Here is a 56,452-nt window from a genome sequence, read left to right on the forward strand (position 1 = left end):
CGAGAGGTCCTCGAACAGCTGGGCGACGTCGACCGTCTCGGTCGAGCCGTTCGGGTCCCCGACGGGCATCGGAACGTCGATCTGTTCGGGGTAATTCGTCTGGTCCGCCCACCAGCCCAGCGTCACGGCGCGGATGTGGTAGCCGGGATAGCCGGCCTGGAACCACACGCCGGACCACCAGTCGCCGATGACGTCGAAGTTCCCGTTCGGGACGATCTCGCCGTACATCTGCGTGTGTCCGACCTTCTGGAGTTCCGCGTCGACGCCGAAGTTGCCCAGCTGACTGGTGACGTTCTGCCCGATAGACACCCAGTAGCCGCCCCGCCCTTCCTTGATGGTGGGGGCGAACGGCTCCCCGTCGGGCTTCTGCCAGGTGCCGTCGGACTTCGAGAAGCCCGCGTCGCGCAGGAGCTGCGCCGCTTTCTCCCGGTCTTTCTCGTAGGTGAGGTACTGGTCCTGGGCGTCGCCGAGGTACGTGTCGAGCATGCTGTTCGAGACGCCGCAGGGGATCTCGATAGCGTCGCGCTGGTACGCGCCGGAGGTGTTCTCGGCCACGAGCCCGAAGTCGATGGCGTAGAGCATCGCCTGGCGGACCCGGCGGTCGTCCCAGGGCTCCTTGTTGAAGTTCGCGACCAGCCCGTAGCCGTTGTACAGCGGGACCTTGTTCCAGTCGACGGCGTCGGGTTGCTGTTCGATCTGGGACTGAGTCGGGTGGGTCTTCGTCCAGTAGTCGATCCTGTCGTTCGCGAGCGCGAGCGACCGCTTGGACTTGCTCGGGACGTAGCGCCAGCCGGCCTGGCTGAAGTTGCGCTCGTCGGCGCTGAAGTGGCCGTTGTCGTAGTCTTCGTAGAGTTCGAAGGTCCACTCCTGGTTCGAGGCGCTCTTGAACTGCCAGGGGCCGTTCCCGATGGGGTGTTTCTCGGCCCCGAACTGCAGCTCCATCTCCTGGAGGTCGGTGATGACCGCCTGCTCCTCCTCCTCGCTCTCGGCGTTGCGCGCTCGCTCGGCGAACTCGCCGTAGATGCTCGTCTTGGCCTGGAGCCGACGGCTGAGGATCTGGTTGAGGACCATGAACTCGTTGGCCGGTTTGCTCAGCGAGAACTCCATGCTTCGCTCGCCCGTCTTCTCGTAGGATTCGACGGTGTCGAACGGGGATCCGAGCAGCGATTCGATGTCCAGCTGCGTGACGAGGTCGTCGGCGGTCACCGGGTCGCCGTCGTGCCAGGTGTACGTGTCCCTGAGCTGGAGCGTCGCGGTCGTCCCGTCGACGCTCCAGTCGTCCGCGACGAACCCGACGAACTCGTGGTTGTTCCCGTGGTACCGGCCCAGGTGGTCGTACAGGAAGAACCCGTCGAAGTTGTAGTTCTTGCCCCAGGGGTTGTGCTGGCCGTCCTCGCCGGGTTTCGTGAGGACGCCCTTCCAGGTGGATTCGACGGGCTCGGGGGACGGGGTATTCTCACTACTGGTACCGCCGTCACCGCCGTCACCGCCGTCGCCCGCACCGTCAGTGCCGTCACCACCGCCGCCGTCGGTGTCGCCCGAACAACCCGCGAGACCGAGCGTGACACCGGTCAGCCCGATGCCTTTCACCACTCGACGCCGCGAGTAGGCGTTGCGATCATGAGGTTCCATGACATCCCAAACAAGCGGTTTATGGTGATTTATAATTTAGCGACTCTTTGGATACATCCAAAGACGTTTTGTCGCTATCAAACACTCGCGTACCGTTAAGCCCGCACCGCGCGCTCTTCGACGCGTATGCAACGCGAGATCATGATCGACTCGCCCGACGAGGGCGTAGACGAGGACACCCTCCGGGTCGGGGTCATCGGCACGGGTGCGATCGCCCAGCGGTTCCACCTGCCCGGGTACGCCGACCACTCCGACGCCACGGTCACCGCGGTCTGTGACGTCGAGGAACGGAAAGCGCGCGCCGTCGCCGACGAAGTCGGCGCCGAACACACCTTCACCGACACCGGCGACCTCGTCGAGTCGGGGACCGTCGACGCGGTCAGCGTTTGTCTCCCGAACCACCTGCACGCGGACGCGGTCACCGCGGCGCTGGCCGAGGACCTGCACGTCCTCTGTGAGAAGCCGATGGCGACGACGCTGGCCGAGGCCGACGAGATGGTCGCGGCCGCGGACGCGAGCGACGGCATCCTGATGATCGACCAGTCCGAGCGCTTCGCCCCGGTCTACCAGAAGGCGATGTCGGTGCTCGAGAGCGGTCTCGTCGGCGACGTACAGACGGTCCGCGCGCGGTTCAGCCACAGCGGTCCCGAGGGGTGGGCCCCGCGGTCGACCTGGTTCACCGACGCCGAGGCGTCGGGCGGCGGCGCGATGGTCGACATCGGCATTCACAACGCCGACCTCGTGCTGTCGCTCGCCGGCGACGTCGAGTCCGTGACCGCCGAGACGGCGACGCTCGCGATGGACGCCGACGTGGAAGACACCGCCGTCGCGACGATGCGGCTGGCCGACGGCGGGCTCGGCACCTTCGAGGTGTCCTGGACGACCGATCCCGAACGGATCGAGACGCAGGTCGTCGGGACCGAGGGAGTCCTCACCGTCGACAAGGTGGCCGGCGAACTGACCGTCGACCTCGACGGCGACCGCGGGCGCGTCGACGTCCCGGTCCCCGAGTATCGGAGCCCCATCGCGCGGTTCGTCGACGCCGCGCTCGACGGCGAGGAACCGCCGGTGACTGCCCGCGAGGGACGGGACGCGCTGGAGCTCGTCCTGGCGATCTACCGGGCGGCCGAGGCGCGCCGCCCGGTCTCGTTGCCGCTGGAGGGGGACACGTGAAACTCGCCTGTTCGAGCTACTCCTACCACGACGCCTTCGAGCGCGGCGACCTCGACGTGTTCGGCTTTCTCGAGCGCGCCGGGAGCGACCTCCCGGTCGAGGGCGTCGAACTCATCGAGGAGCACCTCCCCGGTGGGGACGAGGCGACGCTGGGCGAGGTCCGCGACGCGGCGGCCGACCACGGGGTCGAGGTCGCCTGCCTCTCGGTGTTCTACAACGATTTCGCCAAACCTGACCGCTCGGACCGCCGGGAAGACGTCGACCACGTCACCGCGTGGACCGACCGGGCGGACGTGCTGGGCGCCGATGTCGTGCGCGCGTTCACCGGCTTCCCCGCCCTCCACGACCGCGAACACGGCGACCCCGCGGTCTGGCGCGACGTGGGACGGTGCCTGCAGGAGTGTCTCGACCACGCCCGCACCTGCGAGGCGACTCTCGCCGTCGAGAACCACAACCACGACGGCCTGATCCGTACCGCCGACGACATCTTCGGCGTCCGCCGCCGGGTCAACGGCGACCTCGGGTTCGTCCTGGACCTGGCGAACTACGTCGACGGTCGCCCGTCGATCGAGCGGACCCGCCACCTCGCCGACCACGTCCACGCCGCCTACGACGCGGTCGACGAGCGCGGTCGCGACCCCGAACACCCCTACTACGCCGAGGAACTGGACTCGCTGGCCGCCGCCGGCTACGACGGGTACGTCACGCTGGAGTGGGAGGGCGAAACCGACGACGAGACGGCCGTGCCGCGGGCGCTGTCCTATCTCGACGACTGCCGCTAGCGAGGGCCCCGTTTCGGGACGGCCGTTCCGCGACTAACTCCCGGGACGGACCAGATACCGATACCCCTCGCCGGCGCGCATCCGGTCGAACGCCTCCGTGATCCCCGAGAGCGGCAGGTCCTCCGAGAGGAGCGCGTCGACGGTGACGCGGCCCGTCCTGAGGAACGATACCGCCCGTGCGAAATCGTCGGGCGTCAGCGAGTACGACCCGGTGAGCGTCCGCTCGTGGAAGAACACGTCGAACGGGTTCACCTCGACGGTCGCGTCCTCCTCGGGCACGCCGAAGACGAGCGTCGTTCCGCCCTTGCGGGTCGCGTCGTAGGCCTGCTGGATGGTCTCCGGGAGCCCGATGGCCTCGACGGCCGCCGCGACGCCACGGCCGTCCGTTGCCCGTTCGACGGCGGCCACGGGATCGACATCGGCGGGATCGATCCCGGCGGTGGCGCCGTGGTCGAGCGCGAGCTCGCGACGGTCGTCGCGGGGCTCCGAGACGACGATGCGACCCGCCCCGAGCGCGTCGAACGTCTGGACGAGCAACTGTCCCATCGGGCCGGCGCCGACGACGAGCACGTCGTCGCCCGCCTCGACACCGGTTCGGCGAACACCGTGGAGGCTACAGGCGAGCGGTTCCGCGATCGCCGCCGGGCCGAACGGGAGGTCTCCCACCGGTTCGACGTTCCCGGCCGGGACCCGAACGTACTCGGCGAACGCGCCGTCGCGGACCGTCTCCGCGGCGCCCCCGAGCGACGTGTTCCGCTCGCAACGCTGTTCGTGCCCGGCCTCGCACTGGCGACAGCTGTTGCAGGGGACCGTCGGGTTGACCGCGACGCGAGTTCCCTCCGGCACCACGTCGGGACGGTTCGACGCGACCACCTCGCCCGCGGCCTCGTGGCCGGGCACCAGCGGCGTCTCGACGCCGAACGACCCCTCGTAGAGGTGAATATCTGTCGTACAGACGCCGCAGGCCTCGACGCGTACGAGGACGTCCTCCGGGCCAGGGGTCGGACGGTCGCGCTCCCGAACGGCGAACGATTCGGTGCCAGTGAGGACAGCGGCTCTCATCGTCCCTTCAGATCGGCGAGACCCTCGAACGACTCCTCGACGACGCTCCACTGGTCGTCGGTGAGCCGGCCGATGTTCGCGCCGGCCGAGAACAGGCTCACGCCGGCTGCTCCCCCGTGGAGGGCCATCTGGATGGCCGTGAGGAGTTCGCCCTGACTCAGGTGATCGCCCGGGTCGTCGCTGCTGGCGGTCCGGATCGACGGGACGATCGGTTTCCCGACGGCGTCGCGAAGAGAGCGCGTGACGTCCCGGATCCACAGCGGGTGGACGCCCATGTCGACGTGGGCCGTCCGCGGCGAGAGCGTGTCGACGTGTTCGGCGAGCCGTTCGATGTCGAGCCCGAGCTGCTCGCGGCTGTCCCGGAGCGTCGACTCCATGTCCGAGTATACCTCGAACTGGAGGTTGACCATCTGCTCGTCGTCGAACGGCGCAGCCAGCGACGCCAGGAGGTCCGTCGTCGTCGAGACGCGGTGGTCGATCCACTCGCCGTGGTCGCGCTGGGCCGTCTCGTCGCCGTCCTCGATACCGAGACACTCGTCGCAGTAACAGGAGAGGTAGTCGCTCTCGCCGTTGCGGATGGGCTGGTACTCGAGGTGCTGGAAGCGGATCCCGTCGATGTCGTACTCGCTTATCTCCTCCGCGAGCGCCAGGAGGTGGTCCCTGACCGCCTCGCGGCTGGGACAGACCCAGTGCATCCACTCGAAGGAGACGTTGGGATACCGGATGGCGGTCCCGTCGCGGGCCACCTGGACGAACTCCGAGTGCTGTTCGAGCAGGTACTTGTCCGTGAGCGCGAGAAAGACGGGGACGACCCTGAGGTCGCGCCGCTCGGCCGCCGCGACGAACTCCGCCAGCAGGTCGCGTTCGGGCACCTGGTTCGGGACGGTGTCCGAGTCGTAGAACACCCGACCGTCGCTCTCCTTGCAGATCACCATCACGGTGTTGACGTTCCGCTCCGCCAGGTCCGCGAGCACCGAATCGACGTCCATCGTCGCCCAGGGGTAGAGCGTCACCGCTCGAACACCCTCCGTCTCCCACCAGCCGCGGGCGTCCCCAGTGGTCATTACTGACATGATAGCGTTCGTCTCTCCTAAATGTAGTGAAGTACCAAAGCCGCACCCGTTCCATCGGATTCATCAAACTATATTTGGATAAATACGAACAACACCCCTACATTTTTGATTGCCGCTAGAGAAGCGTGGGTCAGTGTCACAATGAGCGGCCAGAACAACTTCACGAGACGGATGCCGACGGCGACCGGCGCCGACGACGGAGGCGTCGAACTGTCGGTCGAGGACGAGGACGTGTTCGCGGTCGCCGACGCGATCGGCTCCAAACCGCGGTGGCGGTTGCTGCGGACCGTCGCCGAGGAACCCCACACCATCGACGAACTCGTCGACGCCCTCGACCTCTCGAAGGGGACCATCTCGGTCCACATCTCGAAGTTCGAGGACGCGGGGATCTTCGAGGCGAACTACGCGGTCAGCGACGACGGCGGCGTGAAAAAAGAGCTCAGGCTCGCCGTCGACGAAGTGACGCTCGACCTGGCGTCCCTGTGACGATGACGGGAGCGGATTCGGTCGCGGTGACTGCGGACGAACCCGGGCGCGCGGTCGCTCGAACCGGGGCGTTCGCGGTCACCGTCGATCCCGACGACGACTGCGTGGAAATCCGACGGCGACCCGACGACGGGGGCTCCGCTCCCGGCGGCACGCTGACGCTGTCACCCGGCGGTCCCGACGACGGCCCGCTCTCGGCCGGCTCCGTCGCGCAGGTGACGGCCAGGACGGACGCGGGCGACGTGCACGTCGCCGTCGAGGGGACGCTCGACGGAGCGCCGTACACCCTCTCGCTGGTCCTCCCGGCGGACTACCCGGGGACGGTCTCCTACGAGGTGACGATGCGACCCGACGACGCGGCGGCGCTCCCGACGGCCCGCTGGGACCCGGAACTCGGTGTTCGCGCCGCCACGGGCGACGCCGACGCCGACGCGTTCACCTCGTATCTCGACGGGACGCCCGGGAGCAACCCCGCAGCGGGGACGAGCGACCTGAACCAGTTCGTCTACGCGGGCGTCGACGCGCTCGACGCGACGTGTCTGTACCTCGCCGACTGGCCCGCGCTCGACGAGTACTTCCGACGCACCGGGACGACCATGCGCGGGACCGTCACGGACTCCGCCGAACGGGTCGGCTACGTCCCTCCCGAGCCGTCCGAAACGTCGTCGGGCGACGCTCCCGGTGACGACCCGCTGACGGTCCACGGCGCGACGCTCGTCCTCACCCCCGACGCGCCGCCGGTCGACGCCCCGGACGCGTACTGCGACCGGTTCGTCACCGACCTGGCGGCCATCTACGACCGGCTGGACCGACCGGACCCAGAACGGGTCGACTGGCCGGCGGTCAGCGAGGACACCCTCGACGCCGTCCGCGCCCCCGAGAACCGCTACGAGTACGACGGGCAGTTCCACCCGGGGGGCGTCGAGCTCGTGACCGTCCTGAGTATCGTCACCCCGTTCCGGGCCTACGCCGAACGGTTCGACGACGACGCGGCCGCCGACCTGGCCGCGGACGTGGCCTCGCTCGTCGAGACCTACTACGACCCCGACTACGAGGACGCGGCCGGCAACACCGGCATGATCGGCAACTCGCCGGCCCCGCTGACGCTGACCCACGTCGACGCGTGGTACCTCTTCTGGCCGGTCGTCCAGGCCGCCGAGTTCGCCATCGCCTTCGACGACGACGCCGTCGCGGAGATGGTCGTCGACACCGCCGACGTGATGGTCGACGTCGGCCGGGCGCTCGACTACGAGTTCCCCATGTGGCTCGACGTGGATTCGCTGTCGGGCCACGAGCCCGAGGACCGACAGTGGGACGGCTACCAGTACGACTGCACCGGCGCCTACGCCTACCTGATGTTGCAGTACCACGAGCTGACCGGCGAGCAACGCTACGTCGAGGAGGCCGAGGCCGCCGCCGAGCGGTTGCTCGACTACGGGTTCGAACTCTCCTACGAGTTCACCACGACCCCGCTGACCCCGCTGGCGATGGCGCGACTGGCCGACCGGACCGACGACGACCGATACGTCGAGGCTTCCTACATCGGGCTGGCGAACGTGCTCCGACACGCGTACTTCTTCGACCCCGAGTACGGCTCGTTCGCGGGCCGGAACGTCTTCCTCCTGAACGAGGCGATGCCGCCGGAGGGCTACGAGGGGAACTTCTTCGCGAACGCCCTGGAGGAGTGGTCGCTGCTCTACTACCTCGACCGCTACCTCCGCGAGGCCGGGGACGCCCTGACCCCGGAGGCCCGCCGGCTAACCGGCGAACTCCTGCGACACAAGGGTTCGTCGCTCGCTGATTCGCTGGCGCGTTTCCAGCCCGATCCGTCGCTGGTGTTCGACGGCGTTTCCCCCCAGTCGGGCCGCAGGGTCAACCACGACTGGGCGCTCCCGCTCGAACCGTTCGGCGCGCTGGAACCGATGTTCGAGACGCTCGGCGCGGTCGGACAGGACCTCTACGGCGCCGGGGCCTACCCGGAGGTGGCGACCCAGCAGTACCACCCGCTCGACGACGATGTCCGACTGTTCGTCGACGGTCCGACGACGGTCGAACGGGTTGGCGAACACACCTGGCACGTCACGACGCTCGGTGCCGAGGAGACCTACGACGCTCGGCTCACCGGGGAAACCAGTACGCTCGTCGACTGGTCCGTTCGTCGCCTCGACACGAGCGACGCCGGCGAGCGACTCGGCGAGGACGTCACCGCGCAGTTCGACCACGACGCCGACGAACCCGCGTACGACCTCGCGCTCGACGCCGGGGATACCTTCGCGGTCAGGCGAACGGTTCCCAAACGGGCTATCGTCGTCGAGGACTTCGCCGTCGAACGCGAGCGGATCGCGACCGACGATCGGACGACCGTGTCACTGACCGTGGTCAACACGGCCGGGGTCGAGGGGACCTACGAGGTGCCGCTCTCGGTCGGCGCCGAGACCGCGACCCGGACAGTGGCGCTCTCGGCTCACGACCGTAAACCCGTGACCTTCGAGATCGGCCCGGACGAGCCCGGCACCTACAACGTCCAGATCGCCCACGAGAACCGGGCTCTGCACGTCGAACCGACGGCGGATTGAGCGGGAGCACGTTGTCACTTGCGAGCGGCGGTCTGACACGGGACAGATCGTTCTCGACGAGGGGACGATGGCCACGAGTCCGCCGAGCCCATCGCGACGGTCGTCGACCCGACCGCAGAAGTCGCCGGCCGGCCGTGGCCGTTCCACAACCCGGAGACGCTGGAGTAACCGGTTTCGCGGACACCGCCGATCCAGCTTGACTTCTCGCCCTCACAGACACCCAGCACGACTGCAGGTGTCCTGCTCGATCCAGGCGACACAACTGCGATCAGTAGACAGCGATACGACATTTTCACACCCGGTCAGATGATTATACTTCGAAACAATAACGAATTTGTAATAATCGGCACTCTTCACAAATGTCGTAATAAAAATTGGACTGTGAATCCTATAAAAATGCGCATGACGCACTCTGAGCCGTCTTTGGGAGAAATATGATATAAATTTGTTGTTTTCGCGAGGATCGACAAGCCAGTTCGACGGGCGATATATCGAGGTATGGCCAGTGAACAGCATGATCGATCGGTGACCTACCATTTAATTCGAATACATATTCTATCTATCTATGAAAGATATTGTATGTGATGTGCGAGAATCGTCTGAAAGGTACGCACCCCGTGTCGCTGGTCGCAGTCTCCATCGAACGGGAACGCGTTCCAGCAGCGACACAAGAGTTAACTAAAGTTGCGCACTGAGTACGCTCATGGAATTGACACGCCGCGACGCGGTAGCGGCGCTTGCGGCTATCGGTATCGGCGGAGGCGTGGTGTACGGTGCGTTCGAGTTCGCAGACCGCGGCGTGTCCGACGGAACGCCGTCGGGGACGGAGGACCCCGACTCGCTGCTGGAGACGACGGTGGCGCTCGCCGAGGTCGTCTACCCTCCGGAGGTTACCGAAGTCGAACCGTTCGTCCGGGAGTTCGTGTCCGGGCGGATCGAGGACGACGACCGACACACGGCGATGGTCGACGCCGCGGACGCGCTTGACGCCCGAGCGCGCTCGGAGTACAGCGCGTCGTTCTACGAACTCGACCCCGAGGAGGGGGACGCGCTCCTCGAAACGCTGGGGATGTCGGAGGTAGACCCCGACCCCGAGGGCGACGAGCGCGAGCGGATCCGGTACTACCTCGTCAACGAGTTGCTCTACGGCCTGCTGCGCTCACCGAAGGGCGGGCAACTCGTGGGGCTCGAAAACCCACCGGGCCACCCCGGCGGACTGGAGGCCTACCAGCAGGGTCCCGACCGATGAGCGCGACCGACCGGGCGCCCTCCGAACGAGTCGACGTCTGCGTCGTCGGCGCGGGGCCGGCCGGCGGCATCGTCGCCCACTCGCTGGCCGAGCGCGGCCACGATGTGGTCGTCCTCGAAGCCGGCCCTCGCGTCCCGCTCGACGAGCGCCTCGAACGCATGGAGCGCCACCAGCGCCCCGCCCACGACTGGACGGAGGTCTGGGGGATGGGCGGCGACCGCGACGCCTACACGTCGACTGGCGATGTGGACTACCCGCTCAACTCGACGCGCATCAAAGGCGTCGGCGGGACGACGCTACACTGGATCGGGTACACCCCCCGACTCCACCCGAAGGACTTCGAGATGGAGAGCCGCTACGGTCTCGCGACCGACTGGCCGATCGCCTACGACGACTTGCGGCCCTACTACGCCGAGGCCGAATCGGCGATGGGCGTCGCCGGCGCCGAGGACAACCCCTTCGCGCCACCGCGCGAGGAGCCGTTCCCGATGGAGGCGTTTCCGCCGAGCCACTCCGACTCCATCCTCGACGCGGCCTGCGAGCAACTGGACATCGATGTCCACTCGGTGCCCCAGGCGCGCAACAGCGAGGGGTACGACGGCCGCAGCGCCTGCGTCGGCTACGGTACCTGTCATCCGGTCTGCCCGTCCGGTGCGAAGTACGACGGGTCGGTCCACATCCGCAAGGCCGAGTCCGAGGGCGCCCGCGTGCTCGACCGCGTTCCGGTCCAGCGACTCGAACACGATCCGGAGGGCGAGCGCGTCGAGGCGGCCGTCTACGCCACCCCCGACGGCACCGAACACCGTCAGGAAGCTCGCCAGTTCGTCGTCGCATGCGGCGCTATCGAGACGCCGCGCCTGCTGTTGCTCTCGAAGTCAGACATCTACCCCGACGGGCTGGCCAACTCCTCGGGAGCCGTGGGCCGGTATCTGATGGACCACCTGCTGTACCTCGTCACCGGGCGACTCGCCGAACCCACGGGGCAACACCAGGTCGGGTTCTCCACGTCGGTCACCCACCAGTTCTACGACCACGAGGAGTCGACACCGGGGAGCTTCTTCGTCGGCTTCCTCAACTACGCCGGCCCCTCGCCCGTCGAGGCCGCGCTGGGAGATGGCGGGTGGGGCGACGACATCACAGCGGCGATGGAGCGCTCCTACGGTGGTCACATCGGGACGGAGGCGCTCGTCGAACAGCTCCCGGATCCCGATAGCCGCGTCACGCTCGACCCCTCGGAGACCGACGACCACGGCAACCCCGTCCCACAGATCCACTGGACGGTCGGCGACCACGGGCGCGCGACGGCCGAAAAGGCCATCCGGACCCAGCGGGACATCCTTGAGGAGGCCGGCGCGAGCGTCGACTACGCCACGCCCGCTCACAGCCCGCTGTCGGGGAGCCATCCGATGGGGACGACGCGGATGGGCGACGATCCCGATGAGAGCGTCGTGGATCCGCGGCTTCGGACGCACGACCTGGAGAATCTCACCGTCGCCTCCAGCAGCGTCTTCCCGACCGGCGGCGCGATGAACCCGACACTCACCATCGCCGCGCTCACGCTGAAAGCCGCCGAACACGTCGACGCGGACCTCTGAGCCGGCGGGTCGTTCGCCGGGTCGCCGTTTTCGTCCGAGCGAGCGAATCGAATTTCGGCGTCCGCGCGAACGGAGCGAGCGCGGATCCGGGTGAGGGGTATTGCGGGGCGCGCCGGCCGTCAGCCGGCGTACTCGGCGGACCCGGAACGGTCCTCGGCGCCGCTGACCAGTTCGGCCTCGGGGACGAACAGCGGCTCCAGCAACCTCGTGTGGAACCAAGCGGCGGCCGCCGGGAACACGAGCACGAACGCGACAGTGAGCACGAGCGACAGCGCCAGCAGCAGACCGGTGAGCAACAGCATCGAGAGCGCGGCCACCGAGTGCGAGATGGTCCACCGGTAGCTCGTCCTGATGGCCTTCGCGAGCGGGACGCCGGCGGCCAGCCCGACGAACGTCGGGACCAGCACCAGCACGAGGTGGACGGTCACGTACAGGCCCGCGACCCCGAGGACGCCGGCGACGGTCGCCTCCGTCCGCACGAACTGGGCCACGTAGAGGAGGCTGACACCGGCTATAATGACGACGACTCCCCCGAGCAAGACGGCATCGAGGGCGTGCTCGCGCACCGTCTTCCGGACCGCACCGATGTCGACGGATCCCTGCTCGCGCACCGAGGCGACCGCGGCGTAGGCGCCCAGCGTCGCCGGGCCGACGGTGACCAGCGGGAGCGACGCCAAAACCCACGCGAGACTCACACCGACGACCGAGAGCGCGTTCCTCGCGAGGAACCCGAACGTCGCGCTGAAGGCTCCGTGGACCGCCTCGATGCCGACCTCGGTGTCGTCGCTGTCGGCGTCGGCGTCGTCGACGGCGTCGGACGCGGCTCGAGCGTCGTTCACGGGTCGCCCCCTCTCGCGAGTCGAACAGCGGGGCCGGGGTCGGTCATGTGCGACACTGCGGGACCGACCCGCCTCCGTCGTTCGGTCCCGGCCAAACTTGCTGTGTCCGATCCGCCGTGGCTGGCGCGGTCGGCGGCCGAACGGGCCGTCGTCGCGACTCGGCGGCGGTGAAACGGGGAGAACGGATCGACTGGACAGCGGTCCGAGGAGCAGGGAGTCACTCGGTGACGCCCTGCATCTCGACGGCCTGCACGAGGTACCGCTGGAGCAGGAGGAAGACCAGGAGCAGCGGTATCGACGCGATGAGCGCCGCGGCCATGGTGCGGCCCGGGCGGTAGATCTGGGCGTTGAGCAGCGACACGAGCCCGATCGGGAGCGTGAACGCCGCGTTGTCCTGCAGCACGACGAGCGGCCACAGGAACGCGTTCCAGTTGAAGACGAACTGGAACAGCGCCAGCGCGGTCAACACCGGCCGCGAGAGCGGCAGGATGAGCCGCGTGAAGATCTGGAACGTCGAGAACCCGTCGAGGCGTGCGGCCTCCTCGTACTCGTCGGGGATGTCCTTGAAGAACTGGTAGAGCAGGAACACCCCGAGCGGGCTCGCCGCCGCGGGCAGGACGACGCCCCAGTAGCTGTTGACGAGTCCCAGGTCGGCGATGATCGTGAACAGCGGCACGATGTTCAGGTAGTACGGGACCATGAAACTGGCGACGATGATCCCGAGGATGGTCGCCTGCCCGGGCCAGCTCAGCCGGGACAGCGAGTAGGCGATCATCGAGTCGACGACTAGGATCAGCAGGGTCGCCCCGCCCGCGATGATGAACGTGTTGATCGTCCAGTCGACGATGAGTGAGTTCTCGAACAGGTACTGGTAGTGTTCGAGCGTGAACTCCGGCGGGATCCAGTACGGGATGCCGTCGATCGCGGTGCTCCGGGGCTGGAACGACAGCGTCAGCATGTAGAGATACGGGAGCAGGAAGATCAGCGCGACCCCGTAGAGGAACGCGTGGACGCCCACGCTCTCGAGCGTGAGGTTGCTCGTCAGTCCGTCGAACGACCGCGAGGCGCGGCCGGCTATCGAATCGTCGGGGCGTGCGTCACTCATTGTCTCCTCCGATGACGTAGTAGTTCACGAGCGATATTATGACCAGAATGGCGAACAGGATGTACCCGATCGCCGCGGCGTAGCCGAACGACTGCTGGTTGAACGCCGACTGGTAGAGGTAGTAGACGATCGTCCGCGTGGACTGGTCCGGGCCGCCGCTGGTCATGACGTAGGGCTGGCCGAAGACCTGGAACTGGTAGATGAACTGGATGATGACGACGAACAGCAGGGCGTTTCGCATCTGCGGGAGCGTGATGTCCCGGAACTGGCGCCAGGTGCTGGCGCCGTCCAGCCGTGCGGCCTCGTACAGCCGCTCGGGGACGTTCTGGCGGGCTGCGAGGAGTATCACGAAGTTGAACCCCAGCAGCCACCAGACCGTCGTCATCGCCAGTGACGGCATCGCGAGCAGTTCCGAGGTCAGCCACTGGGGCCGGATCCCGAGGAACATGTCGAGGTAGTAGTTGATCGGCCCGAAGTCCGTCGACAGGAACTCCAGCCAGACGATCGCCACGACCGCGATCGTCAACACGTAGGGGCTGAAGTAGATGGTCCGGAGCGCGGTCTTGCCCTTCACGTTGCGGTTGACGCCCAGCGCGAGGACCAGGCTCAGGACCACCATCGGAGCCACCGTCAGGACCACGAAGTATAACGTGTTCCAGAGGGCGCCCCAGAAGAACGGGTCGTTCAGGAGCTCCACGTAGTTCTGGATCCCGATCCACTCCGACTCCGAGGGGAGCAGCGGGTTCCAGTCGTGGGCGCTCATCCACAGTCCCTTGGCCAGGGGCCACAGGAGGAACACGGCGAACGCGGCCAGATACGGCAGGGCCCAGAGATAACCCTCGAGAGTTTCCCGGCTGACCGGGCCGATGGTCTGGCGCTTGTGGCCCTCCTCCGTCCGAGTCAGGCCTGACAATCGGTTACGTATCGACATGATAGTAGTGTGGGGCCGGGGAAGTCAGTTCCCGATGGCGTTGTTGATCGTCTGTTCGGCTCCCTGGATGGCCTCGTCGGGCTCGGAGTTGTGCGCCCAGACGTCGACCAGCCAGCTCCAGTTGGACTCGTCGTTCGGGTCGCCCTGGGGCCACTGCGGGTGGAAGAAGTACTCCTCGGCCTCGGCCATCTCGAGGAACTTGCTGAGCGTCTTGTCGTAGATCTCCGCCTCTTCGAGTGCGCCGGACTCGTTTATCTCCCGACCGGCCGGCAGGTGGCCCGCCTCGGTTCCCCACTCGGGGTTCTGGGTGGTGATCCAGTTGGCCGCCTCGGCGGCCAGCCGGGTCTTCCGATCGTTTCGGTCGGCGCTCTGGGGCAGGATGACGGTGTGTCCGTCCGCCCAGGCGGCGTTTTGCTCGTGGCCGGGAGCGACGTAGGGCTTGAAAAAGCCCCACTCGAAGTCGTCGAGTTCGCGCATGACGTTGACGTACCAGGTCCCGTTCGTGACCATCCCGAGGTTCCCGTTCTGGAAGACGCGGTTCCCCCAGTTCTCCTCGGACGTCTGCTCGGCCCAGCCCCAGTCACCGGTCATGTCGTAGAACGTCTGGGTCATCTCCCGACCGACTTCGTTGTTGAACAGGGGCTCGCTGTAATCGTCGTTGAACAGTTCGCCGCCGGCCTGTTTGACCCAGCTACTCCAGGCGCGGTAGGAACCGACCCCGTCCTGGTAGGGCGTCGGCACCCAGGCGTGGTTGTCGGTCTCCGAGACGATCGCGTCGCCCGCGGCCTTGAACTCCTCCCAGTTGCTCGGCGGGCTCTCCGGGTCGAGACCCGCCTCCTCGAAGATGGTCTTGTTGTAGTAGATCCCGGCCGGGTGGAAGTCCATCGGCAGGGCCTGGGCCTCGCCGTTGATCGTGACCATGTCGCTGTGTGAGGCGAGGTACTGGTCCTCCAGACCGGCATCGAGGTGCTGCATCGGGTTCACGAGGACGTCGCTGAACCGTCGCAGCAGCGACCCATGCATGATCGCCATGTCGGGGGCCGCGTCGCCGGTCAGGGCCGTGAACAGCCTGTCGTAGTACTGGTCCCACGGGACGCGCTGGCGCCTGATACCGACGCCGTCGCCGAGCGGCCGTTCCTGGTTGAACTTGTCGATGATGCTCGACATCACGACGCCGTCGCCACCACCGAACAGCGTCCAGTACGTGAGCACCGTGTCGGCGTCCGGGGGCGTCGCCGACGGAGTTCCGGTCGTGGTTCCGCCACCGCCACCGCCGCCACCACCGCCACCGCCACCGCCACCGCCGCCACCGTCACCGCCGCCGCCACCGCTACAACCGGCTAGTCCCGCTGCACCAGTGATACCGACCGCCTTGATAAACTTACGGCGACGCCTGTTCACGCCATTGTCATCGGGTGACATAGAGAACGATATAGAACGACCACGTATAAGAATTTTGTATCTATTTATACATTTACGCCGCGGCGAAACGAGAACACGTGAGAGGGATCGAGGGCGATCGGACGGCGGGGAGCGCGGTCAGTCTTCGGCGGTCGCGACCGAACTCTCACCGGTGGCGGCGGCCTGCGTGGCCGGTTCGACATCCGCGAGGATGTTCTGACCGGTCTCCTCCCGGAAGAGGTGGAGGTTCGACTCGTCGAATCGAACCGTGATGTCGGTCCCCACCTCGGGCTTGACGTCGCCGGGGACGCGGACCCGACACTCGGCCCCGCCCATCGTGAGATAGAGGTAGTTGTCGCTGCCTATCGGCTCGCGGACGTCGAGGTGCGCCTGGATGGCGTTTTCCTCACCGTTGTCGGTCAGGTGGATGTTCTCCGGGCGGATACCGAGGATGAGTTCCTCCCCATCGCTGGCGTCTTCGCGAACCCGTTCCAGGTGCTGGTCCGAGAGGTGGTAGTCGAAGGCGTCGCCCTCGAGCGTGTTCCCGTTCAGCCGCACGTCGAACGTGTTCATCGACGGGCTGCCGACGAAGTCCGCGACGAACAGGTTCGCGGGCTCGTTGTAGATCTGCTCCGGCGTTCCGACCTGCTGTATCTGCCCGCTGTCCAGGACGACGATCCGGTCGGACATCGTCATCGCCTCCTCCTGGTCGTGGGTCACGTAGATCGAGGTCGTCCCGAGTTCCTCCTGGATGCGCTGGAGTTCCGTACGCATGTGGACGCGGAGCTTCGCGTCGAGGTTCGAGAGTGGCTCGTCGAACAGGAACACGTCGGGGTCGCGCACGATCGCCCGGCCGGTGGCGACGCGCTGTTGCTGGCCGCCCGAGAGGCTCCCCGGCTTCTTGTCCAGCTGGTCTTTGATCCCCATCATCTCGGCGGCCTCCTCGACGCGTTCGTCGACCTCCTCGTCCGAGAGATCCGAGGTCAGTTTCAGCCCGTAGGACATGTTCTTCCGGGCGGTCATGTGGGGGTACAGCGCGTAGTTCTGGAAGACCATCGCCACCCCCCTGTCCTGGGGCTGGACGTCGTTGATGACCCGGTCCCCGATCGTTATCGTCCCGTCGGTGATGCTCTCGAGTCCGGCGACCATCCGCAACAGCGTCGACTTCCCCGACCCCGACGGACCGACGATCGTCACGAACTCGCCGTCCTTGACGTCCAGGCTCACACCGTCGACGGCCAGTATCCGCCCCTCGTCGCTGTCCTCGTAGATCTTCGTCACGTCGTCGATGCTAACACTTGCCATATCGCTCCATTAGCCGGGACCTCTTAAAATATCTTTGGGCATCCGCCCACTCCCGGCGAAACAGTTAACACCACCATCCAGATATCGAAGGGTATGCGCTCCGAGAGAGCGACCGGTCGCGGGACCGCGGCGGCCGTGCGTCGAGGTGGACAGTGACCGGGCCGCGGACGCCGTCCGACCGCGTCGACGTCTGTATCGTCGGGTCGGGCCCCGCCGGCGCTGTCACCGCCGCCGCACTCGCCGAGCGCGGCCACGAGGTGATCGTCCTCGAGGCAGGCCCGCGGTTCGATTTCGCCGACCGACAGCACCGGATGGAGCGCCACCTGCGCCCCGCACACGGCTGGACCGACGTCTGGGACATGGGCGGACCGCGGGACGCCTACACGTCGAGCGGCCCCGTCGACTACCCCCTGAACACGACCCGCGTGAAAGGCGTCGGCGGGACAACGCTGCACTGGCTGGGACTCACGCCCCGCTTTCACGAGAAGGACTTCGAGATGGAGAGCCGCTACGGGCTCGCGACCGACTGGCCGATCGCCTACGACGACCTGCGGCCCTACTACGCCGAGGCGGAGACCCAGATGGGCGTCGCCGGCGCCGAGGACAACCCCTTCGCCCCACCCCGCGAGGAATCGTTTCCCATGGAGCGGTTCCCCCCGAGCTACTCGGACTCGCTGTTCGCCGAAGCCTGCGAGGAACTCGACATCGCGGTCCACTCGGTGCCCCAGGCGCGCAACAGCGAACCGTACGACGGCCGGTCGGCTTGCCAGGGCTGGGGCACCTGCGCGCCGGTCTGTCCCTCGGGTGCGAAGTACGACGCGACCGTTCACGTCCGGAAAGCCGAGCAAGCGGGCACACGGGTCATCGACCGGGCGCCGGTCCAGCGGCTCGAACACGATTCGGAGGGCGAGCGCGTCGAGGCCGCCGTCTACGCCACCCCCGACGGGACGGAACACCGCCAGGAGGCTCGCCAGTTCGTCGTCGCCTGTGGCGGCATCGAGACGCCGCGTCTGTTGCTGCTCTCGCAGTCCGAGACGTACCCCGACGGGCTGGCCAACTCCTCGGGAGCGGTCGGTCGCTACCTGATGGAACATGCCTTCGCGGGCACGAACGGGCTCCTGCTGGAGCGGACCGAACAGCACGAGACCGGGTTCATCACCAGCGAGTCCCACCAGTTCTACGACCACGAGGACTCGACCCCGGGAAGCGTCAAACTCGAGTTCTTCAACTACGCCGGCCCGTCGCCGCTGGATATCGCGCTCGGGGACGGGCGGTGGGGTACGGACCTCTTGGAGGCCGTCGACTTCGAGTTCGGCAACCGCCTGCAGATAGGCGCCCTCGTCGAACAGTTGCCCGACCCGACCAACCGCGTCACGCTCGACACCGACGAGACCGACGACCACGGCAACCCCGTCCCGGACGTCTCCTGGGGCGTCGGTAACCACGCCATCGCGGCGATGGAGCACGCCCAGGAGATTCAGCGACGAATCCTCACCACGATGGGCGCGCGTGTCACCGGACAGACCGATGTCCACGACCCCGGCCCGGCACGCCACCCGATGGGGACGACCCGGATGGGGACCGACCCTGCCGAGAGTGTCGTCGACACACGGCTTCGGACACACGACCTCGAAAACCTCTCGATCGCCTCCAGCAGCGTCTTCCCGACCGGCGGCGCGATGAATCCGACACTCACCATCGTCACGCTCGCGCTCAAAGCGGTCGAACACATCGACGCGGACCTGTAGGGGCGAGGCCCACGGCGTCGCCCGGAGAGTCGCGGACGGACCGAAGCAGCTCGGGCGCCCAGCTACCGCGCAGGTGCGGGTCTCACTGGGTGGAGATGCCCGTAACCCTTGCGGGCCCGGCGTCTATGGGTGGGTTCTTGCCGTCGACAGACACGTCGAGAGTTCGGATTCGAGACGGTCGCTACCCGCTTCCGGACGTCGTCCGCGTCTAGCCTGCGAGTCCACCCGCCGCCGATACTGTCCCGGGCCGACCGGTCGGTGGCCGCCAGCTGTCGGCACGTACTGACGCTCAGCGGTATTTCGCCGCCACGTCCGGAGATCGCTGGGGTGTGTCCGTCGGTGATGACGTACTCCCGAAGTCTGGTTCCGACACTATCGGAACTGGTGTGCCACGAGTTCCCACCACGACCGATCAGGCGTCCGGTGTAATTCGGCGTATTTCAGAAATATAATCGAATATACTTGACAATTTCTGTATGTATCTCGATCGTCTGTGATGGACTGTCGCAAACGTACTATCCCGGTTTTGTAGATTCCTGTCACAGACCATTATTCATTAAGGAGCTTCTACATTACGATCTTATGACTGTAATCGACTGCCACCGATTTGGTCGCCATCACCGAGCGACAGTAAGTTCGACTATCTCGGAACGGACCTCGTTGCACAGAACGAACGTGTCTTCCCGGCGGCGGCATCGGATCCGCAGACGGGATTTCGGCGGCGGCGAACGTCGGCCGGCAATGCCGGAGACGCGGCAAACTATTTATTCCGGACAGCAGATATCGAAGGTGGACGTATGAGATATTTCCAGACCAGCGACGGGAGGGGGCGGGCTGTCGTCGTCGAGCGGGACGACGAGCTGTTCGACCTGAGCGAGACCGAGGCGCGGATCGACTCGTTCCGGGAATTCGCGCGGGCCGCGGCGATCGCAGACCGCTCGCTGGCCGACCTGACGGCCGCGCTGTGTGAAGAAGCGCCCGCGGTCGAGCGGGCCGGAGTCCGGAGCGACCTGCTGATGCCGGTCCGACCGGACGAGATCTGGGGGGCCGGCGTGACCTACGCCATCAGCCAGGAGGACCGCCAGGCGGAGGGCGGGCTCGGCGAGACGTACCTGGATGCCTACGAGGCCGAGCGCCCGGAAGTGTACTTCAAGGCGACGCCCACGCGGACGGTCGGCCCCGGGGAGGCCGTCGGCATCAGGGGCGACTCCGAGTGGAACGTCCCGGAGCCGGAACTGTCCCTCGTCCTGCTCGACGGCGAAATCGTCGGCTACACCGTCGGCAACGACATGTGCAGCCGCGAGATCGAACGCGAGAACCTGCTGTATCTCCCCCAGAGCAAGATCTACGACCGGAGCTGTGCGGTCGGCCCCGCCGTCGCGCTCGTCGACGACCCGCACGACCTGGAGATGTCGATGACCATCGAACGTGACGGCGAGACGGTGTTCGCCGACTCGACCTCGACCGGGGAGATGGTCCGCACCTGCGAGGAGCTGGCCTCGTACTTCAGACGGCACAACTACGTGCCCGAACTGACCGTACTGCTCACCGGCACCTCCATCATCCCGCCGACCGACGTGACGCTCCACGAGGGCGATACGGTGGCGATCACCATCGAGGACATCGGGACGCTCGAAAACAAGGTCGTCGAAGTCTGACGCCCGCGCTTGTCGGCCCCGGACGGCGTTCCTCCTTGTCCATGCCGACTCGGACGGCACGTGTCCGATATAGCCGGAACTATTAATAGCATCGGATTCGACTTCCCAGATATGGACGTGCGCCGTGAGCCGAAGATACGCTCTACTGCGGTGAGCTTCCGTATCTTCGACAAGATCAGGGACCACGACGGGCTGACGCTGACCGAACTCGTCGAGGAACTGGACAGGCCGACGAGCACGGTCCACGACCACCTGCAGACGCTGACGGACCTGGGGTATCTGGTACGGGAGGGCGACGAGTACGTGGTCAGCATGAAATTTCTGGATCTGGGCGGGTACGCTCGCTCGCGCTCGCGCCTGTGTCGGATCGCGGAGTCGGAGATCCGGGACCTCGCGCTGGACGCCGGCGACCACGCGAACCTCATGGTCGAGGAGCACGGCCTCGGGGTGTTTCTGCTCAAGCGGAAGGGCGACGAGGCGCTCCCGCTCGACACGTACGAGGGCAAGCGCGTCCCGCTCCACACCACGGCGCTGGGGAAGTCGATGCTCGCCTACATGGACGACGAGCGGGTCGACGGCATCATCGAGCGCCACGGCCTCCCGGAGGCGACCGAGCACACGATCACCGACGAGGACGAACTGCGGACGGAACTGGAGGCGATCCGCGAGCAGGGCTACGCCACCGACGACGAGGAGCGACTCGAGGGGATCCGCTGCGTCGCCGCGCCCATTCGGACGGCCGACGACGAGGTGGTCGGCGCCGTCAGCGTCTCGGGGATCAAAAGCCGGATGCGGGGCGACCACTTCCACGAGCGCGTCCCCCAGAAGGTCCTGAGCACCGTGAATGTCATCGAGGTCAACATGCGCCACCAGTAGCCCGTCGCCAGTTCACCGGAGCCGGTCCCCAACGGCCCGGAAGGAGGTATCCACGGCGGACGCCGCGCTGGCAAGACCGGAACGCGGGCGCCGATCAGCGGTCGTCCGAGCGGACGAAGGTCACGGGACAGGACGCGTCGAGCATGACCGACTGGGCGGTCGAGCCGAAGACGGCCTTCCCGGTCGGCGACCGTTTGCGACCGCCGATGAGGATCCGGTCGGCGTCGATCTCCTCGGCGACTTCCGTGATCCGCTCGGCGGCGTCGCCGACCGCCCCGAGCACCTCGTAGTCGACGCCGGCGTCGTCGAGCTGGGAAGTCACTTCCTGAACGTAGGCGAGACGCCGAGCCACCGCCTCCGGCGTGACCCCCTCGCCGTCGCGGTCGAAGTCCAGTCGGTCGATGGCGTTGTCCAGCCCGGACTCGGTGAACACGTGCAGGACCGAGACGGTCGCGCCGGTCGGCCCGGCGACCGCGACCGCCTCCGCGACGAGCCGGTCGGCGCGGTCGCTGTCGTCCAGTCCGACGGGTAACAGGACTGATTCGATCGGCATACTGCCTATACCGTTTCGTCCGATCCCATATAAAATGACGGTGTGATCGGGGGTCTTAGGTGAGGGCGGTTCCACGTGCTCGTATGTCCGAGACAGTCGTCGTCACCGGCGCGCTCGGCGGCGCCGGAAGCTGGGTCGTCGAGGAACTCCGTTCCGACTACGAGGTGGTCGCGGTCGACCTGTCGCTCCCGGAGACGACCGGGGTCGATGGCGTCGACTTCCGGGCCGTCGACCTGACCGAGCAGGGGCCGGCCTGGGAGACGATCGTCGACGCGGACCCGACCGCAGTCGTCCACTTCGGCAACATCCCCCACGAGGAGGACAACGCCGGCGGCGACGTGTACGAGAACAACGTCCTGAGCACGTATCACACGCTGGAGGCGGCCGGCCGCGCGGGCGCCGACGTGGTCTGGGCCTCCAGCGAGACGGTGTACGGGACCCACTGGACGGAACCGGAACTCCCCGACTACCTCCCCGTCGACGTGGAACACCCGGTGCGACCCTGGAACGGCTACGAGACGTCGAAACTCGCGGGCGAGGCCGCGGCCGAGCGCGTCGTCAACCGGTTCGGTGTCTCGGTCGCCTCGATCCGTCCCTCGTGGATCCAGTACCCCGGGCGCTACCAGATCACCGCTATCCGCGAGGCGTTCGACTTCGAGAGCGCGGGCCGGTTCGGCAACCTCTGGTCGTACGTCGACATCCGCGACGTGGTGTCGCTCGTCACGGCCGCGCTCGACGCCGACTTCGAGGGCCACGAGGTGTTCAACGCCTTCGCCGCGGACAACTTCCTCGGCGTCGACACCGCGGCCGCGGTCGAGGCCGGCTTCGGCGACCTACCGGCCGACTGCGACCTCGACGGCGACGAGTCGGCGTTCTCGACGGCCCACGCGAGGGACCTGCTCGGCTGGGAGCCGACCCACTCCTGGGAGACCGCCGAGGACGAGTCCGTCGAGGGCCCGTCGTTCGCCTGACCCAGCGCAGACGCCGGCGGCCGTACTCGCCTCGTCTTCGCGGTGAGCGGGACCGCTACTGCAGCCCGCCGAGCGTCTCGATGCTGTTCAGCCGTTCCATCTCGGCGTCGGTCAGCTCCAGTTCCAGCGCCGCGAGGTTCTCCTCGAGCTGTTCGACGGAGCTACAGCCGACGACCGGGATCGTCGGCGGGTCGCGCTGGGTCAGCCACGCGAGGACGACCTGGTTGCCCGAGGCATCCTTGCGCTCGGCGATGTCCTGTACTGCCTCCATCTTCAGGCGGTTCTCCGTGGTGACGTATCCTTCGGGGATCCGGCGGTCGTCGCGGCCGTAACAGCCCCCCAGGAGCGGCGAGTACGGCAGCATCGTCAGGTCGTGGTCGTCGCAGTACGTGACGAGTTCGTCGGTGGCCGGTCGCTGCGGTGCGAAGTCCGCGTTCCGGTGGGGAACGAGATACGAGAAGCGCGGCTGGACGCAACTGAATTTCGTCAACCCGCGCTCCTCGGCGAGCGTGTTCGCGCGGGCGAGGCGCCACCCGTGGTAGTTGCTGGCGCCGACGTGGCGGACTTTGCCCGACTCGACCAGCCGGTCGAAGGCCTCCATTGTCTCCGCGAGGGGCGTCTCGCGGTCGTCGACGTGGGCGTACAGCAGGTCGACGTAGTCGGTGCCGAGTCGGTCGAGGCTCTTCTCGACTTCCCGCTCGATCAGGTCGGGCTCCAGCGACTGCGGAACCTCCCCGTAGTCGAACCCGACCTTGGTAGCGAGGAACAGTTCGTCGCGATTGCCGCGGTCGGCCATCCACTCGCCGAGGAACGGCTCGCTCGCGGGCTCGTCGTGACCGTCGACCCACGTCGCGTAGATGTTGGCCGTGTCGAGGAATCGCCCGCCCGCCTCGTAGTAGCGGTCGAGGATCGCCCGCGAGGTCTCCGGGTCGGTCCGGCTGCCGAAGTACATCGCGCCGAGACAGACCGGACTGACCGTCTCTCCGGTCGTTCCGAGCGGGAGTTCGTCCATATCGGTCTCTCGGTGTCGCGGACAAAAGCACTGGTGGTCCGACCGGTCGATCCCACAGCGACCGGATCAGTCGTCTCGCGTCGGCGCCTCGCCGGGCGGAACGATCTCCGACTCCGGTGCCTCGGCGAGTTCGGCTTCGGGCCCCGGCGGCGCGTAGACGGCGAGCAGTTGTAGCGGTTCCCAGCCGGTGTTGAACGTCCCGTGTTCGACGCCCTCCGGAATGAACACCATCTCGCCGGTGCTGATCTCCCGCGTGTCACCGTCGACGGTCTGCTCGCCCTCTCCCTTGATGACGTAGAGGATCTCGTCGCTGTCGGGGTGAGTGTGCAGGTCGTGGCCCTTCCCCGGTTCGAGGTTGACGACGCCGGCGCTGAACCGCTCGCAGTCGTTCACCTCGGGCGAGGCCATCCACTTGAGTTTCCCCCAGTCGAACAGTTGCGTCGGCACGCCGTCACCCTGAACGAAGTTCTCGTCTGCCATGGGTACACGTCGGTCATGTCTCGTCAGCGCATTAACTGTATCCCACCGCCTCGCGACTCGGGACTCCTCGCTCACTGTGGTCGCTGCGGGGGCCCCGGCCGAGGGGATGGGTTTGAAGACCCGAGCGTGAGATGTCAACCACATGGAGTTCACACGCGAGGAAACACTCGATCGACTCGAACGGACAGTCGCGGACGGGGACCCGGTCATCGGGGCCGGCGCCGGCACGGGGATCTCGGCGAAGTTCGCCGAGCGCGGCGGGGTCGACCTGCTGATAATCTACAACTCCGGCCGCTACCGGATGAACGGTCGGGGGTCGCTCGCGGGGCTGCTCCCCTACGGCGACGCCAACGAGATCGTGGTCGAGATGGGCCACGAGGTGCTGCCGGTGGTCGAGGACACGCCGGTCCTCGCGGGGGTCAACGGGACCGACCCGTTCCGGCAGATGGACGTGTTCATCGAGGACCTCAGGCGCCGCGGGTTCTCGGGCGTCCAGAACTTCCCGACGGTCGGACTCATCGACGAGGACAGCGGGTTCCGGCAGAACCTGGAGGAGACCGGGATGGGCTACGACAAGGAGATCGAGATGATCAGCGAGGCGGCCGACCAGGGGATGCTCACCTGCCCGTACGTGTTCAGCGAGGAGCAGGCGCGGCGGATGACCGAGGCGGGCGCCGACGTGATCGTCTCGCACATGGGGCTGACGACCTCGGGGGACATCGGCGCGGAGACGGCGCTGGACCTCGACGAGGCGGCCGAGCGGGTGCAGGCCCACCACGACGCCGCGAAGGAGGTCGACGAGGACGTCATGGTGATCTGCCACGGCGGGCCGATCGCCTGGCCGGACGACGCCGAGTACGTCCTGCACAACACCGAGGGCGTCGTCGGCTTCTTCGGCGCCTCCAGCATCGAGCGCCTCCCGACCGAGGGGGCCATCCAGGAACAGGCCCGCGAGTTCAAGGACATCGAATTCTGAGATGAGCGTCGTCATCGTCGGGACGCTGGACACGAAAGCGGAAGAGATCGGCTTCGCCAGAGACGTGATCGCCGCGCAGGGCGTCGACGTCCACGTCGTCGACGTCGGCGTGATGGGCGAACCGGGCTTCGACCCGGACACCGCCGCGGGCGAGGTGGCCGAGGCGGCGGGCACGACGCTCGAATCCCTGCGCGAGGAGGGCGAGCGCGGCGAAGCGATGGAAGCGATGGGCGAGGGGGCGGCCGCAATCGCACAGCGACTGCACGAGGAGGGAACCCTCAAGGGCGTGCTCGGACTCGGCGGGTCGGGCAACACCTCTATCGCGACGACGGCGATGCGCGCCCTGCCAGTGGGGGTTCCGAAGCTCATGGTGTCGACGATGGCCTCGGGCGACACCGAGCCCTACGTCGGCGCGAAAGACGTGACGATGATGTACTCCGTCGCGGACATCGAGGGGCTCAATCGACTCTCGCGGCGAGTGATCGCCAACGCCGCGCTGGCGATGGTCGGTATGGTGACCAACGACGCCGACGTGGACGTGGACGAGCGGCCGACGGTCGCGCTCACGATGTTCGGCGTGACGACGCCCTGCGTCCAGACCGCCCGAGAGTGGCTCGAAGAGCGGGGCTACGAGACGATCGTCTTCCACGCGACGGGGACCGGCGGCCGCGCGATGGAGGCGTTGATCCGACAGGGCGTCGTCGACGGCGTCCTCGACGTCACGACGACGGAGTGGGCGGACGAACTCGTCGGGGGCGTCCTCGCCGCCGGCGAGGACCGCCTCGACGCCGCCGCCGAGACGGGAGTCCCGCAGGTCGTCTCGGTCGGCGCGCTCGACATGGTGAACTTCGGCCCGCGGGACTCAGTCCCGGAGGAGTTCGAGGGGCGGCAGTTCCATATCCACAACCCGCAGGTGACGCTGATGCGGACGACGCCCGAGGAGAACGCGCAACTCGGTGAAATCGTCGCCGGGAAGCTGAACGACGCGACCGGGCCGACGGCGCTGGCGCTCCCGCTGGGCGGCGTGTCGATGCTCGACACCGAGGGCGAGGACTTCCACGACCCCGACGCCGACGCGGCGCTGTTCGACGCGCTCCGGGACAACCTAGACGACGATGTCGAACTGATCGAGTACGACGGGAACATCAACGACGACGCGTTCGCCGAGCGGATCGCGGCGACGCTCGACGAGTACATGCGCGAGGCGGGCGTCGGCCCGTCCGAGTGATCCGGCGTCAGCGGGAGCGCGGTCGACCCGGCCCGCCGTCGGATCCGCTCTGCGGTGCTACAGCTCTCTCAGGAGCCGGTCGACCAGCGCCGTCGCGGTCGGGTGTTCGCCGTAGCGGTCGGTGACGCGGAACGTGCAGGAACAGAGCCGGCCGTCACCGCGGTCGCGGACCACGAGTGGACTGCCCCAGTTGGCGATCCAGCCCTCGACAGACCCGACGTGGATCTCGTCGGCCGACGGATCCAGATCTTCGACTAGGTCGTGGGGGAAGAGATCCTCGAACGCCCAGCCGACGCGGGTGTCGGAACACAGGTCGCCGACGAGGTCGCTGTCCTGGTAGAGCAGCGACGAGACGAGGTTCCAGCTCTCGCCCGCGGGGAGGTTCCGGTAGTCGAAGGCGTCGGACTCGGCCATCCGCCCGCCGGGTTCGGGGACGACCAGCGCCGCGCCGCCCGCCTCGACGAACTCGGAGACCGCCGCGTCGACCGCGGTGACTGCGGCCACGTCGGCCTCGTCGAGGTCGTCGGTAACGTCGACGCCCCCGGTTTCCAGTGCAGCGGCCAGCGGTTCGTCCGCGTAGACCGTCCGGTCGGGCGTTTCGCTCTCCGCGACGAACACCGGTTCCTCGTTCGCGACGTCCCGGTCATCAGTCTCGAAGGTCACGTCGAGCGTGTGAGCGCCACTCCCGGCATCCGCACCGGGGGATAGCGTGATCGCCCCCTCGACGGTCGTCGTCCCGAAGCCGTCGACGGTGACCGACTGCGATCCCTCCGCTCCGGGACCCCTCCACCGGAGTTCGCCCTCCAGCGTCTCGGTCGTGTCGTTGACGATGCGGAGGGTGACAGCCACCTCGTCGCCGGGCGCGAGGACGTGCGTCCCGGGGTCGATCGCGACCAGTACCTCGCCGTTGACGGTGGCGAACTCGTCGGCGAGGTTTTCCTTCGGGTCGCGGAGGTAGTCGAGAACCCCGTTGAACTCCCACTCGATGTCGGAAAACTCGGTGACGACGTAGCCCGCGACGGCCTCGTGGGTCCGCATCTCCTCGATGACGCCACGGAGCGAGACAGCCTCCCGGCGCTGCCACGCTTCCGCGAGGTCGTCGTAGTCGTCGAAGACGTCCGGGAGGTCGGTCGCTTCGTAGCGCTCGTCGACGCCCTCGGGCCGCTTGAGCGGGTCCTCGAGGAAGTCGTGGGAGAACCACGACGGGTCGCCGCCGTAGTGCTCGCGGAGTTTTGGGAGGTCCGGGAAGCCCCACGTCCCGAATTCGGAGATGAGGATGGGCGCGTCTTCGGCCGGCGTGTTCTCGGTCGCGTAGTTGTCCCCGGGATTCGCCGCGATCTCGTCGAGGGCATCTGCCCACGGTTCCGCGCGGTCGGGACTGACGTAGTACTCGTGGTAGTCGTTGAGGTCGGTGGCGACGTGGGCCCACCCGGAGTTGTCACAGACGAGCCGCGTCGGGTCCCACTCCTTGGCCTCGTGGAAGAGTTCGGTCAGGTAGTCCTGTTTCTCTTCGTCGTTCCAGAGGCGCCCGTCGTGCATGGAGTAGTCCTCCTGGTCGAGGCCGATCCCCCACTCCTCGTTGTAGAGGCTCCAGGCGACGACGCTCGGGCTGTTGTAGTCGCGGTCGATCAGCCCGCGTGCCTGCTCGCGGACCTCCCGCTTCGAGCGCTCGGAGTAGACCGTCGGGTTCGCGGGCTCCTGCCAGACGAGGATGCCGAGGCGGTCGGCGGCCTCGACGAAGTCGGGGTGAGCCGGCTTGATGTGTTTGCGGAGCATGTTGAACCCGAGTTCCTTCGCGGTCCGGATCTCGTACTCGAAGAGGTCGTCGTCGAAGGGTCGATAGAGCGTGTCCGGGTAGTACGCCTGGTCGAGCGCGCCGCGAACGTACAGCGGCTCGCCGTTGAGGTAGAGCCGGTCGCCGTCGGCGTCGACGCTGCGCATCCCGAAGTACGTCTCCGTGGCGTCGATCGGCTCGTCGCCGTCCCGCAACTCGACGCGCACGTCGTACAGCGCCGGGTCGTCCGGCGTCCAGTAGTCGGCGTCGGGGATCGAGACCTCGCAGACGCCCTCGCCATCGCCGATTTCGCAGGTCCCCGTTGCCACTTCGTCGCCCTCGCGGGAGACGATGATCGCGGCGTCGAGGTCGCCGGCGTCCCCGTCGACCGTCACGTCCACTCGCGCGGTGTCGTCGTCGAGGTCCGGCGTGACGCGCACGTCCTCGACGAACCGTTCGGGGCGGGCTTCGAGGGTGACCGACTGCCAGATGCCGCTGATCCGGGTGTACCACGGCGCGCCCTGCTTGCCGTGGGGGATCTCGGAGAGGTCCGCGGGGTCGGTCACCTCGACGGCGACGACGCTCTCGCCGGGCGAGAGGGCGTCGGTCACCTCCACTTCGAAGGGGAGGTACCCGTCGCGGTGCGTGCCGACCTGCTGGCCGTCGACGGAGACGGTCGCCTCGTAGTCGACGGCGCCGAACCGCAGGAAAACGCGGTCGCCGGTCCCGTCGTACTCGAACGTCCGGCGGTACCACGCCGTCCCCGTGTACTCGCGATAGCTGGCCGCTTCTTGCCAGGCGTGCGGGACGGTCACGCGCTGGGCGTCCGACCAGTCCGCCGCCGGGTCCGCGAGCGCGCGCTCCTCGCTGTCGTCGGGTTCGGGCAGGAACAGCCACTCGCCGTCGAGCGCTTCCGTGACCCGCCACTCGTCGTTCGCTGACTCCATGGCCCTCCCGTTGCGCCCGACGGGGCAAAATACTACCGTCCGTTTCGGTCGGACGCGCCCGCCGGCGGGACGACGGCGCTGCTGTTCGCGCCCGTCCCTGCGGGCGACAGCGCTACCTACACCGCGCGACTAGAAGCCGTTCGGATCGACGAGGCCGCGCTCGTCGGAACCCACAACTAAAACAAGAATCACATAACTACATACTGTCTATTACGCAATATCATATATTTTATTATGTTTAGTGCCAGAATCGAACGGTCGTAGCGATCTCGTGAAGCTTACGATGCGTTCAGGGACCGGAAGACGTCTGATTCTGCAGTTAGATGGGATATAATCCGATTTTTGCCGGGTTTCGACAGATACGACACCACAGACATCACGGATCGGATGGATCGGCGGCAGCGATCGATCGGCACTACTCGCCGGCGGATCAGACCGTGCCCCAGCAACTACAGAAACTTCTGTATAGGCCGACAGCGGCCGTGATAGCCGATTCTAATAGTTTCGAGCTGTCGGACACCTTACCGGATCCGCTGCGGGCAAGCTTCGGAAGGGAGCATTCCGAACTATCGGCTTTCCGCCGATAATATCAATTCTTACTGTATTATTAGAATCTGTGGTAAATGCGATATCCGATGCTGTGGCCGCACTCGATATCGGACAGTTGTACACGACCGTTGGTCCCTGATCGATCACTCCCGACGCGGTGCTCGGTAGAACGGGTCACGGCTCCCACCAGCCGGTCCGTCGTCGGCCCTAACTCGAGTGCGGGTCGGTCACCATCGAAGCGCGGCTACCCGATCCCGACCTCAAGCGAACTCCCGTCGTCGAACTGGAGCGTGACGACGAGGTCGGCCTCCGGGCTCGCGGGGCCGACGAACTCGCCAACGCCGAGGTCGCCGCTCCCGGTGATATCGCGGAGGGCGACCTCGAACTCGCAGGACACTTCAGTCGGGACCGACGAGCCGCCGATCGTCGTGTCCTGTTCGTCGTACTCCCGGTCGGCGAGGTCGTTCCCCGTCCGTACCGAGATCCCGGTGACCGTGACCGACCGGTCCGCGCTGAGCGAGAAGGTCACCTCGCGGCCGCGGTTCTGCCCGCCGATGTTCGCGCTGTCGACGGTCCCGCCGACGGTCCCGACCGCGGTCGGTCGCGGCCGACCGGACCCCCGATCCCCCGACGGCGCCGGTTTAGGTCGTCCGAAAAATGTCTGGATCTTGAAAAGTTATAAGTGGTTCAGGCGCGTAGCACCGAGTGCAATGAGCACCCAGAAGACCGTTCGACAGGAGGCTGGGACAGTCGGCGAGAACCCGGTTCGCCTCGACGAGGAGAAGGCCGAGCAGGTCATCGAGGCGCTGAACGCGGACCTGGCCGACGCGTACGTGCTGTACCACCAGCTCCACAAGCATCACTGGAACGTCGAGGGCGCGGAGTTCCGCGACATCCACGTGTGGCTGCAGGAGGCCTACGAGGACGTCGAGGAGGCCGCCGACGAACTCGCCGAGCGACTGCAGGCGCTGGGGGGCGTCCCGCACGCGAGCATGACCGCGCTCTCCGAGAACGCCACCGTCGAGCCGGAGGACGAGGACGTCTACGACATCCGGACCTCCTTCGAGAACGACCTCGAGATGTACGGCGACATCATCGAGAGCTACCGCGAGCACATCGAGCTCGCCGAGGGCCTCGGCGACCACGCCACCGCCGAGATGCTCCGCGAGCAGCTCGAGGACCTCGAGGAACACGCCCACGTCATCGACCACTACCTCGAGGACGACACCCTCGTCACCGACGCCGCGATGGACTGACCGGGTTTCGGATACCCACCGTTCGTAGAAGCCGTTTTTTCGTCGATCCGTCCGGGAGCGCCCGCTCCGTCCCGTCTCCGGAGCGAGTCACCCACTGCAGGTCGGTCCGCCCTCCGGAACAGGTCCACACTCTGGAGGTCGGTCCGCACTCGGGAGGGGGTTCCGTGCCTGCGGTCGCTACTGGGTCACGTCGACCGTCAGGTCGCTGGCGATCCACCCGTCGGTGTTGCCCGATTCGATGAACACCGAGGTCCCGGGCCCGCCCTCGCAGACGGAGATCTCGGGCCGTTCGCGCGATTCCACGTCGGGCGTGGCGGCGACGTGCGACTGAGTACCGGCGGCCATTACGAGCGTTTAGGCATACCTAAAAGATAAAGGGTGCGGTTTCGTGTGGCGGTACCACGCGGAGGGCGGTCGGCCGCGCGCTCGCCGGAGGGGCCTCGACGCACGTTCGTCACCGCGTGTCCGCGCCGCGGCGGTCGGCGAGCCACCGGCGGGCGAGCCCGACGGAGTCGGTGACCACCATCCAGACCTGCCGGACGACGATCTTCACGTCGAACCAGAACGACTGGTTGCGGATGTAGGTGAGGTCGTACTGGAGCTTCGCGCGGGAGTTCTCGCTGGAGACCTCGTTGATCTGGGCCAGCCCGGTCAGCCCGGGCTTGACGAACCACCGCTTCTTCCAGGTGTCCATCTCGTTCTGGAGGAACTCCTCCTCGGCCGTCCAGGCGGCGCGGGGGCCGACGACGCTCATCTGCCCGGTGAAGATGGCCCACAGCTGGGGCAGCTCGTCGAGGTGCGTCCGCCGGAGGAACCGTCCGACGCGGGTGACCCTGTCCTGTTCCTCCCCCGGGGCCGCCCGCTCGCCCTCGGGGCGCATGCTCCGGAACTTGTAGACGGGGAAGGTGTCGCCGAACTGCGTGGTGCGCTCCTGCCGGTAGAAGACCGGGCCCGGACTGTCGAGCTTGATCGCGACCGCGATGGGGACGAACACGACGGCGAGGACGACCATCCCGACGGTCGCGAAGGCCAGGTCGAACAGCCGCTTTGTCAGGCGGTTCTGCAGGTCCAGCGGCTCCATGTTGATCCCGATGAGCCGCTTGGTCCGCTCGGCGGAGATGGCGCCCTCCTCCTTGACGAGGACGCTCTCGTTGTGCTCGTTGAGGATCTCCACGTTCACGTCGTGGTCGTGGCAGGTCTCCAGCACGCCGAAAAACTCCGCCCGGTCGGTCTGGGGCAGGGCGGGGATCACCGTCTCGACGTTCGACCGCTGGAGGATGTCGTCCAGCCGCGAGAGGCCGCCGAGACACTCGTACTGGGTCAGCTTCTCCGGGATCCCGGCGTGACCGCCGTCGGCGTCGACCCCCTCCGCCGAGACGGGGTCGCGGGCGTCCGTCGGCGAGTAGGCGTACCCGACGACCGGTTCGGCCGCCGCCTGGACCGCCGCCTCGATGCGCTTGGGGTTGTTGCCGACGACCAGCGTCCCGCCGCCCCGCTTGAGCTGCCAGTGCTGCAGGGCGGCGAACCAGAGCGGGAGGGCGACCGACAGGACCCCGACGGTCGACAGCAGTACCACCCGCGGCAGTCGCAGCGTGTAGTCGAAGTAGCCGACCGTGGCGAGCGCCGCCGTCACCACCAGCAGCGAGCGGACCGTCCCCGTCACCGTGTCGAGGATCCGCCGCGGCTGGGGCTTGCACAGCGGCAGCACGGCCACGACCGTCACGACGCCCGTCAGCGCGAGCATCGTCGGCAGGTCCCCGCTGTGGCCGCCGATGTCGCTGGCGTGCCAGAGCAGCGCGTGGCGGTCGAACACGCCGTGGGCCTCCGCGAGTCCGACGGCCGTGAGCGTCAGCGCCGTGATCCCGACCAGCCCCGCGCCCGAGAGAAACCGATAGACGTTTTTCGGATCCCGGGTCGAGTCACTACCGAGCAGCGACGCGCGGGAGCGCGACTCCGTGTTCGACCCGGTGTCCGCGGCCATCGAGATGGTTTAGGCATACCTAAAGTAAAAGAGTACAGGTTTCGTTCCGAGCGGCGTCGCCCGGCTGACACGACGGGCCGGGCGGCGTTCGTGTCGGGAACGACGGGTCGGGCGGCGTCTGCGTTGCCCTGTGTCGGCCTGTGTGCGGCCGTCTGTGGCAGTCACTGGTGTCCGCCCGCGACAGGGACTCACCGGGTCCGGAGAGTGGGCGGGATTAATGTGGTCGTCCGTAATCGTGAGACGTAGATGGGCGACCGGTTCGGGACGATCCGCCACGGCGCGCACTCCGCGGCCGCCAGCGCGTTCGACCCCGTCCGACCCGCCACCGCGTTCGCGGCGGCGCTGGTCGGCTTGCTCGTGGTCGCGGTCCCGGCCGGATACCACCTCCTGGGCCTCCCGGTCGCCCCGCTCCTCGCCGCGGGGACGGGACTGTACGTCCTCGCAGTCGTGGTGTCGGGCCGCCCGTTCGACGGGCTCTGTGCCGCCCTGTTCGTCACGGTCGCGTTCAACGTCAACGCCTACCCGGGACCGTACCCCGTCCCGCTAGTGGACCCCCTGCTCGTGGACCTGCTGGCGGTCGGGGTGCTCGGGGTGGCGCTGTCCGACCGCGCGCTCGGCCGGGACCACCCTGCCCGGGCCGTCCGGGAGCGGGTCGGGCGCGTTCGCGCCATCGGTGGCCGGACTGGCCGGAATCGGACCGTCCGCACGTGGCGCGAGCGAGTCGGCGCTCTCCGGGAGTGGCTCCCTGGCACCGACGGGTGGCTCGTCGCCGGCGCGCTCGCGGCGTTCGTCGGCTGGGCGTACCTGTCGGCCGCCGTCGGGAACGGGCCGTCGACCGGCGCGGCCGTCCAGTACGCCGAGGAACACCTGCGGTACCTCCTCCTGCTCGCGGCGGCGGCGGTCGTCGCCCGCGAGGCCGACCCGGGCGCGGTGCTCTCGCCGCTCGCGCTCGGACTCGTCGGGGCCCTGGTGTTCGCCGTGGACGAGGTCGCCGCCGGGCGGGCGGGGTATCTGGTCAACTTCGGCGCCCTCGGACCGGCCGTCGCCCGGTGGTGGCCGTCGCCGTCGCCGACCGCGTTCCCCACGGGCGCGACGGTGATATACGAGGGGCCGGGGGTCGGCCAGAGCCGCGCGACGGTCGGGCTCGCCATCGCCCTCGTGGGCCTCTCGATGGCCGCCGTGCCGCGGTCGCGGTGGCGCGCGCTCGCCCCGGTCGGCGCGCTCCTCGGCGTCGCCAGCGTTGTGGCGAGCGGCTCTCACGCGGCGATCGTCGGCCTGTACGGCGCCGTCGGCGTCGTGGCCGTCTACTGGCTGTCGCTGGTAGCCGAGCGGCTGGGTGGGGTGCGGGCCCGGCGGCTGGTCTGGCCGGGCTCGCTGGCCGCGGGCGGCGCGGTCGCGCTCTGGGCCGCGGTCGCCGTCCTCGGGGGCGCGGACCGGGTCCTGTTCGTCAGGACGAACACCCTCGCGATCCGGCTCGAACAGTACGCGCTCGCGCTGGAGCTGGCCGCCCGCTACCCGCTGTTCGGCCTCGGCGGCGGGCTGAACGTCCACCGGACGACCGGCCGGCTGATCCACAGCCTCCCGCTCCAGCAACTCGCCGCAACCGGCGTGCCCGGCTTGCTCGCGTACGTGACCGCCCAGGCGGGCGCGGCCTGGCTCGCCGCGAAGCGACTGCTGTGGGGGCGACCGGGGGACCGCCGGCGCTGGGCCGGCGTCCTCGCCGCGCTGGTCGGGGTCTCGCTGTACTCGCTGTGGGTGGTCGCCTACCGGTGGCCGTCGGTCAACGCGGTCTACTGGATCCTCGCCGGCGCCGCCGTCGGCGGGCCCGCCCCGTCGGTCCGCCTCGCGGACCTCGTCGCACACGCTCGGGCCGCCCTGCCGGCTCCGCTCGACGACGACTCGTGACGGTTCCGGGCGGTCGTGGCCCCTGCCCGCACTGGTTTTGGCCGGCCTAAGAATCGAAGCGCTTATTCCGGGATCGTTCCGGTGTGGACGTACGGGATTCGGGGCCGTCCGGCACCCCGTCGGCCCCGGTCCGGATCGACAGCCTGCCAGCCATGTCCAGCGACTCCCAGCCGGCCGACGCGCCAAACGTCCTGCAGGTCTGTACCTACTACTACCCGTTCACCGGCGGGATCCAGAAGCTGGTCCGGACGCTGGTGACCGGGATCGACGACGCGAACTTCCGGATCCTCACGTGCGCCGAACGCGGGCGCGGCGGCGTCGACGAGAGACACGGGACGCGTGTCGTCCGCGCCGGCTCGCTCGGGGCGGTCAAGTCGACGCCGATGAGCCCGGCCTTCCCCTACCGGTTGCGCCGGCAACTCGACTGGGCCGACTTCGTCCACTACCACCTCCCCTTCCCGCTCGGGCCGGTCAGCCACCTGTGCAACCGGGTGGACACGCCGGCGGTCGCGACCTTCCACGACGACATCATCGGCAAGGGGCCGGTCGTCTACCCCTACAGGCCGGTCCTCGACCGGTTCCTCGGCGACGTGTCCAGGGTTATCGTCACCTCGCCGAACATGCGCGACGAGTGCGCCCAGGTCGCGAAGTTCCGCGAGAAGGCCGAGGTCGTCCCGATCGGGATCGAGGCCGACGACGACCCCGTCGAGCCCAGGTCCCCGGAGGGCCGGCACCTCCTGTTCGTCGGCCGGCTCGTCGAGTTCAAGGGCGTCGAGTACCTCATCTCGGCGATGTCGGGTCTCGACGCGACGTGTTCGATCGTCGGCAAGGGCCCCGCCCGCGACGCGCTCGAACGCCACGCCCGCGAAGAGGGGGTCGCCGACAGGGTGACCTTCGAGGGGTTCGTCTCCGAGGAGCGGCTCGACCGGCTCTACCGCGAGGCGGACCTGTTCGTCCTCCCGTCGGCCGGCGAGAACGAGTCGTTCGGCATCGTCCAGCTGGAGGCGATGCAGCGCGGACTGCCGGTGATCAACACGGCGCTGCCGACCGGGGTCCCCTTCGTCAGCGTCGACGGCGAGACGGGCCTGACGGTCGAACCTGGCGACCCGGCGGCGATCGCCGACGCCGCGCGGACGCTCCTCGGAGACCCCGAACGGTACCGCCGCTACTCGGCCAACGCCCGGCGGCGCGTCCGCGAGCGGTTCACCCGGGCGCGGATGCTCGACGAGACCCGCGCTGTCTACCGCGACGTGCTCGCCGGCGAGTAGCCCATGCTCGCCGGTACGTGGCTCGCACTCGGTCATCCGGGCGTAGCCCGTACCCGGCCGCCGGCGCGTAGCTCGCACTCGACTGTCCGGTCCGTCCCGCTCGCCGATCCGCAGGTATATACTTCGCCCGCGAAAACCCGGGGCCGATGGTCGCCCTCGCCGTCGTCGCGGTCGTCCTGGCGTTCGCGCTGCTCGCGCGGCGCCGCTCGCGGCGCTTCCGGCTGGCCGGCGGGCTCGCGCTCGCGGGCCACCTCGCGTTCGCGCTGGTCGTCCTCCCGCTGCTACCCTACACCTGGGATATCGGCGAGTTCCACGGGATCGCGACGGGCCTCCTCCGGGGGGCCGAGGCGAACCCGTTCTCGTCGCTCGACGCCTTCGGGACCGTCCAGGCGGTCCTCTACGCGATGTTCGGCGCCGACCCGACGACGCTGTCCGTCGTCAACGGCCTGCTGGCCGTGCTGATGGCCCTGCCGGCGTGCTATCTCGCCCGCCGGCTGTACGACCCCCTCGAATCGACCGACGGGCTGTTGCTCGCGGTGCTCTTTCTCCCATTCCCGTTCCTGTTCAGCAGCCTCCCGATGCGCGACGCCCTCTCGACGCTGCTCGCCCTGACGCTGCTCGCGGTCTGCGTGCGGGCGATCGCCGACCGGCGCCGGTGGTGGGCGCTCACCGCCCCGCCGCTGTGGGCGATGCTGTTCCTCCTCCGCGAGGAACTGGCCCTCCTCGTCCTGCTGGGTGCGACCGGGTCGCTGCTGGTCGCGGGACTCCAGCGGGTCGCCGACCGCGAGGTCACGCTCGCGTCGCTGGCGCTCGCCGGCGTGCCGGTCGGCGTCGCCGGGTTCGCGCTGTTCACCCGGCTGTTCCCCGTCGACGCCCTCAACTCGCGGCTGCAGTACCGGATCATGGGCGGGGCCGCCTACCTCGGCTTCGAGCGGTACGGCTCCTGGCTGGACGTGCTCCTGGCCGCGCCCGTCCGGGCGATCTACTTCCAGTTCGCCCCGTTCCCGCTGCACGTCGACTCGGCGTTCGACCTCGTCGCCGTCCTCTCGCTGCCGCTGCTCGTCGTCCTCGCGACGGCGGCGTACCTGACGCTCCGGCGCGTCGAACACGATCCAGTCGTAGCTTTCCCCCTGCTGGTCGTCTACCTCGGCGGGGTTGTCGGCTACGGGCTGATCGACTCGAACTTCGGCACGACGATCAGACACCGCTCGGTGTTCGTCTTCCTGCTGGCCGTCTTCGCCGCGCCGGCGCTCGAATCGTGGTGGCGGTCACTCCGCCTCCGGGTAGAGGAACCGCTCGGTCAGCGCCGCGACCGAGACGAACACCAGCGCGAAGCTGAGGAACTTGACGCCGGCGCCTAGGTTCGAGCGGAACACCGACGCGACGCTGACGAGCACGACCGCGGCGAGCGCCGCCGAGAGGGCGCGCTCGCCGTCCAGCCGCGAGAGCAGGACGCTCCCCTCGGCCCACCGCCGCAGCGTCCGCGCGACCCGGTAGGTCGCCGACTCGGAGAACGGCTCGATGTCGCGTCGGCCCATCGGTCAGTCGCGGATCGGAGCGAGACGCACATAACTGTTCGTGGTTCGGCGGACGCCGGGGAGAGCGGCGGCGACGCGCCCGTCGGACCGGCTCGCTCGTCGCGCCAGCGGTGGTCGGCGCTCAGCCCTGCATGTACAGCGAGTAGGTGATGACGGCAAGCCCGACGGCCAGGAAGACGCTGTTGACGAGCACGCCCGTTTCGAGGGGGACGGCGAAAAACTGGTTGGCGGCGCCGGAGACGAGCGCGCCGAGGGTGATGATGGCGAACCCGGCGCCGAGGACGCCGAGCGACGGGTCGCCCGCCCGGCGGTAGGCCCTGTACGCGATGGCGGTGATCGCGCCGCCCAGCAGCAGGACGACGGACTTGACGACGGCGATCGCGACGAGCGTCTCGTTCACAGTTCGTCCCCCATGGTCGACCAGATGTCCGCGAGCCGCTGGTCGGCGGTACGCTGCGGTCGGTCGACCGTCACCGAAAAGGTGTCGTCTTCGTCCATCGAGATGAGCACGTTCTCGAAGTCCCGTTCGTACCTCGTCGTCCGTCCCCCTTCGGGGTTGATGACGTCCCGCTCGCGGAGCAGTCCCGCCGAGCTGAGGAGTTCGAGCTTGCGATACAGCGTCGACTTCGGGATCTCGCAGGCGTCCGCGAGTGCTGTTGCGGTCATGGGTTCGGCTGTCTCCCGGAGGATCGCCCTGCAGTCGGGGTCGTCCAGCGCCTCGAGTACGGCCGTCGGGGACGCGTCGTCGGACGGGGGCGCTGAATCGTCCGCCATTATCGGGTGGTGGACGGACTCCCGAATATGCTATCCGGTCGGCTCCCGGCGGCGCTCCGGGGGGCGCTCGCCGTCGCCCGTCCGTCGCGGGGTGTCCGGCCCGCGCCGCTCCGTCCCGACACCGGTCATCCCTCGGCGGCGTACAGGTCGAGCAGTTCCTGGTAGCGGTCCCGGATCGTCACCCGGCTCACGTCCGCGACGGAACTGACGGCCGCCTGCGTGAGCTTCTCGTTGGTCAGGTTCGCCGCGGCGTAGACGGCCGCTGCCGCCAGCCCCGCGGGGCTCTTGCCGCTGTGGGCGGCCTCCCCCTTCGCCACGTCGAGCAGCTCCCTGGCCAGCCGCTCGGCCTCGTCGCTGACGTCGAGTTCCGACGCGAACTGCGGGACGTACTGCGCGGGGTCCTCCGGCTCGATCGCCAGCCCGAGCTCCCGCTTGACGTAGCGGTAGGCCCGCTGGACGCGCTTCTGCCGGACGCGACTCACCTCGGCGAACTCCGTCACCCGCCGGGGCGCCCCGTGCTGGCGCGCGGCGGCGTACAGCGACGCCGTGGCCATCCCCTCGATGGAGCGCCCGGGGAGCAGCTCCGCCTCGACCGCCCGCCGGTAGAGGGCACCCGCGGTCTCGCGGACCGGCTCCGACAGGTCCAGCGCCGAGGCCATCCGGTCGATCTCGCCGAACGCCTGCTTGAGGTTGCGCTCCCGGGCGTCCTTCGCCCGGAAGCGCTCGTCCCAGGTGCGCAGCCGCTGCATCCGGGCCCGCTTGCGCGACGACAGCGCCTCGCCGTACGCGTCGGCGTCCCGCCAGCCGATGTTCGTCGACAGCCCCTTGTCGTGCATGAGCTCGGTCGTCGGCGCGCCGACCCGGCTCTTCTCGTCGCCGTCGCCGTCGCCGAACGAGCGCCACTCGGGTCCGCGGTCGATGGCGTCCTCGTCGAGCACGAGCCCGCACTCCTCGCAGGTCGCTTCGCCGCGGTCCTCGTGTTCGACGACCCGTCCGTCGCACTCCGGGCACGACCGCGCGGCGACCGAGCCGCCCGTCGCGTCGGGCTGCCGTACCTGTCCGTCGTCGGAATCGTACCGTGTCTGAGTCATTGTGGTGGCGGGGTCCGTCGGGCGTCCCTGTTCCCTGTTACCACCAACATCGGGGGTGTTGAAGATGAGTGAACGGCGCTGTCCCAGTTACTGGGAATCCGCGCGACCGCTCGTCCCGCTCCCGCGGACCCCCGCGGCACCGATCACCCGCGAACGTCCGCGAACAGCTCCTCCAGCCGGTCGGTCACGGCCGCCCAGGTGTAGCCCTCGTCCAGCACGTACGCCCGGCAGGCCTCGCCCGCGGCCGCCCGCTGGTCCGCGGACAGCCGCGCCCACGCGGCCAGCCGGTCGGCGAGCGGGTCGGCTTCCCCCGGCGGGACCAGCAGCGACTCGGGGACCGCCGAACGGTCGGCCAGCGGGCCGAGGATCTCCGGCGTCGCCCCCGCGGTCGTGCCGACGACCGGGGTCCCCGCGGCCAGCGCCTCCAGCGTCGCGAGCCCGAACCCCTCCAGTTCCAGCGTCGGCAGGACGAACACGTCCGCGCCGGCGTACAGCCCCGGCAGGTCGTCCTCGGGGACGTACCCCAGGAAGGTCACGTCCGACGCGACGCCGAGCCGCTCGGCCCGCGCGACCAGGTCTTCCCGGAGCGGCCCGTCGCCGCCCACGTACAGGTGCGCGTCGAGTCCGCCCCCGACCGCCCGCGCGAACGCGTCGAGCAGCGTCTCCAGCCCCATCCGCGGCGTGAGCCGCCGCACCGTCAGGACCGAGAGGTCCTCGTCGCCGAAAGTCCCGGGGGCCGGCCCGTCGAGCGGCGCGAACCGGTCGACGTCGACGCCGCCCGGGACCACGCGGATCGGCGGCGCGTCCGGGTGGTGGTCCCGGACCCGCTCGCGCATGAACTCGCTCAGCACGACCGTCGCGTCGCTGCGGCCGACCACGCGACCCTCGATCCGGTGGCGCAGCCGCCGGTTGAGCCAGTGCCACGGCGCCGCCCACGGGCTCGGGTCGACCAGCCGGTCGCGGTACTCCACGCCCCACAGCCCGTGGACCGTGTACGTCCGCGGGACGGCGTCGGGCATCGCCCGGTCGACGCCCAGCGAACTCAGCGCCCCGTGGAAACTGACCAGGTCGACCGGCTCCGTCGCCCGGACCGACTCGACGAGCCGGCCGAGTTCCCGCAGCGTCGCCGGGAGCTTCGGGACCGACGCGCCGTAGCGGTACACGTCCATCCCGGCGACGGTCTCCCGTGCCGGGGTGTCCCCGCGCTGTCTGGTGATCACCGACACCCGGTGTCCCCGCTCGACGAGCCGGCGGCCGACCTCGTAGTTGTACCGCCCCGAGCCCGTCGCCGACGGGTCCGGATAGAGGTTGTTCGTCGCCGCGAGGACGTGCATACCCCCGACTGTTCCGCCGCACGGAATGAGCGTTACGAACCATCTTTTTCCCGGAGGGGTTTCCTCGGTCGCCAGAGGCGACCTGCGGGGAACCCCTCCGGCGAAAACATGGGTGAAAACACCGTCAGAGCACGCTCTGACGAGGTCTCGTTCGCCACTCTCACGAGACAGGCCGGACGACTCGGTCGCTTCGCTCCCTCGCGTCCCGCGAACCGGCGCTCCGCGCCGGATGCTATAGGCACTGAGCAACCGCGGTGGCGACGCCGGAGTGCGCGTTCGTTCACGCGACGGAACCGCGCGAGGTCTGTGGGCGACCCGGGTGCCCACCGGGCGGTCCGATCGCTCGGGTGGCCCGAGCGATCGGATGTCTCTCGCTGTCTTCGCGAGCGCGGCGAGGGCGTTCACCGCACCGGTGACTGCGGCGGCGATCCCGGCTAGCGACCGGGCCGACACGAGACAACCACTGCGGGAGATCGCAGGACTGCGGCCGGACACCGCCGGTCGTCAGACGCGCGTCGGGCGCTCGTCTGCCCCGTCTTTTTCCGCGGGCGACACCTCGGTCCGGAGGCATGGCCGCGAACGCCGACCCACCAGAACAGGGGGAACTCTACCCATGCACCGACCGCCAGTCGGCGGGCGAGTCGTGCGGCCACTCGACGACCGACGCCGGACCGACCGGCCGAGCCGACGCCGGAGCGGCCGACCGGACCGCTCTCACGGTAGACGAGCGACCCGAGACGTTCTACCTGGCGAAGATCGCCCTGCTGGAAGCCAGAGTCGAGACGCTCGAACGCCGCCTCGAATCGCGCGAGGCCGACCTCCAGCACGTCGTCGACCGCTACGAACGCGTCCTCCGGGGACGCGACGCCTGCCGCGACGAACCACTCGTCGCCGACGAGTTCGACCTCGAAGCCGGCGACACCGCGGACGACGAGCGCGACCGCCCGACCGGCGCGCTTGACCGCCTCCGCGGGCTACTGAGATAGTCGCGGCCGTCGCGTGGGGAGGATCTCCGTTTTCGAGAACAACGAGACGCAGCGCCGACGAGCGTGAGCCCCGCTACTGCCCGTTGAGCGAGATCTGCGTGATGTCGATGACGCGCTCGTCGTCGAGCAGCCGCGCGACGGTGTCGTCGGGGACGGGGTCGTCGAGGTTGTAGACGGTGAGCGCCTCGCCGCCGATGGTCTCGCGGCCGTTGAACATCCCGGCGATGTTCACGTCGGCCTCGCCCAGCACCGTGCCGATGAAGCCGATGACGCCGGGCACGTCCTCGTTGCGGGCGACGAGCATGTGGCCGTGGGGGACGGCGTCGACGCGGTAGCCGTCGATGCGGACGATGCGGGCGTCGTCGCCGGCGAACTGCGTCCCGGAGACGCTGACCGAGTCCTCGCCGTCGGAGACGGTGACGGTCACGAGGCTCTGGAAGTCCTCGGCGGAACTGGTCTTGGACTCGGTCACGTCGATGCCCCGCTCCTCGGCGATGCGCTCGGCGTTGACGGCGTTGACCTGCGTCTCGACCACGTCCTCGAAGACGCCCTTCAGCGCGGTCGCGGTGACGATCTCGGTGTCGTGCTCGGCGATGTCGCCGGCGTAGGTGACCTCCACGTCGGAGACGTGGCCGCCGAACAGCTGGACGGCGATCGTCCCGGCGGTGTCGGCGAGTTCGAGGTACGGCTCGACGGCGGGGAACGCGCTCTCGTCCATCGAGGGGGCGTTCAGGGCGTTGATGACCGGCTCGCCGTTGAACGCGGCGAGGATCTGGTCGGCGGTGGAGGTGGCGACCGACTCCTGGGCGGCCTCCGTGGAGGCGCCGAGATGGGGCGTGACGACCACGTCCTCGACGTCCAGCAGCGGGTTGTCGGGGTCGACCGGCTCGTCGGCGAACACGTCGATTGCGGCGCCCTTGAGGAGGCCGTCCTCGACGGCCTCGGCGAGCGCGGGCTCGTCGACGATGCCGCCGCGGGCGCAGTTGACGACGTAGCCGCCCTCCAGCTGGGCGAGCTCCTCCTCGCCGATCATGTTGGCCGTCTCGTCGGTCAGCGGCGTGTGGATGGTGATGAAGTCGGCCCGTTCGAGACACTCGTCGAGGGAGTCGACCAGGTCGGCGCCGAAGCGGTCGGCGCGCTCCTGGCTGATGTAGGGGTCGTAGGTGACGAGATCCATGCCCAGCGCGTCGAGGCGCTTGGCGACCTCCTGGCCGACGCGGCCGAAGCCGACGACGCCCAGCGTCTTCTCGTTGAGTTCGGTGCCGAGGAAGTCGCCCTTGGCCCACTCGCCGTCGCGGAGGCGGTTGTGGGCCTGGGGGATCGAGCGGGCGGTGGCGAACGCCATCGCGACGGAGTGTTCGGCGGCGGCGCGGACGTTCCCCTGGGGAGCGTTCGCGACGATGACGCCGTGGTCGGTGGCGGCCTCGATGTCGATGTTGTCGACGCCGATGCCGGCGCGGCCGACGATCTGCAGGTCCGGCGCGGCGGCGAACACCTCGGCGGTGACCTCCGTGCCCGACCGGACGACCATCGCGTCGGCGTCCGCGACGGCGTCCAGCAGCGCGTCGCCCTCCACGTCGTAGGCTGTCTCGACCTCGTGGCCCGCATCGCGTAACCGGTCCAGACCCGCGTCCGCGATCGGGTCCGTGACGAGTACCTTCATGGGCGTCCGATCCCCTCGCCGGGGTATAACGCTTGTTTTCTCCGGACGCGGTCGAGGACACTATCGACACCGTCGACATAGTCTCGGCGCGACCGGCGGTTCCGGTCGACCGGACGAAACTGGCGGCCAGCGACTACAGCCGGTCCCACGGGCGACCGCAGTCACGGATCGTGAGAATCGGACGGCGCGATGCGCGGAACCGGACCGACTCGGCGCCGGGCGACCGGGGGCGAGTCAGAACGGGGCGGTCCTTACCGCCACTCCGGGAGGGTGGCGGCGTCGGCCAGCGGCGCTGTGAGATAGGCGTCGTCGCAGCTGATGTCGGCGATCACGAGCGTCTCGGTGGGGCCCTCCTCGACGGAGGCCATGACTTCGGCGTTCGTTTCCACCTCGGCTTCAGCGACCATATCCGGCGCCATGTGTGACAACATGTAGCAACCACCTATATACCTGTCGGAACGATTCTCACGGATTGAAAACCCGGTGTCAGACGGCCGTCAGACGGCCGAACGACGCGGGACCGGTCGCTGCAAAAACTGCCGGGACTATTTCAGCGGGTGGGGCGCGAGTAGGCCCGGTGGATCTGCCCTCGGGACGGTCCGAGGAGTCGGCCCTCGGGGCGCGAGTCAGGCCTCGATAGCCTCGCCGATCGCGGCGATGCGGTCGTCGCCGGCCGCGGCGAACCCGCCGTGGTAGCAGAGGACGCCGTCGACCGCCAGGCTCGCGAGGCGCGCGACCGACTGCCCGGCCTCGGCCATGTCCAGGGTGAAGTGCTCGCTGGGTCCCTGCAGCTGTCCGTCGGCGGCCGTCAGCGCGTCCGCGGCCAGCAACAGTCGCTCGTCGGGCAGGTACAGCGAGACGTGACCCGGCGCGTGACCCGGCGTGTAGACCACCCGCATCGGCCCCGCCCTCGTCCGGAAGACCTCCTGGTCGACGAGTTCCACGTCGACCGGGACCGGCGGGTAGCGCTCGCCGTCGCCCTTGATCGGCTCCTCGCGACCGTCGACGTAGGGGGCGCAGGCCTCGTGGGCGAACACGACCGCGTCGGTCTTCTCCCGCACGCTCGCGAGCGCGCCCGCGTGGTCGCCGTCCTGGTGGGTTATCAGGACCGCCCACACGTCCGCCCAGTCGAAGCCGGCTGCCTCGATCTCCGCGCCCAGGGCGTCGGCCTGCCCGGGAAGCCCGGCGTCGACGAGCAGCAGGCCCCGCTCGGTCTCGACCGCCGCCGGGTGGAACGCCCGCTCGCCCTCGTCGGTCTCGATTGTCTCGGTGAAGGCGTAGACGCCCTCGGTGAGTTCCTCCATACCCGAATTGCGGGAGCGAGTCACAAAGTTGGTCGGGCCGCGGCGGGCCGCACCGCGACGGCCGGAGGAATTTTGACGGGGCGGAGCCACACTGTCGCGGTATGGACGACGACGCCCTCCAGGCGCGACTCCGCCGCATCGAGCGCCGACAGAACCTGGTCCTCGCGCTGCTCGTCGTACTGTATCTCGTCGCCGCGGCCGAACTGTTCGGCTACTGGGTCACCACCGTAGCCGCGACCGCGCTCGCGCTCGTCGGCTTCGCCTACGTCGTCGTCAGCCGCAGGCGCCGCCGGGACACGATCCAGACGTGAGTCGGCCCGAGACGCCGCCCGCTTCGCCCGGGACCGACGAATCTTTGCCGAGCGGTCCGTACGCTCGCCCATGCGGTACGTGACGCTGCTGGTGAGTCCGACGGAGGGCCAGGGATTTCACCCCGTCGGCGAGCGGATCGCTCGCGACCCGGACGTGACCGGCGAGGCGATCCACCGGATGGACGACCTGGGCGACGGGACGGTGACGCTGCTGACCGAGATATCCGGCGACATCGACCGCTACCGGGCGATCATGGCCGAGACGCCCGAGGTCCGCGAGTTCACCGCCGCCGCGGGCGAGGAGGGCCGCGGGTGGGGCTACTCCCGCGTCGAGACGAACGACCTCGTCGAGTACATGCTCGAACGCGACCGCAAGCTCGAACTCGTCCGCGACATGCCCATCGAACTCACGGAGCGGGGCGACCAGCGGGTGACGCTGATCGGCACCGAATCGGCGTTCGCCCGCGCCATGCAGTTCCCCGAACCCGAGGGCTACGAGGTCACCGTCGAGAAGACCGGCGAGTACCACCCCGAGAGCGGCCGCCTGCTCGACGCGTTGACGGGCCGCCAGCGGGAGGTGCTGGAGGCGGCGGTCGCCGTCGGCTACTACGAGGCGCCCCGCGAGGCGACCCACGAGGACGTGGCCGAGGCCGTCGGCTGCTCGCCCGCCACCGTCGGCGAACACCTCCAGAAGGTCGAACGGGCGGTGTTCGGGGCACTCGTGGGGTGACGGCCGCGACCGCTCGCCCCGATCGCTGTCCGCATCGACGAGACCAGTCAAACCAGAACACATATAGCCGTACTGTCGTAACTATCGGCCGTGCCCGTTCGTCAGCTCCTGTCTCGCTCGACTCTCTCGACATACGGCGCCGGTCTCGTCGTCTGTCTCGTCCTTGTCGCCGGCCTCGGGACGCTAGCGGTGCTGGGGTCGCCGTCACAGTCCGCGTCGGAAGCGACGGGGACGCCATCGACGGCCAGGCTCCAGGCGACTGCGGCGGGGGGAGACGCCGCGGATGTCTGCCCCGGTCCGGTGTCCGGCGACAGCGCGGACGCGATCCGTACCGCGGACACCGACGACGCGGGCGACGGTGCGGTCGAAGTCAACATGACGCGGCCGCGTGATTGGAACGTGGTGTTTCAGTACAACTCCCACGACCCGGTGGTCTTCCGGACGAGCGACGGACCGTATCTGCTCGTCCACGTCGCCGACGACCGGCGGTTCCTCTTCGAGGGGACCAGCTCGTTCCCCGGGCCGACCGGCGGGAGCTGGAAACCCGTCGATGCGGACTTCATGAGCGGCGTCACCGGTTCGTCCGTCGACACGGGACTCAGGGTCGGCGACCGATATTACGCCTACCGCGACGGGAGGGTCCACGTGACATCCGACCTGACAGCCGACGGGTGGACGGTGTGCAACACCCTCTCCTTCCCGAGGGATCCCGGCGTGTTCTACGACGACGCGACCGACCGGTTCCACATGTTCTACGAAGCAGGGCCGAAATCCAACCACTCCGGAGCGCAGATCGGCCACGCGTCGAGTCCCAACGGCGTGACGAACTGGACGGTCCACGGGCCGGTGTACACCGCACCGCCGGAGTACGGCGTCGGTGACTTCACGGTGGCCGAGCACGACGACCGCTACGTGATCCTGGGGGACTACGTCCGCGAACACCCCAACTACAGCGTCGCCGCCTGGACGACGACCGCCCTGGGCGCGAACCTCACCTTCCAGGGGACGGTCCTCGAACCCCGCCGGAACGACTCGACCGCACGCGACAGCCTGGGTGTGCAGGACCCCGAAATTGAACACCTCGTGGGCGACAGGTATGCCGTCTTCGCCCACGGTCACGTCGGCCGGCGCGCGCCCCGGTGGCTCCACTACTACGAGGCCACGATATCGATCGGGGCGAACGATTCTAACAGCAAATAGCGTCGACTCACAGAAGCGAACAGGGTCGAGGCCGCAGACTTCGCCCGCCTATCTTCCCGGGCCGTTCCCCTCCGCTCGTATCGTCGGAGACGCTCCCTTCGTTCGCGTTTCGCTCCTCTTCACGGCTTCCTGCGGTCGCCGCTCGGTTCAGTGACCGTCGCGTCCGGTCAGGCAACTCACTCCTCGAACACGAATGTCCCGTCTTCCTGCACGCGCTCGCCGTCGACCTCGATATACGACTCCTCGCTCATGTCGACGATCATGTCGACGTGGACCGCGGAGTCGTTCTGCTCGTTGCCCTCGCCGACGGTGTCGTCGTAGGCGCGCCCGACCGCCATGTGGACGGTGTCGCCCATCTTCTCGTCGAACAGCATGTTGTAGGTGAACTCGTCGATGGCGCGGTTCATCCCGATGCCCAGTTCGCCCAGGCGGTTCGACCCCTCGTCGGTCTCCAGCACGTTCGTCAGGACTTCTTCGTTCTTCCCGGCGGAGTGTTCGACGACCTCCCCGTTCTCGAACTTGCAGTACACGTCCGTCACCTCGCGGCCCTGGTGGTAGAGCGGCTTGTCGAAGTGGACCTCGCCCTCGACGGAGTCGGGGACGGGCGCGGTGAACACCTCGCCGCCGGGGAGGTTGCGCTCGCCGTAGTCGTTGAGGGTGGGGTTGCCGGCGACGCTCATGGTCACGTCCGTCGCGTCGCCCGAGACGATCCGCACCTCCTCGGCGTCGTCCATGATCTCGACCATCTGAGCCTGGAACTCGCGCTGTTCGTCCCAGTCGCGGACGATGGCGTCCCAGACGAAGTTCTCGTAGCCCTCCGTGCTCTGCTGGGCGAGCTGGGCGTTGGCCGGCGCGGGGTACTGGGTGAGACACCACCGCTTCGACAGGCGCTCGTTCAGCAGGTCGCGGGTGGCCGACTCGTAGGCGGTCGAGACCTCCGGGTCCACGTCGCTGGTCTGGGTGACGTTGTCGCTGCCGCGGATGACGATGTACACGTCCATCTCCTCGTACAGCGCCATCTGGTGAGCGGGCTGCTCGAAGTCGCCGTCGTGGTTGCGCAGGAACGCCCGACGGAAGCGCTTGCCCGTGCGGTCCTGGATGACCAGCGGCCGGGCGCCGCGGTCGGCGATGACCTCGTGCAGCGCCGTCACCAGGTCCTCGGCTTCGGGGTGGGCGTCGATGACGACCTCGTCGCCTTCCTGCAGGTCGACGGAGTGGTCACAGATGATCTCGGCGTGTTCGCGAACGCGTGCGTCCATGCCCGAGTCGTCGGCCGCGCGCGTGAAACCGGTTTCGTCGTCCGGCGGTCGGGACACGTTTTATTACAGTCTGCGTTACATCTGTGTCCATGAGTCGCAGTCGGACCCCCTCCGTTCGCGCCCGCCGCGGCGTCGACCCGCGCGCGGTCGTCGCCCACCTGGCTGTCGTCGTCGTGCTGCTGGTCGCGCTCGAAGCGTACGTGAACCTGACCGACGCCGCCGTCAGGCCGGTTCAGGACCTCGTCGCCGCGTCGACCGGCATCAACCCACACCTGATCCGCGCGGTCGTCCAGAGCCTGCTCGTGCTGGGCGGGCTGGGCGCGCTCGCCGCCGTCGCCGTGTCCGAGCGCGACCTCCGGTTCCCGCTGTCGGTCCCCGAACGGGACGCCGCGGGTCTCGTCGGCGTCGGGGCGCTCGGGGCGGCCGTCCTCGCGGGACTCCAGATCCTCCCGGCCGTCGTCACCGGTGCGCTCTCGGGCGGGAACGTCGCGGCGGCGGTGGCGGGACTCCCCGGGCAGCTGGCCGGCCGGACGCTGGTCTTCCTCGCGGTGTTCGTCGCCGGGATGGCCGTGCTGTATCACGGGCTCGTCCAGGGGCTGCTCCGACGGTCCGTCGGGAGCGAGCGGGCGGTCGTTGCGACGACGCTGCTGAGCGCGTACTTCGCGACGCCGCGGTTCGGCCCGTCGACGGGTGGCGTCCGCGGCGGACCGTGGCTGGACGTGTCCCTCACGCGGGCCGCCGTCGCGGTGCTCGTCGTCGTCGCGCTGGCCGTCGCCGTCTACGCCGTCGAGCGCGTCGACGACCGGCGCGTCCGCGCGGCGGCGGCCGTCCCGGTCGTGGCGGCGGTCGCGCTCGCGACCGTCTCGTTCTGGCAGGGGGTCGACTTGCCGTGGGAGGCCCTGACGGCGACCTCCCGGGTCGCCCTCGTCGGCGTCGCGGCGTACGTCTACGCCGACACCGACTCGCTGCTCGCCCCCGCGGCGGTGTACGGGTCCTACGCGCTCGTGAGCCTCGTCGTCCGGTCGGCCGTCTTCTACGCAGTCCTCGGTGCCTGACTCAGTCGCCGGTCGCCCGCCAGCGCTCGGCCAGTTCGACGACGAACTCGGCGTACTCGTCCCGCACCTTCTGCCATTCCTCGCCGCCGGCCTCGCAGGCCGCCTCCAGCCGATCCAGCCGCTCCGCGCCGTACCGCGACGCCAGACACATCGCCTGGAAGACGGGCGAGGCCGCGGGATCGCCGCCCGGATCGCTCGCGATCCGTTCGCGGATCTCGTCGGAATCCATCGCCAGCGAGACGCCCGACCCGGGGATCGATTTGGCCATCTTCGGCGTGCCGTCGAAGCCCGGGAGCATCCGGGTGTACAGCCCCGCAACGTCGCCGTCGACGGGTGCCGCGTCGCGGAACCGCCGCGCCATCCCGGTGAGGTGGTGCTCGTCGACCCCGAACTGGAGGACCAGCCGCTCGTACTCGCCCGCGTACAGCGGGTGGAGGAAGTCGACGCCGTGGAGGACGGCGCTGTGGATGTCGGCGGCGTCGGAGGTCGGACCCGGGCGGGCAACCGCGGCGGTCCCCGGCCCGCGGTCCCCCTCGGCCGCTTCGTAGGCTTCCCGGACGGCCCGTTCCCACTCGGTCGGCGGGGGATCACCGTTCGAAGGCTCGCTCCCATCCGCCCACGCCTCGGGGTCGTAGTACGGCGCCAGCAGCTGCGCGGTGTGCATCACGTCGCGGGCCTCGCTCTGGGTGCGGAGCCGCCCGCGCTCGGGATCGAAGCCCAGATCGAGCGCGAACGCGCGGTAGCGCTCGGCGAGCGACCGCACGCGGTCGAGCGGAGCCCCGCTGTGGTAGGGTTCGAGGTCGGCGAGGACGAACTGCACGTCTAGCCCCGCCTGCTGCAGCGCGGCGGCGGTCAGGAACTGGCCGACGGTCCCCAGGTGGGGCGGGCCGGTCATCCCGACGCCCGTCGTGACGAGCGTCCCGCTCCGGTCGGCCCCGCCGCTCCGATCGGCCCCGTCGAGGACGCCCTCGTCGTCGACGGCGACGAACCGCCGCCGTTCGCGGGCGGGCACCGGCCCGACGGCGCCCGCCACCGGTTCGTAGTCGTTGCGCTCGCGGACGGTCTCGTAGTGGTCGGTCAGTGCGTCCACGGTCGGAACACGTACGCGAAGCGTAAAGTGATAATTTGTGACTAGGTACCGAACAACACAAACGGTCGCCACGGGTTCCCCGACCCGTCCGACCCACGGAAAGCGCGGCGGCGATAACCCGCGCCTACCGGGAGTTGGAGGGCTATAACGAAATACGGGTGTCCCCCTACCCGGGAGCGTGCTATGTCCGACCGACCACTGCGGAACACGAGACGGACCTTCCTCGCCGCGAGCGCGCTGGGGGCGCTGTCGGCGGTTGCAACGGGCGGGACGGCGGCTGCAACGGACGGGACGGTCGAGCCGACCCTGACGATCGAGTGTTCGACCGTCAGCGTCGACGACTGGGGCAGTGCCTTCGGCGCGCGGGTAGTCTTCGAAGACGGGAGTTTCGTCAACATCGAGGAGGGTGCCCCAGACACCTTCGGCGCGCCCGGGCGCGTGATCGAGTCGGTGACGCTGCACGACGGCGACGGCAACGAGTGGACGCGGACGAACGACGCGACCGACTGCGACCCCGGCGGGAAGTCGGTCACGTTCACCGACTCGCGGGCGACCGTCCGGCCGGGGCAGTTCCTGGAGGTCGACACCTACCCCGGCCGGCTGATCTCGCAGGTCGACCTGCATTTCGTCGACGGGACGAGCCAGGAGAAGGTCCACCTCGACGGCCCCGAGTCGCCCGACGGCATCACCGGCGTCTACCGGGGAACCGGCGAGCACGCGGGCAAGGTCGTCGAGGCGATCGAGATGTTCCACGACCTGGGGTACGTGACCCACTACGTCCGCAACCCCGCCGCCGAGCGATACCTGCTCGGGAAGGCGACCCACCAGGAGCGGCTCGTCGAGGTGATGGGCGCGACGGAGGGCGCCGTCGACTACGAGTTCACCGTCGACGGGCCGGTCCGCGCCGTGACGCTCTCGGACCGCCGGGAAGCCTCGCCAGGCGGCAACGACGCTATCGCGTCCGGCGAGGACGGGACCACGGTCTCGGGCACGACCGGGAACCCGGGCTACAGCGACGTGTACGCCGTCGGCGGCCCGATCACCGGGTTCAGCCAGACCGGCGGCGACGGCGACTACGTCCTCCGCGAGGCCGAGTGGCGAGCCGTCGAGACCACCGCGCCCGCGACGGACCTGCTCGCGGTCGTCGCCACGGAGGACGGCGACGTCGACTACGAGTTCACCGTCGAGGGGACCGTCCGGAAGGTGACCAACTGCGGCCCGAAGCGTTCGGCCGGGGACAACGACGAGGTCGTCGAGAACGACGACGGCACCGTCACCGTCAGCGGCTTCACCGGCAACACCGGCTACGGCGACACCTACGCCGTCACCGGCGACGTGACCGACTTCGCCCGGACGGGCGGCGAGGCGGCCTTCCGCATCGACTACAACGGCCGCGAACTGACGCCCGAGGAACTACTCGCGGGAGACTGAGGGCGGTACCCGGACCGTTCGACCAGCTATTTCCCCGCCGACCGCGTACCCGCGGCCATGATCGACCTGCGCAGCGACACCGTCACGAAACCGGACGAGGCGATGCGCGAGGCCGCCCGCGACGCCGAGGTCGGCGACGACGTGTACGGCGAGGACCCGACCGTCAACGAACTCGAAGCACGGGTCGCGGACGTGCTGGGCTTCGCGGACGCCCTGCTGGTCCCCTCGGGGACGATGGGCAACCAGGTCGCCGTCCGCACCCACACCGAGCGCGGCCAGGAGGCGATCCTCGAACGCGAGAGCCACGTCTACAAGTGGGAACTCGGCGGCGTCGCCCAGCACTCCGGGGTGCAACCCCGGCCCGTCGAGGGCGACGAGCGCGGCGTGGTCGCCCCCGAACAGGTCCGCGAGGCGCACGTCGAGGCCGACGGCCACCGCGCCGGGACCGGTCTGCTCGCCCTGGAGAACACTCACAATAGCAAGGGCGGCACCGCCATCGCGCCCGAGGCCATCGACGCCGCGGCCGAGGTCGCCCGCGAGCGCGACGTGCCCGTCCACCTCGACGGCGCGCGGCTGTTCAACGCCGCCGCGGCGCTCGATACCCCGGCCGAGCGGTTCACCCGGGCGGTCGACTCGGCGATGGTCTGTCTCTCGAAGGGGCTGGGCGCGCCGGTCGGCTCGGTGCTCGCGGGCTCCGAGGGGTTCGTCGAGCGCGCCCGCCGCCACCGCAAGCTCATGGGCGGCGGGATGCGCCAGGCGGGGATCATCGCCGCGCCCGGCCTCCGGGCGCTGGAGAACCGCGACCGCCTCGCCGCGGACCACGAGCGGGCCCGCCGGCTGGCCGCGGGGCTGGACGCGCTTCCCGGAATCGACGCGCCCGAGCCCGAGACGAACATCGTCGTCGCCGAGACCGACGACCCGGCCGAGGCGGTGGTCGCGGCCTGCGAGCGCGAGGGCGTCGGCTGCGTGGCCTTTGGCGACTACCGCGTGCGCTTTTGCACGCACTGGGACGTGGACGACGAGGATATCGACGCGGCACTCGCGAGCGTCGAGCGGGCGATAGACTGAACGCCAGCGGGCGGCCGCTACTGCCGGCCCTGGTTCATGCCTTCCTTGAACCCCTGTGCGGTCCGGCGGAGGAACAGGTAGAGGAGGAACACGAACGTCAGGAGGATAGCGACGATGGCGACGAGGACGGGGTCCTCGAAGAACCACGAGACCAGGTCACCGATCTGCATACGCCGGCCTACCGCGCCCCCGGGCAAAGAGGTTTCGGCACGGCGACACGCCCGGGAGCGGCCGGCCGGACCCGCCGACCGCGCCGGCCGGACCCGCCGACCGCGCGGGCGCGGGGGCGACGACGGCGCCGCGAACGTGTCGGATCGCCTCGAGCGGGGGCTAGCGCGTCTGTCAGGTGGTAAGACTGATACTGCAGGGGTGCAAAGCGCGACGTGAGATGTCGCTGCTGCCCTCCAAACCCGACACCGCGGCGGCCGACGACGCGGAGCCGCGGGTAGTCGGCGTCGAGAGCGACGACGCCGACGACCTCCTCTCTGCGCTCTCCTCGGAGACCGCCCGTCGCCTCCTCGGTGAGCTCCACGAGTCCCCCGCGCCGCCGGCAGAGCTGGCCGAGCGCGTCGACACCTCGCTGCAGAACGCACAGTACCACCTGGAGAACCTCGAGGACGCCGGCGCCGTCGAGGTCGTCGACACGGCCTACTCCCAGAAGGGCCGCGAGATGGACGTCTACGCCCCCGCCGACCAGCCGCTGGTCATCTTCGCCGGCGACCAGGAGAAGTCCACGAGCATCAGGACCGCCCTCTCGCGGCTGCTGGGCGCGGTCGGCCTGCTCGCGGTCGTCAGCCTCGTTGTCTCGGCGCTGGCCGGCCGCGGCGTCCCGGTGCTCGGCGGCGAGTCGGCCGGGGCCGGCACCGACGGCGCCGCGGCCGCCGCCCACACCCCGACGCCCGGCGGCGCGCCCGTCGCCTCGACGGGCGTCGTCGAGGGACTGGGACCGGGCGCCTTCTTCTTCCTGGGGGGCGCCGCCGTGCTCGTCGGCGCCTTCGCCGTCTGGTACGTCCGGTCGTAGTCGGCGCCACGGCGGGGCGGCGGTCGCCCGGGCCGCCGTCCGACACTGAAACGGCCGTTTGAGTTTCCGCCGGCTACTTTTCCGTCCCCCTCCAAGTAGCGGGTGCACGCCGCCCCGCCCTGCCCCGCTTCGACCCCGGCCCGCCGTCACTCCCGCCCGGTGGCGGCGAGGTCGAACTCGTCGAAGACCTCCCCGTCGGGTGCCACCAGCCGACCGGTCGGGCCCTCCCCGGTCGGTTCCAGTTCCGCGTGGCCCGGACGGTGCCACCGCGGGTCGGCGTGACTCCCGGGGTTCAGGACCGTGACCGCCCCTACCCGTCGCCACCCTGGCTCGTGGGAGTGCCCGACCACGACGACATCCGCCCGCTCCTGGCGCCCCAGCAGCGACAGCGACGTGTCGTCGTGCTCGTGGCCGTGGACGACGGCGATCCGGAGGCCGTCGCGCTCGACGGTCCGCTCCGCCGTCAGCCGCTCCCGGACCCCCGGGTCGTCGTTGTTCCCGTACACCGCGGCGAACGCCGCGTCCGCCCCGGTTTCGGCCCGCTCGCTCTCGCCGCTGCCCCTGCTCTCGTTTCCGCCGCCGCTCCCGCTCTCGCCGCCGCTCGCGGCCCCGGCCTCCGCCTCGAACGCGTCGAGCACTGTCTCCGTCGTGAAGTCGCCGGCGTGGACGACGAGGTCGGCCTCGCGGACCGCTTCGAGGGTCCGGCCTTCGAGTCGGTGCCCGTCGGTGCCGTGGGTGTCCGAGACGACCGTGATCACGGTGGCGGGTTCGACGGCCCACCACCTAACGCCTCGGATCCGCCGCGGTCCGGTGCCAAAGCCTTTGACCGACCGGTTCGACCGGACCACAATGGCAGAGAGCAAGTCGGTCGTGATGGCGGCGCTGATCGCCAACGGCGCCATCGCGATCATGAAGTTCGCCGGGTTCCTGCTGACCGGGAGCGCCGCGATGCTCTCGGAGACCTACCACTCCATCTCCGACACCGGCAACCAGGTGTTCCTGTTGATCGGCCTCCGCTACGGCGGCCGCGAGGCCGACCGGCGCCACCCCTTCGGCTACGGCAAGGCCCAGTTCTTCTACGCCTTCCTCGTCTCCGTGTTCCTGTTCGGCATCGCCGGCTGGGAGTCGGCGAAACACGGCATCAACGCGCTGCTGGGCTCGGGCGGCCACGGCGGGGGCGGCGAGGCCGTCGAGTTCCTCTGGCTCTCGTTCCAGCCGCCGGGGTTCGACCCGATCCTCGTCAACTACACCGTCCTCCTGCTGGGTATCGCCTTCGAGAGCTGGGCGTTCAAGAAGGCCTACGCGGGCATGAAGGCCCAGATCGAGGAGAACGACTGGTCCGGTATGCGCGAGGCGTTCCGCAAGACCAGCGACGTGACCACGCTGACCGCGCTGACCGAGGACACCATCGCCCTCGTCGGCCTGGTGCTCGCGCTGGCGGGGATCTTCCTCGAACAGCAGACGGGCAACGCCGTCTACGACGCGGTCGCCGCCCTGCTCATCGGGGTCATGCTGATGGGCTTCGCGGTCGCGCTCGCCTGGGAGAACAAGCGGCTCATCCTCGGCGAGAGCCTCCCCAGAGACGAGGAGGAGAAGCTCCGCGCCGTCGTGGAGGGCCGCGAGGAGGTCGACCGGATCGTCGACTTCCGGACCGTCTACTTCGGTCCCGAGCGCATCGTCGTCTCGACGGACGTGGAGTTCCGTCCCGGGTTCCAGGGAGGTGACCTCGACGCGACCATCACCGAGATCGAGGAGGAGATGAAGTCGGTCAACGCGAGCGTCCGCACCGTCTACCTCGAACCCGAGGTGTGAGCGGCTGATACGGCGGTCCGTGAGGTCCGTCGAGAACGCGCGAAAGCGGTCAGAACGGTGTCGCGGTCGTCGGCCGGTGCGGTGTGGTACCGCGGTCGTCAGTCGGCGGAGGCGGCGGCCTCGCAGTCGCCGTCGCAGTCGGGCTTGTCGATCTCGTAGAGGTTCTGGCGGGCGTCGGCGAAGTAGACGTCCTCCTCGACGACGCCGACCTCCTCGAGGCGTTCGAGGGCGTAGCGGACGGTCCGCGCCGAGAGCATCGACTCCTCGACGATCCCCTTCTGGGTGAGCGGACCGTCGTACTCCAGTACTTTGAAGACGAGTTTCGCGCTCGGCGGCAGGTCGCTGAGGTCGTCCCCGTCTGTCTCGGGCATCGCTCGATGGGTGGGGCGCGCGT

Annotated in this window: 53 protein-coding genes (1 of these 53 only partly in view); 25 read left to right on the forward strand and 28 right to left on the reverse strand. The window is 68.9% G+C overall.

From position 1 onward, the window contains the following. Positions 1-1,632 carry the 5' portion of an ABC transporter substrate-binding protein gene (locus E3328_RS18555; RefSeq protein ID WP_135366122.1) on the reverse strand. 219 nt of this gene lie to the left of the window's left edge, so only the first 1,632 of its 1,851 coding nucleotides appear in the window; it begins with the start codon at positions 1,630-1,632; its stop codon lies off the left edge, out of view. 126 nt (positions 1,633-1,758) lie between these two features. Here E3328_RS18555 and E3328_RS18560 point away from each other — a divergent pair, with 126 nt between their 5' ends. Continuing rightward, complete coding sequence (locus tag E3328_RS18560) at positions 1,759-2,805, forward strand: Gfo/Idh/MocA family protein (RefSeq protein WP_135366123.1); 1,047 nt, start codon at positions 1,759-1,761, stop codon at positions 2,803-2,805. Beyond that, positions 2,802-3,587, forward strand: a complete 786-nt coding sequence (locus tag E3328_RS18565) for a sugar phosphate isomerase/epimerase family protein (RefSeq protein WP_135366124.1) — start codon at positions 2,802-2,804, stop codon at positions 3,585-3,587. The genes E3328_RS18560 and E3328_RS18565 overlap by 4 nt, the downstream gene beginning before the upstream one ends. Before the next feature lie 33 nt (positions 3,588-3,620). On the opposite strand, the gene E3328_RS18570 is transcribed toward E3328_RS18565, so the two are convergent. Together E3328_RS18570 and E3328_RS18575 are read right to left on the reverse strand one after the other, a co-directional pair. Then, positions 3,621-4,649, reverse strand: a complete 1,029-nt coding sequence (locus E3328_RS18570) for an alcohol dehydrogenase catalytic domain-containing protein (protein WP_135366125.1) — start codon at positions 4,647-4,649, stop codon at positions 3,621-3,623. Further along, positions 4,646-5,713, reverse strand: coding sequence for a family 10 glycosylhydrolase (locus E3328_RS18575; RefSeq protein ID WP_167837470.1), 1,068 nt, complete (start codon positions 5,711-5,713; stop codon positions 4,646-4,648). Before E3328_RS18575 ends, E3328_RS18570 begins: the two co-directional genes overlap by 4 nt. Positions 5,714-5,863: 150 nt before the next feature. Between E3328_RS18575 and E3328_RS18580 the strand changes: the two genes are divergently transcribed. From E3328_RS18580 to E3328_RS18595, 4 genes are all read left to right on the forward strand, one after another. Beyond that, complete coding sequence (locus E3328_RS18580) at positions 5,864-6,208, forward strand: ArsR/SmtB family transcription factor (RefSeq protein WP_135366127.1); 345 nt, start codon at positions 5,864-5,866, stop codon at positions 6,206-6,208. 2 nt (positions 6,209-6,210) lie between these two features. After that, entirely contained in the window at positions 6,211-8,784 is a 2,574-nt protein-coding gene (locus E3328_RS18585; protein WP_135366128.1) for a hypothetical protein, read from the forward strand. A gap of 703 nt (positions 8,785-9,487) precedes the next feature. Continuing rightward, positions 9,488-10,033 (forward strand): gluconate 2-dehydrogenase subunit 3 family protein, encoded by a 546-nt coding sequence (locus tag E3328_RS18590; protein ID WP_135366129.1) that lies wholly within the window; start codon positions 9,488-9,490, stop codon positions 10,031-10,033. Then, positions 10,030-11,628, forward strand: coding sequence for a GMC family oxidoreductase (locus E3328_RS18595; RefSeq protein ID WP_135366130.1), 1,599 nt, complete (start codon positions 10,030-10,032; stop codon positions 11,626-11,628). The genes E3328_RS18590 and E3328_RS18595 overlap by 4 nt, the downstream gene beginning before the upstream one ends. Positions 11,629-11,747: 119 nt before the next feature. On the opposite strand, the gene E3328_RS18600 is transcribed toward E3328_RS18595, so the two are convergent. The 5 genes from E3328_RS18600 to E3328_RS18620 form a co-directional block, all read right to left on the reverse strand. Then, a complete protein-coding gene (locus E3328_RS18600) occupies positions 11,748-12,467 on the reverse strand; it encodes a hypothetical protein (protein WP_135366131.1) in 720 nt (239 codons plus the stop codon). Positions 12,468-12,684: 217 nt separating this feature from the next. Beyond that, a complete protein-coding gene (locus E3328_RS18605; protein ID WP_135366132.1) occupies positions 12,685-13,572 on the reverse strand; it encodes a carbohydrate ABC transporter permease in 888 nt (295 codons plus the stop codon). Continuing rightward, positions 13,565-14,503 (reverse strand): carbohydrate ABC transporter permease, encoded by a 939-nt coding sequence (locus tag E3328_RS18610; protein ID WP_135366133.1) that lies wholly within the window; start codon positions 14,501-14,503, stop codon positions 13,565-13,567. Before E3328_RS18610 ends, E3328_RS18605 begins: the two co-directional genes overlap by 8 nt. Positions 14,504-14,527: 24 nt before the next feature. Continuing rightward, the gene (locus tag E3328_RS18615; RefSeq protein WP_246023056.1) at positions 14,528-15,715 is read right to left on the reverse strand and encodes an extracellular solute-binding protein; all 1,188 of its coding nucleotides are present in this window, start codon (positions 15,713-15,715) and stop codon (positions 14,528-14,530) included. A gap of 327 nt (positions 15,716-16,042) precedes the next feature. After that, positions 16,043-17,209 carry an ABC transporter ATP-binding protein gene (locus E3328_RS18620; RefSeq protein WP_135366135.1) on the reverse strand — a complete coding sequence of 389 codons (1,167 nt, stop codon included), beginning with the start codon at positions 17,207-17,209 and terminating at the stop codon, positions 16,043-16,045. 152 nt (positions 17,210-17,361) lie between these two features. Here E3328_RS18620 and E3328_RS18625 point away from each other — a divergent pair, with 152 nt between their 5' ends. The 3 genes from E3328_RS18625 (at position 17,362) to E3328_RS18635 (ending at position 21,491) form a co-directional block, all read left to right on the forward strand. Continuing rightward, entirely contained in the window at positions 17,362-18,957 is a 1,596-nt protein-coding gene (locus tag E3328_RS18625) for a GMC family oxidoreductase (protein ID WP_135366136.1), read from the forward strand. A gap of 797 nt (positions 18,958-19,754) precedes the next feature. After that, positions 19,755-20,615: a fumarylacetoacetate hydrolase family protein gene (locus E3328_RS18630; RefSeq protein ID WP_135366137.1), complete on the forward strand. Its 861-nt coding sequence runs from the start codon at positions 19,755-19,757 to the stop codon at positions 20,613-20,615. A 117-nt stretch (positions 20,616-20,732) separates the two neighbouring features. Beyond that, positions 20,733-21,491: an IclR family transcriptional regulator gene (locus E3328_RS18635; RefSeq protein WP_394345918.1), complete on the forward strand. Its 759-nt coding sequence runs from the start codon at positions 20,733-20,735 to the stop codon at positions 21,489-21,491. 94 nt (positions 21,492-21,585) lie between these two features. On the opposite strand, the gene E3328_RS18640 is transcribed toward E3328_RS18635, so the two are convergent. After that, positions 21,586-22,044 (reverse strand): universal stress protein, encoded by a 459-nt coding sequence (locus E3328_RS18640; RefSeq protein ID WP_135366139.1) that lies wholly within the window; start codon positions 22,042-22,044, stop codon positions 21,586-21,588. Positions 22,045-22,127: 83 nt separating this feature from the next. Here E3328_RS18640 and E3328_RS18645 point away from each other — a divergent pair, with 83 nt between their 5' ends. After that, a complete protein-coding gene (locus tag E3328_RS18645) occupies positions 22,128-23,015 on the forward strand; it encodes an NAD-dependent epimerase/dehydratase family protein (RefSeq protein ID WP_135366140.1) in 888 nt (295 codons plus the stop codon). 55 nt (positions 23,016-23,070) lie between these two features. On the opposite strand, the gene E3328_RS18650 is transcribed toward E3328_RS18645, so the two are convergent. Both E3328_RS18650 and E3328_RS18655 read right to left on the reverse strand, forming a co-directional pair. Beyond that, entirely contained in the window at positions 23,071-24,027 is a 957-nt protein-coding gene (locus E3328_RS18650) for an aldo/keto reductase (protein WP_135366141.1), read from the reverse strand. A 66-nt stretch (positions 24,028-24,093) separates the two neighbouring features. Next, positions 24,094-24,507, reverse strand: coding sequence for a cupin domain-containing protein (locus E3328_RS18655; protein ID WP_135366142.1), 414 nt, complete (start codon positions 24,505-24,507; stop codon positions 24,094-24,096). A 142-nt stretch (positions 24,508-24,649) separates the two neighbouring features. Between E3328_RS18655 and E3328_RS18660 the strand changes: the two genes are divergently transcribed. Together E3328_RS18660 and E3328_RS18665 are read left to right on the forward strand one after the other, a co-directional pair. Continuing rightward, the gene (locus tag E3328_RS18660; protein ID WP_135366143.1) at positions 24,650-25,483 is read left to right on the forward strand and encodes a phosphoenolpyruvate hydrolase family protein; all 834 of its coding nucleotides are present in this window, start codon (positions 24,650-24,652) and stop codon (positions 25,481-25,483) included. A 1-nt stretch (position 25,484) separates the two neighbouring features. Next, the gene (locus E3328_RS18665; RefSeq protein ID WP_135366144.1) at positions 25,485-26,711 is read left to right on the forward strand and encodes a Tm-1-like ATP-binding domain-containing protein; all 1,227 of its coding nucleotides are present in this window, start codon (positions 25,485-25,487) and stop codon (positions 26,709-26,711) included. Positions 26,712-26,768: 57 nt separating this feature from the next. On the opposite strand, the gene E3328_RS18670 is transcribed toward E3328_RS18665, so the two are convergent. Together E3328_RS18670 and E3328_RS18675 are read right to left on the reverse strand one after the other, a co-directional pair. Then, positions 26,769-29,432: a sugar-binding domain-containing protein gene (locus E3328_RS18670; RefSeq protein WP_135366145.1), complete on the reverse strand. Its 2,664-nt coding sequence runs from the start codon at positions 29,430-29,432 to the stop codon at positions 26,769-26,771. 793 nt (positions 29,433-30,225) lie between these two features. After that, positions 30,226-30,510, reverse strand: a complete 285-nt coding sequence (locus E3328_RS18675; protein ID WP_135366146.1) for a hypothetical protein — start codon at positions 30,508-30,510, stop codon at positions 30,226-30,228. Positions 30,511-30,691: 181 nt separating this feature from the next. Between E3328_RS18675 and dpsA the strand changes: the two genes are divergently transcribed. Next, on the forward strand, positions 30,692-31,237 hold the full coding sequence (dpsA, locus tag E3328_RS18680; RefSeq protein ID WP_135366147.1) for a DNA starvation/stationary phase protection protein DpsA: 546 nt from the start codon (positions 30,692-30,694) through the stop codon (positions 31,235-31,237). 177 nt (positions 31,238-31,414) lie between these two features. Here the strand turns inward: dpsA and E3328_RS22200 are convergent, their stop codons facing one another. Both E3328_RS22200 and E3328_RS18685 read right to left on the reverse strand, forming a co-directional pair. Then, positions 31,415-31,582: a hypothetical protein gene (locus E3328_RS22200; RefSeq protein ID WP_167837471.1), complete on the reverse strand. Its 168-nt coding sequence runs from the start codon at positions 31,580-31,582 to the stop codon at positions 31,415-31,417. Positions 31,583-31,691: 109 nt separating this feature from the next. Then, the gene (locus E3328_RS18685; RefSeq protein ID WP_135366148.1) at positions 31,692-33,218 is read right to left on the reverse strand and encodes a sugar transferase; all 1,527 of its coding nucleotides are present in this window, start codon (positions 33,216-33,218) and stop codon (positions 31,692-31,694) included. A gap of 246 nt (positions 33,219-33,464) precedes the next feature. Here E3328_RS18685 and E3328_RS18690 point away from each other — a divergent pair, with 246 nt between their 5' ends. The 3 genes from E3328_RS18690 to E3328_RS18700 all read left to right on the forward strand — a co-directional run bounded on the left by E3328_RS18690 (position 33,465) and on the right by E3328_RS18700 (position 37,752). Next, complete coding sequence (locus tag E3328_RS18690) at positions 33,465-35,123, forward strand: O-antigen ligase family protein (RefSeq protein WP_135366149.1); 1,659 nt, start codon at positions 33,465-33,467, stop codon at positions 35,121-35,123. 83 nt (positions 35,124-35,206) lie between these two features. Continuing rightward, complete coding sequence (locus E3328_RS18695) at positions 35,207-36,391, forward strand: glycosyltransferase (protein WP_135366150.1); 1,185 nt, start codon at positions 35,207-35,209, stop codon at positions 36,389-36,391. Between the two features lie 146 nt (positions 36,392-36,537). Continuing rightward, complete coding sequence (locus E3328_RS18700) at positions 36,538-37,752, forward strand: glycosyltransferase family 39 protein (protein ID WP_135366151.1); 1,215 nt, start codon at positions 36,538-36,540, stop codon at positions 37,750-37,752. Here E3328_RS18700 and E3328_RS18705 read toward each other — a convergent pair. The 5 genes from E3328_RS18705 to E3328_RS18725 all read right to left on the reverse strand — a co-directional run bounded on the left by E3328_RS18705 (position 37,660) and on the right by E3328_RS18725 (position 41,128). Beyond that, positions 37,660-37,929 carry a hypothetical protein gene (locus tag E3328_RS18705; RefSeq protein ID WP_135366152.1) on the reverse strand — a complete coding sequence of 90 codons (270 nt, stop codon included), beginning with the start codon at positions 37,927-37,929 and terminating at the stop codon, positions 37,660-37,662. The genes E3328_RS18700 and E3328_RS18705 overlap by 93 nt on opposite strands. 121 nt (positions 37,930-38,050) lie before the next feature. Beyond that, positions 38,051-38,329: a DUF7521 family protein gene (locus E3328_RS18710; protein WP_135366153.1), complete on the reverse strand. Its 279-nt coding sequence runs from the start codon at positions 38,327-38,329 to the stop codon at positions 38,051-38,053. Beyond that, positions 38,326-38,703, reverse strand: coding sequence for a winged helix-turn-helix domain-containing protein (locus tag E3328_RS18715; RefSeq protein ID WP_135366154.1), 378 nt, complete (start codon positions 38,701-38,703; stop codon positions 38,326-38,328). Before E3328_RS18715 ends, E3328_RS18710 begins: the two co-directional genes overlap by 4 nt. 125 nt (positions 38,704-38,828) lie before the next feature. After that, entirely contained in the window at positions 38,829-39,794 is a 966-nt protein-coding gene (locus E3328_RS18720) for a transcription initiation factor IIB (protein ID WP_135366155.1), read from the reverse strand. Between the two features lie 143 nt (positions 39,795-39,937). After that, positions 39,938-41,128: a glycosyltransferase family 4 protein gene (locus E3328_RS18725; RefSeq protein ID WP_135366156.1), complete on the reverse strand. Its 1,191-nt coding sequence runs from the start codon at positions 41,126-41,128 to the stop codon at positions 39,938-39,940. 569 nt (positions 41,129-41,697) lie between these two features. Here E3328_RS18725 and E3328_RS18730 point away from each other — a divergent pair. Continuing rightward, positions 41,698-42,114 (forward strand): hypothetical protein, encoded by a 417-nt coding sequence (locus E3328_RS18730; RefSeq protein WP_135366157.1) that lies wholly within the window; start codon positions 41,698-41,700, stop codon positions 42,112-42,114. Between the two features lie 73 nt (positions 42,115-42,187). On the opposite strand, the gene serA is transcribed toward E3328_RS18730, so the two are convergent. The 3 genes from serA to E3328_RS18740 form a co-directional block, all read right to left on the reverse strand. Continuing rightward, positions 42,188-43,777, reverse strand: coding sequence for a phosphoglycerate dehydrogenase (gene serA / locus E3328_RS18735; RefSeq protein WP_135366158.1), 1,590 nt, complete (start codon positions 43,775-43,777; stop codon positions 42,188-42,190). Positions 43,778-44,028: 251 nt separating this feature from the next. Continuing rightward, positions 44,029-44,196, reverse strand: coding sequence for a DUF7556 family protein (locus tag E3328_RS22205; RefSeq protein ID WP_167837472.1), 168 nt, complete (start codon positions 44,194-44,196; stop codon positions 44,029-44,031). A gap of 207 nt (positions 44,197-44,403) precedes the next feature. Beyond that, entirely contained in the window at positions 44,404-45,081 is a 678-nt protein-coding gene (locus E3328_RS18740) for an MBL fold metallo-hydrolase (RefSeq protein ID WP_135366159.1), read from the reverse strand. A 101-nt stretch (positions 45,082-45,182) separates the two neighbouring features. Between E3328_RS18740 and E3328_RS18745 the strand changes: the two genes are divergently transcribed. The 3 genes from E3328_RS18745 to E3328_RS18755 all read left to right on the forward strand — a co-directional run bounded on the left by E3328_RS18745 (position 45,183) and on the right by E3328_RS18755 (position 47,322). Beyond that, positions 45,183-45,392 carry a hypothetical protein gene (locus tag E3328_RS18745; protein ID WP_135366160.1) on the forward strand — a complete coding sequence of 70 codons (210 nt, stop codon included), beginning with the start codon at positions 45,183-45,185 and terminating at the stop codon, positions 45,390-45,392. A gap of 70 nt (positions 45,393-45,462) precedes the next feature. After that, positions 45,463-46,122 carry a helix-turn-helix domain-containing protein gene (locus E3328_RS18750; RefSeq protein ID WP_135366161.1) on the forward strand — a complete coding sequence of 220 codons (660 nt, stop codon included), beginning with the start codon at positions 45,463-45,465 and terminating at the stop codon, positions 46,120-46,122. Positions 46,123-46,422: 300 nt separating this feature from the next. Further along, positions 46,423-47,322 carry a glycoside hydrolase family protein gene (locus E3328_RS18755; protein ID WP_135366162.1) on the forward strand — a complete coding sequence of 300 codons (900 nt, stop codon included), beginning with the start codon at positions 46,423-46,425 and terminating at the stop codon, positions 47,320-47,322. Positions 47,323-47,498: 176 nt separating this feature from the next. Here E3328_RS18755 and E3328_RS18760 read toward each other — a convergent pair whose 3' ends face one another. Continuing rightward, the gene (locus E3328_RS18760) at positions 47,499-48,581 is read right to left on the reverse strand and encodes an aminopeptidase (protein WP_135366163.1); all 1,083 of its coding nucleotides are present in this window, start codon (positions 48,579-48,581) and stop codon (positions 47,499-47,501) included. Between the two features lie 89 nt (positions 48,582-48,670). Between E3328_RS18760 and E3328_RS18765 the strand changes: the two genes are divergently transcribed. Beyond that, positions 48,671-49,636 carry a hypothetical protein gene (locus E3328_RS18765; RefSeq protein WP_135366164.1) on the forward strand — a complete coding sequence of 322 codons (966 nt, stop codon included), beginning with the start codon at positions 48,671-48,673 and terminating at the stop codon, positions 49,634-49,636. A gap of 1 nt (position 49,637) precedes the next feature. Here the strand turns inward: E3328_RS18765 and E3328_RS22210 are convergent, their stop codons facing one another. After that, positions 49,638-50,726: a nucleotidyl transferase family protein gene (locus E3328_RS22210; RefSeq protein WP_167837473.1), complete on the reverse strand. Its 1,089-nt coding sequence runs from the start codon at positions 50,724-50,726 to the stop codon at positions 49,638-49,640. Between the two features lie 183 nt (positions 50,727-50,909). Between E3328_RS22210 and E3328_RS22215 the strand changes: the two genes are divergently transcribed. Beyond that, entirely contained in the window at positions 50,910-52,157 is a 1,248-nt protein-coding gene (locus E3328_RS22215; protein ID WP_167837474.1) for a hypothetical protein, read from the forward strand. 57 nt (positions 52,158-52,214) lie between these two features. Further along, a complete protein-coding gene (locus tag E3328_RS18775) occupies positions 52,215-53,225 on the forward strand; it encodes a threonine aldolase family protein (RefSeq protein ID WP_135366166.1) in 1,011 nt (336 codons plus the stop codon). Positions 53,226-53,242: 17 nt separating this feature from the next. Here the strand turns inward: E3328_RS18775 and E3328_RS22220 are convergent, their stop codons facing one another. Next, positions 53,243-53,395 (reverse strand): DUF7859 family protein, encoded by a 153-nt coding sequence (locus tag E3328_RS22220; RefSeq protein WP_167837475.1) that lies wholly within the window; start codon positions 53,393-53,395, stop codon positions 53,243-53,245. Between the two features lie 218 nt (positions 53,396-53,613). Between E3328_RS22220 and E3328_RS18780 the strand changes: the two genes are divergently transcribed. Next, positions 53,614-54,246, forward strand: coding sequence for an ArsR/SmtB family transcription factor (locus tag E3328_RS18780; RefSeq protein WP_135366167.1), 633 nt, complete (start codon positions 53,614-53,616; stop codon positions 54,244-54,246). Positions 54,247-54,392: 146 nt separating this feature from the next. Here the strand turns inward: E3328_RS18780 and E3328_RS18785 are convergent, their stop codons facing one another. Then, positions 54,393-55,004 carry a metallophosphoesterase gene (locus E3328_RS18785; RefSeq protein WP_135366168.1) on the reverse strand — a complete coding sequence of 204 codons (612 nt, stop codon included), beginning with the start codon at positions 55,002-55,004 and terminating at the stop codon, positions 54,393-54,395. A 91-nt stretch (positions 55,005-55,095) separates the two neighbouring features. On the opposite strand from E3328_RS18785, the gene E3328_RS18790 reads away from it, so the two are divergent. Beyond that, a complete protein-coding gene (locus tag E3328_RS18790) occupies positions 55,096-56,058 on the forward strand; it encodes a cation diffusion facilitator family transporter (protein ID WP_135366169.1) in 963 nt (320 codons plus the stop codon). 98 nt (positions 56,059-56,156) lie between these two features. On the opposite strand, the gene E3328_RS18795 is transcribed toward E3328_RS18790, so the two are convergent. Further along, a complete protein-coding gene (locus E3328_RS18795) occupies positions 56,157-56,429 on the reverse strand; it encodes a winged helix-turn-helix transcriptional regulator (RefSeq protein WP_135366170.1) in 273 nt (90 codons plus the stop codon). Positions 56,430-56,452: the final 23 nt, after the last annotated feature.

The sequence above is a fragment of the Halosimplex halophilum genome (assembly GCF_004698125.1).
Lineage (GTDB): Archaea > Halobacteriota > Halobacteria > Halobacteriales > Haloarculaceae > Halosimplex > Halosimplex halophilum.

Excerpts from the sequence above, each read along its gene's own strand:
- E3328_RS18760 (WP_135366163.1), bottom strand. The coding sequence starts at position 48,581 with ATGGACGCACGCGTTCGCGAACACGCCGAGATCATCTGTGACCACTCC.
- E3328_RS18610 (WP_135366133.1), bottom strand. The coding sequence starts at position 14,503 with ATGTCGATACGTAACCGATTGTCAGGCCTGACTCGGACGGAGGAGGGC.
- dpsA (WP_135366147.1), top strand. The coding sequence starts at position 30,692 with ATGAGCACCCAGAAGACCGTTCGACAGGAGGCTGGGACAGTCGGCGAG.
- E3328_RS18645 (WP_135366140.1), top strand. The coding sequence starts at position 22,128 with ATGTCCGAGACAGTCGTCGTCACCGGCGCGCTCGGCGGCGCCGGAAGC.
- E3328_RS18740 (WP_135366159.1), bottom strand. The coding sequence starts at position 45,081 with ATGGAGGAACTCACCGAGGGCGTCTACGCCTTCACCGAGACAATCGAG.
- E3328_RS18595 (WP_135366130.1), top strand. The coding sequence starts at position 10,030 with ATGAGCGCGACCGACCGGGCGCCCTCCGAACGAGTCGACGTCTGCGTC.
- E3328_RS22205 (WP_167837472.1), bottom strand. The coding sequence starts at position 44,196 with ATGGCGCCGGATATGGTCGCTGAAGCCGAGGTGGAAACGAACGCCGAA.
- E3328_RS18790 (WP_135366169.1), top strand. The coding sequence starts at position 55,096 with ATGGCAGAGAGCAAGTCGGTCGTGATGGCGGCGCTGATCGCCAACGGC.
- E3328_RS18630 (WP_135366137.1), top strand. The coding sequence starts at position 19,755 with ATGAGATATTTCCAGACCAGCGACGGGAGGGGGCGGGCTGTCGTCGTC.
- E3328_RS18705 (WP_135366152.1), bottom strand. The coding sequence starts at position 37,929 with ATGGGCCGACGCGACATCGAGCCGTTCTCCGAGTCGGCGACCTACCGG.
- E3328_RS18765 (WP_135366164.1), top strand. The coding sequence starts at position 48,671 with ATGAGTCGCAGTCGGACCCCCTCCGTTCGCGCCCGCCGCGGCGTCGAC.
- E3328_RS18570 (WP_135366125.1), bottom strand. The coding sequence starts at position 4,649 with ATGAGAGCCGCTGTCCTCACTGGCACCGAATCGTTCGCCGTTCGGGAG.
- E3328_RS18720 (WP_135366155.1), bottom strand. The coding sequence starts at position 39,794 with ATGACTCAGACACGGTACGATTCCGACGACGGACAGGTACGGCAGCCC.
- E3328_RS18775 (WP_135366166.1), top strand. The coding sequence starts at position 52,215 with ATGATCGACCTGCGCAGCGACACCGTCACGAAACCGGACGAGGCGATG.
- E3328_RS18715 (WP_135366154.1), bottom strand. The coding sequence starts at position 38,703 with ATGGCGGACGATTCAGCGCCCCCGTCCGACGACGCGTCCCCGACGGCC.
- E3328_RS22220 (WP_167837475.1), bottom strand. The coding sequence starts at position 53,395 with ATGCAGATCGGTGACCTGGTCTCGTGGTTCTTCGAGGACCCCGTCCTC.
- E3328_RS18690 (WP_135366149.1), top strand. The coding sequence starts at position 33,465 with ATGGGCGACCGGTTCGGGACGATCCGCCACGGCGCGCACTCCGCGGCC.
- E3328_RS18665 (WP_135366144.1), top strand. The coding sequence starts at position 25,485 with ATGAGCGTCGTCATCGTCGGGACGCTGGACACGAAAGCGGAAGAGATC.
- E3328_RS18685 (WP_135366148.1), bottom strand. The coding sequence starts at position 33,218 with ATGGCCGCGGACACCGGGTCGAACACGGAGTCGCGCTCCCGCGCGTCG.
- E3328_RS18780 (WP_135366167.1), top strand. The coding sequence starts at position 53,614 with ATGTCGCTGCTGCCCTCCAAACCCGACACCGCGGCGGCCGACGACGCG.
- E3328_RS18795 (WP_135366170.1), bottom strand. The coding sequence starts at position 56,429 with ATGCCCGAGACAGACGGGGACGACCTCAGCGACCTGCCGCCGAGCGCG.
- E3328_RS22200 (WP_167837471.1), bottom strand. The coding sequence starts at position 31,582 with ATGGCCGCCGGTACTCAGTCGCACGTCGCCGCCACGCCCGACGTGGAA.
- E3328_RS18670 (WP_135366145.1), bottom strand. The coding sequence starts at position 29,432 with ATGGAGTCAGCGAACGACGAGTGGCGGGTCACGGAAGCGCTCGACGGC.
- E3328_RS18590 (WP_135366129.1), top strand. The coding sequence starts at position 9,488 with ATGGAATTGACACGCCGCGACGCGGTAGCGGCGCTTGCGGCTATCGGT.
- E3328_RS18655 (WP_135366142.1), bottom strand. The coding sequence starts at position 24,507 with ATGGCAGACGAGAACTTCGTTCAGGGTGACGGCGTGCCGACGCAACTG.
- serA (WP_135366158.1), bottom strand. The coding sequence starts at position 43,777 with ATGAAGGTACTCGTCACGGACCCGATCGCGGACGCGGGTCTGGACCGG.
- E3328_RS18700 (WP_135366151.1), top strand. The coding sequence starts at position 36,538 with ATGGTCGCCCTCGCCGTCGTCGCGGTCGTCCTGGCGTTCGCGCTGCTC.
- E3328_RS18575 (WP_167837470.1), bottom strand. The coding sequence starts at position 5,713 with ATGACCACTGGGGACGCCCGCGGCTGGTGGGAGACGGAGGGTGTTCGA.
- E3328_RS18660 (WP_135366143.1), top strand. The coding sequence starts at position 24,650 with ATGGAGTTCACACGCGAGGAAACACTCGATCGACTCGAACGGACAGTC.
- E3328_RS18580 (WP_135366127.1), top strand. The coding sequence starts at position 5,864 with ATGAGCGGCCAGAACAACTTCACGAGACGGATGCCGACGGCGACCGGC.
- E3328_RS18605 (WP_135366132.1), bottom strand. The coding sequence starts at position 13,572 with ATGAGTGACGCACGCCCCGACGATTCGATAGCCGGCCGCGCCTCGCGG.
- E3328_RS18750 (WP_135366161.1), top strand. The coding sequence starts at position 45,463 with ATGCGGTACGTGACGCTGCTGGTGAGTCCGACGGAGGGCCAGGGATTT.
- E3328_RS18745 (WP_135366160.1), top strand. The coding sequence starts at position 45,183 with ATGGACGACGACGCCCTCCAGGCGCGACTCCGCCGCATCGAGCGCCGA.
- E3328_RS18620 (WP_135366135.1), bottom strand. The coding sequence starts at position 17,209 with ATGGCAAGTGTTAGCATCGACGACGTGACGAAGATCTACGAGGACAGC.
- E3328_RS18730 (WP_135366157.1), top strand. The coding sequence starts at position 41,698 with ATGGCCGCGAACGCCGACCCACCAGAACAGGGGGAACTCTACCCATGC.
- E3328_RS18585 (WP_135366128.1), top strand. The coding sequence starts at position 6,211 with ATGACGGGAGCGGATTCGGTCGCGGTGACTGCGGACGAACCCGGGCGC.
- E3328_RS18650 (WP_135366141.1), bottom strand. The coding sequence starts at position 24,027 with ATGGACGAACTCCCGCTCGGAACGACCGGAGAGACGGTCAGTCCGGTC.
- E3328_RS18560 (WP_135366123.1), top strand. The coding sequence starts at position 1,759 with ATGCAACGCGAGATCATGATCGACTCGCCCGACGAGGGCGTAGACGAG.
- E3328_RS18640 (WP_135366139.1), bottom strand. The coding sequence starts at position 22,044 with ATGCCGATCGAATCAGTCCTGTTACCCGTCGGACTGGACGACAGCGAC.
- E3328_RS22215 (WP_167837474.1), top strand. The coding sequence starts at position 50,910 with ATGTCCGACCGACCACTGCGGAACACGAGACGGACCTTCCTCGCCGCG.
- E3328_RS18725 (WP_135366156.1), bottom strand. The coding sequence starts at position 41,128 with ATGCACGTCCTCGCGGCGACGAACAACCTCTATCCGGACCCGTCGGCG.